General features: G+C 43.3%; 63 protein-coding genes (2 of these 63 only partly in view). 7 read left to right on the top strand and 56 right to left on the bottom strand.

Annotated elements, in window-relative coordinates:
* From NSA47_RS09585 to NSA47_RS09410, 36 genes are all read right to left on the bottom strand, one after another.
* A protein-coding gene (locus tag NSA47_RS09585) for an ABC transporter ATP-binding protein (protein ID WP_257531362.1) crosses the window boundary here: on the bottom strand, positions 1-563 show its 5' portion. The gene continues 361 nt to the left of window position 1, outside the view; 563 of the gene's 924 nt are visible here — the first part of the coding sequence; it begins with the start codon at positions 561-563; its stop codon lies beyond the left edge, outside the window.
* Positions 564-767: 204 nt separating this feature from the next.
* Positions 768-1,676 (bottom strand): sensor histidine kinase, encoded by a 909-nt coding sequence (locus NSA47_RS09580; RefSeq protein WP_257531360.1) that lies wholly within the window; start codon positions 1,674-1,676, stop codon positions 768-770.
* A complete protein-coding gene (locus NSA47_RS09575; protein ID WP_257531358.1) occupies positions 1,673-2,380 on the bottom strand; it encodes a response regulator transcription factor in 708 nt (235 codons plus the stop codon). Before NSA47_RS09575 ends, NSA47_RS09580 begins: the two co-directional genes overlap by 4 nt.
* A 608-nt stretch (positions 2,381-2,988) precedes the next feature.
* Positions 2,989-3,432: a GNAT family N-acetyltransferase gene (locus tag NSA47_RS09570; protein ID WP_257531356.1), complete on the bottom strand. Its 444-nt coding sequence runs from the start codon at positions 3,430-3,432 to the stop codon at positions 2,989-2,991.
* Positions 3,433-3,924: 492 nt separating this feature from the next.
* Positions 3,925-4,326 (bottom strand): arsenate reductase ArsC, encoded by a 402-nt coding sequence (locus NSA47_RS09565; protein ID WP_257531354.1) that lies wholly within the window; start codon positions 4,324-4,326, stop codon positions 3,925-3,927.
* A gap of 16 nt (positions 4,327-4,342) precedes the next feature.
* Positions 4,343-5,395 carry an ACR3 family arsenite efflux transporter gene (arsB, locus tag NSA47_RS09560; protein WP_257531352.1) on the bottom strand — a complete coding sequence of 351 codons (1,053 nt, stop codon included), beginning with the start codon at positions 5,393-5,395 and terminating at the stop codon, positions 4,343-4,345.
* Between the two features lie 3 nt (positions 5,396-5,398).
* Positions 5,399-5,752 (bottom strand): thioredoxin family protein, encoded by a 354-nt coding sequence (locus NSA47_RS09555; protein ID WP_257531350.1) that lies wholly within the window; start codon positions 5,750-5,752, stop codon positions 5,399-5,401.
* Between the two features lie 54 nt (positions 5,753-5,806).
* Complete coding sequence (locus tag NSA47_RS09550) at positions 5,807-6,571, bottom strand: DUF2703 domain-containing protein (RefSeq protein ID WP_257531348.1); 765 nt, start codon at positions 6,569-6,571, stop codon at positions 5,807-5,809.
* A gap of 13 nt (positions 6,572-6,584) precedes the next feature.
* Positions 6,585-7,598 carry a permease gene (locus NSA47_RS09545; protein ID WP_257531345.1) on the bottom strand — a complete coding sequence of 338 codons (1,014 nt, stop codon included), beginning with the start codon at positions 7,596-7,598 and terminating at the stop codon, positions 6,585-6,587.
* Between the two features lie 87 nt (positions 7,599-7,685).
* The gene (locus NSA47_RS09540) at positions 7,686-7,994 is read right to left on the bottom strand and encodes an ArsR/SmtB family transcription factor (protein WP_257531373.1); all 309 of its coding nucleotides are present in this window, start codon (positions 7,992-7,994) and stop codon (positions 7,686-7,688) included.
* Between the two features lie 112 nt (positions 7,995-8,106).
* On the bottom strand, positions 8,107-9,714 hold the full coding sequence (locus NSA47_RS09535) for a PD-(D/E)XK nuclease family protein (RefSeq protein WP_257531344.1): 1,608 nt from the start codon (positions 9,712-9,714) through the stop codon (positions 8,107-8,109).
* A gap of 13 nt (positions 9,715-9,727) precedes the next feature.
* Positions 9,728-10,138, bottom strand: coding sequence for a DUF6508 domain-containing protein (locus tag NSA47_RS09530; RefSeq protein ID WP_257531342.1), 411 nt, complete (start codon positions 10,136-10,138; stop codon positions 9,728-9,730).
* A complete protein-coding gene (locus NSA47_RS09525; RefSeq protein ID WP_257531340.1) occupies positions 10,131-10,814 on the bottom strand; it encodes a hypothetical protein in 684 nt (227 codons plus the stop codon). The genes NSA47_RS09530 and NSA47_RS09525 overlap by 8 nt, the downstream gene beginning before the upstream one ends.
* Positions 10,815-10,829: 15 nt before the next feature.
* Positions 10,830-11,039, bottom strand: coding sequence for a helix-turn-helix domain-containing protein (locus NSA47_RS09520; protein WP_506323676.1), 210 nt, complete (start codon positions 11,037-11,039; stop codon positions 10,830-10,832).
* A 152-nt stretch (positions 11,040-11,191) separates the two neighbouring features.
* Positions 11,192-12,766, bottom strand: a complete 1,575-nt coding sequence (locus NSA47_RS09515) for a recombinase family protein (protein WP_257531336.1) — start codon at positions 12,764-12,766, stop codon at positions 11,192-11,194.
* Positions 12,763-13,179: a serine integrase family protein gene (locus tag NSA47_RS09510; RefSeq protein WP_306811142.1), complete on the bottom strand. Its 417-nt coding sequence runs from the start codon at positions 13,177-13,179 to the stop codon at positions 12,763-12,765. The genes NSA47_RS09515 and NSA47_RS09510 overlap by 4 nt, the downstream gene beginning before the upstream one ends.
* Before the next feature lie 4 nt (positions 13,180-13,183).
* Complete coding sequence (locus tag NSA47_RS09505) at positions 13,184-14,743, bottom strand: recombinase family protein (protein ID WP_257531334.1); 1,560 nt, start codon at positions 14,741-14,743, stop codon at positions 13,184-13,186.
* Between the two features lie 62 nt (positions 14,744-14,805).
* Positions 14,806-15,021 carry an SHOCT domain-containing protein gene (locus NSA47_RS09500; protein WP_257531332.1) on the bottom strand — a complete coding sequence of 72 codons (216 nt, stop codon included), beginning with the start codon at positions 15,019-15,021 and terminating at the stop codon, positions 14,806-14,808.
* A 141-nt stretch (positions 15,022-15,162) separates the two neighbouring features.
* Positions 15,163-15,867, bottom strand: coding sequence for an N-acetylmuramoyl-L-alanine amidase (locus NSA47_RS09495; RefSeq protein ID WP_257531330.1), 705 nt, complete (start codon positions 15,865-15,867; stop codon positions 15,163-15,165).
* Positions 15,868-15,883: 16 nt separating this feature from the next.
* Positions 15,884-17,254 carry a hypothetical protein gene (locus NSA47_RS09490; protein WP_257531328.1) on the bottom strand — a complete coding sequence of 457 codons (1,371 nt, stop codon included), beginning with the start codon at positions 17,252-17,254 and terminating at the stop codon, positions 15,884-15,886.
* A complete protein-coding gene (locus NSA47_RS09485; RefSeq protein ID WP_257531326.1) occupies positions 17,251-17,691 on the bottom strand; it encodes a phage holin family protein in 441 nt (146 codons plus the stop codon). The genes NSA47_RS09490 and NSA47_RS09485 overlap by 4 nt, the downstream gene beginning before the upstream one ends.
* A gap of 80 nt (positions 17,692-17,771) precedes the next feature.
* Positions 17,772-20,243 (bottom strand): fibronectin type III domain-containing protein, encoded by a 2,472-nt coding sequence (locus tag NSA47_RS09480; protein WP_257531324.1) that lies wholly within the window; start codon positions 20,241-20,243, stop codon positions 17,772-17,774.
* 11 nt (positions 20,244-20,254) lie between these two features.
* Positions 20,255-20,758: a hypothetical protein gene (locus NSA47_RS09475; RefSeq protein WP_257531322.1), complete on the bottom strand. Its 504-nt coding sequence runs from the start codon at positions 20,756-20,758 to the stop codon at positions 20,255-20,257.
* Positions 20,759-20,776: 18 nt separating this feature from the next.
* Entirely contained in the window at positions 20,777-22,693 is a 1,917-nt protein-coding gene (locus NSA47_RS09470; RefSeq protein ID WP_257531320.1) for a siphovirus ReqiPepy6 Gp37-like family protein, read from the bottom strand.
* Positions 22,694-22,695: 2 nt separating this feature from the next.
* Positions 22,696-23,547: a phage tail family protein gene (locus NSA47_RS09465; protein WP_257531318.1), complete on the bottom strand. Its 852-nt coding sequence runs from the start codon at positions 23,545-23,547 to the stop codon at positions 22,696-22,698.
* A gap of 13 nt (positions 23,548-23,560) precedes the next feature.
* A complete protein-coding gene (locus tag NSA47_RS09460; protein WP_257531316.1) occupies positions 23,561-25,981 on the bottom strand; it encodes a phage tail protein in 2,421 nt (806 codons plus the stop codon).
* Positions 25,982-26,183: 202 nt separating this feature from the next.
* Positions 26,184-26,570, bottom strand: a complete 387-nt coding sequence (locus NSA47_RS09455; RefSeq protein WP_257531314.1) for a hypothetical protein — start codon at positions 26,568-26,570, stop codon at positions 26,184-26,186.
* A 12-nt stretch (positions 26,571-26,582) separates the two neighbouring features.
* A complete protein-coding gene (locus NSA47_RS09450) occupies positions 26,583-27,173 on the bottom strand; it encodes a major tail protein (protein ID WP_257531312.1) in 591 nt (196 codons plus the stop codon).
* A gap of 3 nt (positions 27,174-27,176) precedes the next feature.
* On the bottom strand, positions 27,177-27,518 hold the full coding sequence (locus tag NSA47_RS09445; RefSeq protein ID WP_257531310.1) for a hypothetical protein: 342 nt from the start codon (positions 27,516-27,518) through the stop codon (positions 27,177-27,179).
* The gene (locus NSA47_RS09440) at positions 27,515-27,946 is read right to left on the bottom strand and encodes an HK97 gp10 family phage protein (protein ID WP_257531308.1); all 432 of its coding nucleotides are present in this window, start codon (positions 27,944-27,946) and stop codon (positions 27,515-27,517) included. Before NSA47_RS09440 ends, NSA47_RS09445 begins: the two co-directional genes overlap by 4 nt.
* Complete coding sequence (locus NSA47_RS09435; protein WP_257531306.1) at positions 27,939-28,271, bottom strand: head-tail adaptor protein; 333 nt, start codon at positions 28,269-28,271, stop codon at positions 27,939-27,941. The genes NSA47_RS09440 and NSA47_RS09435 overlap by 8 nt, the downstream gene beginning before the upstream one ends.
* Before the next feature lie 3 nt (positions 28,272-28,274).
* On the bottom strand, positions 28,275-28,592 hold the full coding sequence (locus tag NSA47_RS09430; RefSeq protein ID WP_257531304.1) for a head-tail connector protein: 318 nt from the start codon (positions 28,590-28,592) through the stop codon (positions 28,275-28,277).
* Between the two features lie 22 nt (positions 28,593-28,614).
* Complete coding sequence (locus NSA47_RS09425; RefSeq protein WP_257531302.1) at positions 28,615-28,830, bottom strand: head fiber protein; 216 nt, start codon at positions 28,828-28,830, stop codon at positions 28,615-28,617.
* A gap of 13 nt (positions 28,831-28,843) precedes the next feature.
* On the bottom strand, positions 28,844-30,049 hold the full coding sequence (locus NSA47_RS09420; protein ID WP_257531300.1) for a phage major capsid protein: 1,206 nt from the start codon (positions 30,047-30,049) through the stop codon (positions 28,844-28,846).
* 19 nt (positions 30,050-30,068) lie between these two features.
* A complete protein-coding gene (locus NSA47_RS09415) occupies positions 30,069-30,770 on the bottom strand; it encodes a head maturation protease, ClpP-related (RefSeq protein ID WP_257531297.1) in 702 nt (233 codons plus the stop codon).
* Positions 30,767-32,014, bottom strand: coding sequence for a phage portal protein (locus tag NSA47_RS09410; protein WP_257531295.1), 1,248 nt, complete (start codon positions 32,012-32,014; stop codon positions 30,767-30,769). Before NSA47_RS09410 ends, NSA47_RS09415 begins: the two co-directional genes overlap by 4 nt.
* 114 nt (positions 32,015-32,128) lie before the next feature.
* Between NSA47_RS09410 and NSA47_RS09405 the strand changes: the two genes are divergently transcribed.
* Positions 32,129-32,530, top strand: coding sequence for a hypothetical protein (locus NSA47_RS09405; RefSeq protein WP_257531293.1), 402 nt, complete (start codon positions 32,129-32,131; stop codon positions 32,528-32,530).
* On the opposite strand, the gene NSA47_RS09400 is transcribed toward NSA47_RS09405, so the two are convergent.
* The 16 genes from NSA47_RS09400 to NSA47_RS09325 form a co-directional block, all read right to left on the bottom strand.
* A complete protein-coding gene (locus NSA47_RS09400; RefSeq protein ID WP_444546812.1) occupies positions 32,520-34,124 on the bottom strand; it encodes a terminase large subunit in 1,605 nt (534 codons plus the stop codon). The genes NSA47_RS09405 and NSA47_RS09400 overlap by 11 nt on opposite strands.
* Before the next feature lie 111 nt (positions 34,125-34,235).
* Positions 34,236-34,415: a DUF5049 domain-containing protein gene (locus NSA47_RS09395; protein WP_257531289.1), complete on the bottom strand. Its 180-nt coding sequence runs from the start codon at positions 34,413-34,415 to the stop codon at positions 34,236-34,238.
* Positions 34,408-34,857, bottom strand: coding sequence for a gamma-glutamylcyclotransferase family protein (locus NSA47_RS09390; protein WP_257531287.1), 450 nt, complete (start codon positions 34,855-34,857; stop codon positions 34,408-34,410). Before NSA47_RS09390 ends, NSA47_RS09395 begins: the two co-directional genes overlap by 8 nt.
* Positions 34,858-34,892: 35 nt before the next feature.
* On the bottom strand, positions 34,893-35,792 hold the full coding sequence (locus NSA47_RS09385; protein ID WP_257531285.1) for an amidoligase family protein: 900 nt from the start codon (positions 35,790-35,792) through the stop codon (positions 34,893-34,895).
* A 136-nt stretch (positions 35,793-35,928) separates the two neighbouring features.
* On the bottom strand, positions 35,929-36,153 hold the full coding sequence (locus tag NSA47_RS09380) for a DUF4314 domain-containing protein (protein WP_257531283.1): 225 nt from the start codon (positions 36,151-36,153) through the stop codon (positions 35,929-35,931).
* Positions 36,146-36,949, bottom strand: a complete 804-nt coding sequence (locus NSA47_RS09375; RefSeq protein WP_257531281.1) for a virulence protein — start codon at positions 36,947-36,949, stop codon at positions 36,146-36,148. Before NSA47_RS09375 ends, NSA47_RS09380 begins: the two co-directional genes overlap by 8 nt.
* Before the next feature lie 133 nt (positions 36,950-37,082).
* A complete protein-coding gene (locus NSA47_RS09370; RefSeq protein ID WP_257531279.1) occupies positions 37,083-38,321 on the bottom strand; it encodes a site-specific DNA-methyltransferase in 1,239 nt (412 codons plus the stop codon).
* A complete protein-coding gene (gene metK / locus NSA47_RS09365) occupies positions 38,296-39,474 on the bottom strand; it encodes a methionine adenosyltransferase (RefSeq protein ID WP_257531277.1) in 1,179 nt (392 codons plus the stop codon). Before metK ends, NSA47_RS09370 begins: the two co-directional genes overlap by 26 nt.
* Before the next feature lie 18 nt (positions 39,475-39,492).
* A complete protein-coding gene (locus NSA47_RS09360; RefSeq protein ID WP_257531275.1) occupies positions 39,493-40,044 on the bottom strand; it encodes a P27 family phage terminase small subunit in 552 nt (183 codons plus the stop codon).
* A gap of 95 nt (positions 40,045-40,139) precedes the next feature.
* Positions 40,140-40,508, bottom strand: coding sequence for an HNH endonuclease (locus NSA47_RS09355; RefSeq protein WP_257531273.1), 369 nt, complete (start codon positions 40,506-40,508; stop codon positions 40,140-40,142).
* A gap of 120 nt (positions 40,509-40,628) precedes the next feature.
* A complete protein-coding gene (locus NSA47_RS09350) occupies positions 40,629-41,045 on the bottom strand; it encodes a hypothetical protein (RefSeq protein WP_073587013.1) in 417 nt (138 codons plus the stop codon).
* Positions 41,042-41,269: a hypothetical protein gene (locus NSA47_RS09345; protein ID WP_257531271.1), complete on the bottom strand. Its 228-nt coding sequence runs from the start codon at positions 41,267-41,269 to the stop codon at positions 41,042-41,044. The genes NSA47_RS09350 and NSA47_RS09345 overlap by 4 nt, the downstream gene beginning before the upstream one ends.
* Positions 41,270-41,314: 45 nt before the next feature.
* Positions 41,315-42,688: an SNF2-related protein gene (locus NSA47_RS09340; RefSeq protein WP_257531269.1), complete on the bottom strand. Its 1,374-nt coding sequence runs from the start codon at positions 42,686-42,688 to the stop codon at positions 41,315-41,317.
* Entirely contained in the window at positions 42,669-42,950 is a 282-nt protein-coding gene (locus NSA47_RS09335; RefSeq protein ID WP_073587856.1) for a VRR-NUC domain-containing protein, read from the bottom strand. The genes NSA47_RS09340 and NSA47_RS09335 overlap by 20 nt, the downstream gene beginning before the upstream one ends.
* 153 nt (positions 42,951-43,103) lie before the next feature.
* Positions 43,104-45,356 carry a phage/plasmid primase, P4 family gene (locus NSA47_RS09330; RefSeq protein ID WP_257531267.1) on the bottom strand — a complete coding sequence of 751 codons (2,253 nt, stop codon included), beginning with the start codon at positions 45,354-45,356 and terminating at the stop codon, positions 43,104-43,106.
* Positions 45,347-45,805, bottom strand: coding sequence for a DUF7768 domain-containing protein (locus NSA47_RS09325; RefSeq protein WP_257531265.1), 459 nt, complete (start codon positions 45,803-45,805; stop codon positions 45,347-45,349). The genes NSA47_RS09330 and NSA47_RS09325 overlap by 10 nt, the downstream gene beginning before the upstream one ends.
* A 300-nt stretch (positions 45,806-46,105) precedes the next feature.
* On the opposite strand from NSA47_RS09325, the gene NSA47_RS09320 reads away from it, so the two are divergent.
* The 6 genes from NSA47_RS09320 to NSA47_RS09295 all read left to right on the top strand — a co-directional run bounded on the left by NSA47_RS09320 (position 46,106) and on the right by NSA47_RS09295 (position 50,565).
* Positions 46,106-46,282: a hypothetical protein gene (locus NSA47_RS09320; protein ID WP_257531264.1), complete on the top strand. Its 177-nt coding sequence runs from the start codon at positions 46,106-46,108 to the stop codon at positions 46,280-46,282.
* Entirely contained in the window at positions 46,266-46,595 is a 330-nt protein-coding gene (locus NSA47_RS09315; RefSeq protein WP_257531262.1) for a DNA ligase, read from the top strand. Before NSA47_RS09320 ends, NSA47_RS09315 begins: the two co-directional genes overlap by 17 nt.
* Positions 46,592-47,716: a DUF2800 domain-containing protein gene (locus tag NSA47_RS09310; protein ID WP_257531260.1), complete on the top strand. Its 1,125-nt coding sequence runs from the start codon at positions 46,592-46,594 to the stop codon at positions 47,714-47,716. Before NSA47_RS09315 ends, NSA47_RS09310 begins: the two co-directional genes overlap by 4 nt.
* Positions 47,717-47,730: 14 nt before the next feature.
* Complete coding sequence (locus NSA47_RS09305; protein WP_257531258.1) at positions 47,731-48,294, top strand: DUF2815 family protein; 564 nt, start codon at positions 47,731-47,733, stop codon at positions 48,292-48,294.
* Positions 48,295-48,364: 70 nt separating this feature from the next.
* Entirely contained in the window at positions 48,365-48,517 is a 153-nt protein-coding gene (locus NSA47_RS09300; RefSeq protein WP_257531256.1) for a hypothetical protein, read from the top strand.
* 65 nt (positions 48,518-48,582) lie between these two features.
* On the top strand, positions 48,583-50,565 hold the full coding sequence (locus NSA47_RS09295) for a DNA polymerase (RefSeq protein ID WP_373370318.1): 1,983 nt from the start codon (positions 48,583-48,585) through the stop codon (positions 50,563-50,565).
* Between the two features lie 47 nt (positions 50,566-50,612).
* Here the strand turns inward: NSA47_RS09295 and NSA47_RS09290 are convergent, their stop codons facing one another.
* The 4 genes in view from NSA47_RS09290 to NSA47_RS09275 are tightly spaced (at most 32 nt apart) and all read right to left on the bottom strand, a layout consistent with a single transcriptional unit that may run on beyond the window.
* Complete coding sequence (locus tag NSA47_RS09290) at positions 50,613-53,267, bottom strand: DEAD/DEAH box helicase (RefSeq protein WP_257531252.1); 2,655 nt, start codon at positions 53,265-53,267, stop codon at positions 50,613-50,615.
* Positions 53,257-54,201 (bottom strand): HamA C-terminal domain-containing protein, encoded by a 945-nt coding sequence (locus tag NSA47_RS09285; protein WP_257531250.1) that lies wholly within the window; start codon positions 54,199-54,201, stop codon positions 53,257-53,259. Before NSA47_RS09285 ends, NSA47_RS09290 begins: the two co-directional genes overlap by 11 nt.
* A 32-nt stretch (positions 54,202-54,233) precedes the next feature.
* Complete coding sequence (locus NSA47_RS09280; protein ID WP_257531248.1) at positions 54,234-57,398, bottom strand: type I restriction endonuclease subunit R; 3,165 nt, start codon at positions 57,396-57,398, stop codon at positions 54,234-54,236.
* 17 nt (positions 57,399-57,415) lie between these two features.
* A protein-coding gene (locus NSA47_RS09275; protein WP_257531246.1) for an AbiJ-NTD4 domain-containing protein crosses the window boundary here: on the bottom strand, positions 57,416-57,480 show its final stretch. It continues 841 nt past the right edge of the window; 65 of the gene's 906 nt are visible here — the last part of the coding sequence; the start codon falls outside the window, past its right edge; the stop codon is at positions 57,416-57,418.

Genomic DNA, 57,480 nt, shown 5'->3' with positions numbered 1-57,480 from the left:
AGTATTGTTACCCCTTTTTCAATACAGAGCATTTCAAGATATTTTCGTACCTCTTGTATACCTACAGGGTCGAGTCCATTAATTGGCTCATCTAAGATGAGCATCTCTGGTTCGTGCATAATCGCTGCTGCTATGCCAAGGCGCTGTTTCATACCAAGGGAATAGTTGCCAAAGGTTTTTTTCTTTTCCTTATCAAGACCTACAATTTCAAGTGCATTTTGTACGCTGTCCTTTTTGTGCTGTCCTCTCAAACGAGCAAAGATTTGTAAATTCTCTCTGCCTGTTAGGTTTTCATAAAAACCAGGTGTTTCAATCATAGAACCAATGCGACGATAAGTTCCCTTTAAATTTTTTCGGTAATCCTCTCCAAACAATGAAATTTCTCCACTTGTAGGTGCAGCAAGGTTTAACAGCATGCGCATAGTAGTGGTTTTGCCTGCCCCATTTCTACCAAGCAATCCATAGATTTTCCCTTGTGGAACATGCATATTCACACGGTCCACACCTATTTGTTCACCAAACCGCTTTGTCAGCTTGGTTGTTTTAATTGCATATTCACTCATCTGCATGACCTCCTTACAATACTTATTGTATCAGGTAATGCTGACATCACCCTTGCGCAAATCTTACTTTTTTCTTACTTTAATAAAAAAGTCTCCCATTGGTTGGGAGGTTAAGGAAGCCTTTTTTAAATGTGTAACAGAAAGTCTAAAACTGCGAAAAATTTATATTTTCCCGCCCATTATAAAAAGAGATGACAAATGACTTCATCTCTTAAACATTGGTAGTTCAATAGTAAATTCTGTATATTCACCTATATTACTTTGTGCAGTTACCCTACCTCCATGCATCTTTGCAAGCTCTTTGACAATAGAAAGTCCAAGACCACTGCCCTGTCTACTTCTTGATGTATCCCCTTTATATAACCGTTCAAAAACTTGTGGTAGTTTATCTTTACCTATACCAATCCCGTTATCTTTTACTATTATGCTAATAATACCGTTATTCTGTTTGGCGGCAACCTTCAAGTGACTGCAACTACTGTGCTCTACCGCATTTTGAATAAGGTTGGATACCATACGCTTATATGCAGAAGTGTCAAGTTCTAGGATCCATTCCTCATCTGGAATTTCTATTTCGGGAGTTATTTCCTTCTGCTCTAATGTAGGCAACCAATCAATAACTATTTCTTTAGTTAACTCACAAATATCAGTATCTTGCATGATCAGCTTCAATTCTTTGGAGTCTATCTTGAACCAGTCAAACAGTGTATCAATAAGCCTCTTTAAGTCATAGGCTTTTTTTCTAGCAATTTTGATGTATTCCTCTTTTTCCCCATCATCAACAATATCACTTTCAAGTGCGTCCAAGTAACCAAGCAAAGATGTAAGGGGCGTTCTCACATCATGGGAAAGGCTTGTGAGTAATTCTTTGTTTGCTTGCTCTAACCTTTTCTGACGTGATAATTCTTGGTTATGGCTATAAATTAACTCATTAATTTCAAAACTTATTTTCGAAACAACTCCGTTATCTTTGATAAATATCTTTTTATTTTCTCCATTTTTAGCCGCCACAAGAACATCTAACATTTGCCTTAGCTGTTTTCTCTGCATAACAAAGAGAAATATACACAGAATACAAATCAGGCTGAGGGTAACTATAATAAATATACTCATATTATACTCCTTCCATCAAATTTGTAACCAACACCCCATACAGTCTGAATAAACTGAGGCTGTTCAGGATTAGGCTCTATTTTTTTGCGGAGTCTACGAATATGTACCATAATATTGTTATCATCAAATGCATATTCATCCTTCCATACTGCACGATATATCTGTTTTTTGGTAAAAACCCTACCACTGTTCTTAGCAAGGAAATAAAGCAAATCAAACTCCTTTGCTGTAAGATCCACAGTTGCTCCAGAGGCTATAACCTCCCTTGTAGCAGGCGCGATTGAAAGATTATCAAATGTCAGCATAGATGCAGATTCCTCTACACTCTCACCACCTAAAGTAGTATAGCGACGAATGATAGACTGCACCCTTGCAACAAACTCATTCATACTAAATGGTTTTGTAAGATAATCATCAGCACCGAGCCTAAGTCCTAAAACCTTATCGATTTCACTGTCTTTTGCAGTAAGCATAAGAACCGGCACGCTGCTTGTTTTACGCAGATCAGAAAGTACATCAAAGCCATTTTTCTGCGGAAGCATGACATCAAGCACAACAAGCTGATATGAAGTGGTTAATCCTTCTGTAAGACCGTCTGCTCCATTATGTTTGGTGGTAACGACATAGCCTTCTGTTTCAAGGTACCTTTCAACAAGAGCACAAAGTTCTATGTCATCATCTATGATTAAAATTTTTTGTTTCACGTTTTCACCTTCTTTTTAGCAAAATTAAAACATTATATTTCCTTGTAAAGTTGTTTATTTAATTAAGTCTTTTCAATCACCTTTAGATTGCCATTCATTTTGCAAACCCAGTTAAGAGATTCCGTTTCTATGATAGCTTCTTCTAATAGCTCGTTAACATCACTTATGTTGTCCGCTCATTATCAATAACAATATCAACAGCATTGATATTGTTATTATATATACATAGCCAACTTTAGTCAATTTAAAAAGGAATAAATATCCAATCAAGAAAATTTACTCCTCCCTTTTTATTTCGAGATATAAAAAAGAGGCTATGTCTATAATTTAAATTAACCTAAAAACTTAGCCCCTTGGTTTTCAATTCTATTTCTTGTATCTAGATATCTCAAAATATCTTGATAAACATTATTTAATCTATATTGCCTATTTTGCCCATCACCATTGAATCACAAATTTTTATGATAACTATAATTGAAATCATCATATAAATGTAATTTGGATAGACATAGTAAGCGTACAACATCTTACCACTGCGACGCCAAATATAAATGTTAGAAAACATTTTTTCCTATATAACTGTATATATACTTAATTTTATCACCACACTATTTAACAAGAATTATCAAATCACTAAGTGTTTTAAATCCGTTTTTTTCATAGAACTTCTGTGATGGATAATTTTTTTCTGTATTTAATATCATTGCATTCATTCCTTGCTCTTTAATATCTTCTTCTATTGCCTTTATAAACCAGCTGCCAATAGCTCTACCCTGCATTTCATAACTAACGCAAAATTCATCTATATAATATTCAAAGCCTTCTATCCATGGTTTTTTCATACCAATACTCAAGGCTACTACCTTATCATCTAACAAAGCTGCATAACCTACAAAGTAGTTATTGTTAAAATGATTATTAAAAAACTCCACTACTTGTTTTCTTGATTCGTAAATATCATTCCATGGTTCTTTAGTGAATGTTTCAATATATAAATCCACACAATCATTAATCATATGTTTTTTAATTTTTGATAAAACTAATTCTTCCATGCTTCTCCTCCTACACAACTTGTTGTTTGCTTTTTCTTTTTACATACACAATATTTTACCTATGTTCATCTATAGTATATAATTCACCTACCATAATATCAACCAAATTTAACCATTTACTCTTCCTATATCTCCAATTATCCAATGTCATCTGTCAAATGTCCTATTTAAAAGGGTCAAAATCGGTGTTTTTTAGCCGATTTTTGACCCAAATTCCATCCTAAAACCACTATATGTTGTGGTCGAACCCTACTTTTTCTCCTTTCAACCACAATACGTCATCAGAATTATACTCTCAACGTGGCTGGAGACACTCCAACTAATGTCTTAAGTCAAATTTTTGTACCATACGTCTGTGGAAACAGGTCAACCGATTTTTAGCGTTTTCGAGGTATGTGGGAACATATCAACAGTTTTACTGTTCGTGGGAACATATCAACATTGATAATGCTATAACGCCAACTACTAGATTTGTAATTGGCGTTATAATTATTACGACTTTAGTCTGCCTTTAAGCTCTTTTATTTTTGCTTCTATTGTTGAGATTACTTTTTTAAATTCCTCATCACTCTTACCTGTAGGATCATCCAGTCCCCAATCTTCCCTGTGTTTACATGGAAGGTAAGGGCATTCCACATTGCACCCCATTGTAATAACGATATCTACTGGAGGTATTTCATCAAGCAACTTTGAATGCTGAGTTGTCTCCATATCTATACCATAAAGCTCTTTCATTATGCGTACTGCATCTTGATTGATTTGCGGTTTGGTTTCAGTACCGGCAGAATAACTTTCAAATATATCTCCTGCAAAATGCTTACCAAGTGCCTCAGCCATTTGGCTTCGGCATGAATTATGGACACATATAAATGCGACCTTAGGTTTATTACTCATTGGCCATACCTCCTCTTTAGCTTTTTACTGGAAACCAGTGTTTTGTATTATTCGCTATCTTTACAAGTATCAACATAACAGGTACTTCTGTAAGAACCCCTACAATGGTAGCAAGTGCAGCTGGGCTTTGTGTTCCGAACAATGCAATCGCAACAGCAACTGCCAGTTCAAAAAAGTTGGAGGCACCAATCATACCAGCAGGCGCAGCTATATCATGCGGAAGCTTCAGAGCTTTGCTTGCCAGGTAAGCGATGAAAAAGATAAGGAAGGTCTGAATAATTAATGGTATAGCGATTAAAACAATGTGCAACGGATTATTCAGAATTACATCACCTTGGAATGAAAAGATTATTACTAAAGTCAGTAATAAACCTATGGTGGTGATATTCCCAAACTTCGGTATAAAACTCTTTTCAAAGTAATCGAGTCCCCGCTTTTTTGTGATGTAATTACGGGTGATTACACCACCAGCCAGTGGGATAACAACAAACAATACTACGGAAAGAATAAGAGTATCCCACGGTATGGTTACACCGCCTACACCCAGAAGAAATGCAACTATAGGCGTGAAGGCTATGAGAATAATAAGATCATTTGTTGCCACTTGCACGACGGTATAAGCTGGATTACCTTTTGTCAAATGACTCCATACAAATACCATTGCTGTACACGGAGCAGCTCCAAGAAGTATTGCTCCTGCAAGATAATCCTTTGCCAGTTCAGCTGGGATAAGCGCTTTAAATATCACATAGAAAAATAGCCATGCAATACCGAACATGGTAAAGGGTTTTATCAACCAGTTAGTTATCCATGTGACAAAAAGTCCTTTAGGATTTCTACCAACATTTTTGATGCTTTGGAAATCAACCTTTAGCATCATTGGGTAAATCATAAGCCATATAAGAATAGCGATTGGAATAGACACTTCTGCATATTCAAATTGGCCTAAAAAGGTAGGGATTCCAGGCAAAAACTTACCAATCAGCACACCTGCAATCATGCATAATATAACCCACACTGTTAAATATCTCTCAAAAAAGCCTATACCTGAAACTTTTTCCTTCACCATAGTTTACCCCCTTACTTTTTGGAGGATTTTTACAACCTCATCAGTTTTAAGCACTTTGCCATAGGAGACCACCTTTCCATCGATGACAAGAGCAGGGGTAGTCATCACTCCATACGCTGCAATCTGTGAAAAATCAGTTACATGATCAATAGTAGTATCCATTCCAAGTTGTTCCAAGGCTGCTTTTGTTGCCTCTTCAAGTTGATTACACTTGGCACACCCGCTTCCCAACACCTTTACTCCTGCACCTTCGGACTTAGCGGTTTCTGCTTTTGCCATGCTTTCCGCATCACAATTTCCGCCACAGCAACATGATGTAGTTTCCTCTTTTTTATTTTTCTTACCAAACAATGCCATAGTAAATCTCTCCTTTTTAATATTAATTTTAGAATCCAAGATATTAATAATTAATCAGCAACAATTTCCTCCACAAGAGCAACTAGATTTGTTTTTCTTTCCTGCATAGAATTCTTGTAAATTTTCAGGTAATTCATACTCTCTGCAGGAACAGTCAGCTTCAATCTGCCCAAATACTGTGTTTAAGATAGCTTCGGCAAGCATTTCTTTTGGGGGCACCTCATAGGGTTCTCCATTATACTCAAACACCCTGCAGTTTACATCGGTACCGCTTATATCACTACAGCAACCGCAGCTATTCTCTGCAACAGATTGACAGATGTCATGACCGTTTACACGAATCGTAGGCGAGGAAAGAAACTTGTATTGCCCTGCAATTTCTGCTGTTTTCATCTCAATTTTGTTATACTCTACTTCAAAGCCAGCAATGCTCAGTGCGGGGGTAAGTGTCATCATGACCTCATCAAGTACATTGTCCGTTCCAATACAACGATCACATGTTTCTAGATCTAGATATAGATACTCAACAACAATCTTCTTTTCGGATGCCGTTTCACACCCGCAAGAGCAACAGGATTCCTCAACTAATTGCTCTCCGTTTGGTGGGGTCCAGCCAGTGTCCTCCCCTAAATAGGTAATCGCCCCGACCGAGCAACGGTTACCACAGCCATGACAATGATCGACACATAATTCGGGGTTCTTTACAACAGGTGAAGGGGCCTTTGTTGTGTCATATACACCGTGGGGACACTTTGCTACACAGGTGCCGCATTCCACACACGTCAAATAATCGATAACAGGATACCATTTCTTTGCCATACCTTTTTTCCTCCTAAACTATCAACGCCTGAAAAGCATTGAATAAATAACCGACAATTATGATTCCGATTGTACAAATTGCAATGAAAAGCGCCAGAAGCTTGGGCTTAACTGCTTTACGCAACATAATCATAGAGGGCAACGAGAGTGTGGTTACAGCCATCATAAATGAAAGTATAACTCCAAGTTGTGCACCTTTAGCAAATAAAGCTTCTGCAATGGGAATAGTACCGAAAATATCAGCATACATCGGAACACCGATTAATGTCGCTAATATTACCCCAAAGGGATTATTGCTTCCAAGTGCAGTTGACACCCATCCTTCAGGAATCCAGTTATGAATGATTGCGCCGATACCAACTCCTATTAAGATATACGGTAATACCTTTTTAAAGGTTGAGAGCATTTGCTCTTTGGCATAAATGAGCCGGTCTTTTCTTGTTAAATCGGGGGATTCTATATCTACGCTACCAGCAGTAAGGATAAAGCTTTCAACATGCTTTTCCATGTGAAGCTTTTCAATAAGTGTACCGCCAATGACAGCTATGATAAGACCTACCACAACATAGATAACAGCGACTTTTGCACCAAAAATACTCATCAATAAAACAAGAGAACCAAGATCCACCATAGGAGAAGAAATAAGAAATGAAAAGGTTACTCCCAAAGGTAGACCTGCAGATGTAAAACCTATAAAGAGCGGTATTGATGAACAGGAACAGAATGGTGTTACCGTTCCTAGCAAGGCAGCTGCCACATTCGCTCCGATACCATGAAAACGACCTAATATCTTTTTACTGCGCTCAGGTGGAAAATAACTTTGGATATAGCTGATTATAAAAATCAGAAAACACAAGAGTAGAGTAATTTTGATAACGTCATAAACAAAAAACTGAATGCTTCCAATCCAACGATTAGTTGCATCAAGGCCTAATGCATTAAGTCCACTGCCGATTAATTCGTTTAGCCATTTCATCCCCAGTATCTGATTCTGGAAGAAGTCCCAGATTGCTTTTATTACTTGCATTTGCCATACACCTCACTTTTATTTAAACATATCAAGATTTTTCGATGTATTCTTGTCATAAAAAGCCATCTCCCAGATGGCCTTAATCTAACAACAGTCATTTGTTTCAGTAGTAGTATCTTGGGCTGTTAATGTTTTAAGGAGTTCTAGTGCAGTACGACTCCCTTTTTCGCTAATCTTATAATGTGTCCATTTTCCATCCTGCCTGCTATCAACAATGCCTGATTCACATAGAATCTTCATATGATATGATAACGTAGATTGTGCCATATCTAACTGCTCTACCAAAATACATGCGCATTTTTCACCGCTTCGAAGTAATTCAAGTATCCGTAAGCGTTTTTCATCACAGAAGGCTTTGAATACATTTGCCTGTTCCTCATATGTAGCTTCCATTGTTTTCACCTCACATCGAAAATACTTGATATGATATATTGTATGTGTCAAATCAAGTTTTGTCAATATGTCCAATAATATTTAACTAATCCTTATCATAAATAAATCTGCATTACCCCTTTTTCGCATTGCAAATAGTATTTTGAAATCTTCTTTGCATTTCTTCCTCTAAATCATTATCGTAGTCCTTGGTGTGCTTATACATTGCATTAATGAAATCATCAAAGTAAACCACCCCATCATACAGGCTTCTGTTTTCAACAAAGAAATTATAGATTTCTCTGTAATAAACAATAGTATATTTTTCACCGCACGAAAACTTACTTAGGTCAATGCGATTGTAATTAGGTGAAAAAATAAAGCAGCTCGCTGTTTTATTGCGATACTCATCATCAGATGTAACAAATTGATAGTATTTTTTTAGCTGTGACTGTACTTGGTCACTGTAGATATCATGTCGGTCATCAATACCATTGATGCTCGATTTGATTTTATTTTCTATTACAACGGCATTATTTCTGTCAGAAATAAGTAGGTCAATGTTTCTCTTTTCTCTCTCAATAGTAAAATCTGTTTGTACATCTATATGTAGAACCTCTCTTGCAAAACGAGAAAAAGCTTCTCTGTTTATATCAAAAAAGTAAGCAAACATATTTGAAAAAGCGAGTTCATTGTCTTCCTGCCTGATTATTTTTAGGAAATTGAAATACGGATCTTTTTGAAGTTCCGGCAATTCAGAAATCGCTTGTGTCGTATTAGCATCTTCCCACAACTCTCTGTTCTCAATTATCTGATTCAAATCAGCGAAAGAATCCGGCTTTTCATTTTCGTTGTAGAATTCCCTTAATGTTTGTTTGCCAAATCCTTTATTAGTACGGATGAAAAAAGTGTTGTCACCACTTACAGATGCATCGTCTGTAATATATATCTGATTTTTGGGTTTGATAACCTTATCTGCAAAAAAGGTAGTATAAGCATTTTTTTCTTCTTGAAGACTGCCGTGATATGAGTTTTCATTAAATAAATCTACAAGACTTATACCGCCATAGGTCAATCCTAATGCAACTTGTCCTTTATATCTCTCTTCTCGTGGGAGTTTGCTGTCGGCAAAATCGAGAATCGTAACACCCTCTGCCTTGGCTAGTACTTTATATGTTTTCGAGGCAAATTTTCGTACCAACAAAACAGTTATTCTATTTTCTCCATGAGATAATTCTATTGTTCCTTGTGAATTGAGATAAATATAGTTTTTTCCATCATCTGCCTTATAGAGATTTATGATTTCATGACCTATATTATCGCCCTCTGACAAATATGCTCCAACATACATTTTATTAATTATTATTTCACGGCTCGTCTGTGTTGGGTTTGCTTTTACTGTGGTTTTTTGTTTATATTCAACCGGAACAATGGTTTCATCCGACGATAGAAACAAGCGGAACCTTCTTAGATGAGACAAGTAACCACTAACAAGTGAATTGACATTACCGTTCGAGTTCTCAGAAAGAGCTTTTATCAATGCACTCTTTGCTTCAGTCTCAAAATCAGTAGCGTTCACCGCATTCCAGAATAGATCTTTGCTTCCTTTCCTCCAAAGGTAGAAGGTGTCCACATAAGCAGTATTGATTGTTGCTGTCGAAATGTTCTGGCTATGTAGGAAGTTCTTATATAAAGCACGCAGCTCATCATACGGTAGAGCTTTCATTTTATTAATATCCAAAGTCAAACCTCCTTTACTCAATACTGTTTAATCTTTCAAGCCACTTCAATATGCAGCCACTCTTGAAAAAATCTAATAATGCACCATCGCAAAAACGCTCAGCTCTTACTGCACCCATAATCAGTGCAAGAACACACTGTGCGTTCAAGTTTGAAACATCAGCATTTTCCATAGATTCTGAATCCCATTCAAGTCCGTTATCTTTGAGAATATCTCCATAACGGGTAAGCTCCATATCTTTATTGCTTTCTTCAAAGGCATAAACATCATCGATAAAGTTATGTACCATTTCGGAATAATCTACAAAAGGCATCTGTATCGGATGTTCCGGTGTTCCATCGTTTTCTTTATCAACAACCCATTCGCCGATGCCATCCGCCTGGATTATAGGTATGTATTTTGTCAAAATATCGAATTTACTCATCCTCGTCGTCCTCCTCAGTAACATCAATACCAAATAACATCTGCAACTTATCGAAGTTATACGGGTATGAGTTATCGCCATCAAATCTTACCGGTTTATGGCCATTGCTATATTCAAATTCCAACTCCCACTGTGTACCATCACACACCGTGTATCCGAAACGCTTAGTTGAATATCGTCTGAGCCATTCACCGATGTGAAGATCCCTAAGTGCGGCTATAAAAGTGTCCTTTGTAAATGGCTCCTCGTTATCACTATCCAACAATGAGAGTGATTCTTCATCCTCCCATAATTTTGTATAGGCTTTCAATCTATCTGATAGCTCTACAACATAGCTACGGTAGCCACCAAAGAAACCGCCAATGCTAAAGGTAATCTTGCAGATGGCATCCATATTTGCATCAAAGTCAGCAACCTTTTCTTCTGACTTTGATAAGGTATAAGTTCCACCAGCTTCAGCAAAGGCTTGCTTGGCTCTTTCCAAATATTCACGAGTCCAGTGAAGGCGCGTATCTTCACTCGGATGCATATTAGGTTTTACGCCATAGTCAGGGCTTTCCATTGTATTTTTAAGACGACCTATTTCTTGCTTAAGCCCACGTATAACGGTCATAATCTGTTCTTTATTTTTTCCTTTAAGATGCTCTTCATAGTATCCTTCCGGGCTAATCATCATGTTAGGCCGCCTCCTTTACTCATTTCCTGTCTTTATTTCATTGCCATCGGGCAGAATGAAAGTCTGCTCAAACTTAACATTCATCACATCTGCTATGGCCTTAAGTTCTTCTAATGTAATAGTCTCACGCTTTAGCTTCTTCCCGAAGTTCTGTGGGGACTGGCCTAACTGCCTAGCCAATTCGGAAATGCTCATGTTCATTTGTTCACAAAGCTGTCGTATCATGTCCGAAGTTTTCATTATAATTCCTCCAAACCTCAATAGGAACATTGTAAACCATTTGGTTTCAATTTACAATATTTACACATTAATTGTTTTATAAACAACGAAACCCGCAACTCTGACACAAGAGCTGCGGGTGATTTAGCATTGCTTAGTTATTCGTCAATTTGGATTTCAATTCCGGACTTAAATTCAACTATGATGTGGTCGTCGTAAACCGTTATCTTTTCCAGGAGAGTCCTCACATAGTCTTCCTCATATTCAGTTAGCTCACAAGGAAGGTCATTAAGGAAACTCATCAGCTCATCGATTCGTGTTTTCAGATCCTGTCGAGATGCCTGCTCATTTTGAAGGGCCTGCTTCTCATCACGCAGCCTTCTAATCTCCAGACCAAGCTCATCACCGGTATTCTTTGAATTAACGGTTGCCATTAGCTCCTGCTGCATTGACTTCATTTGTTCATCAATTGCTGCAATCTGATTTGAGGTGACTTCCTCAAGGCTACTCTCGATATTCTCTCGCAAAAGTGGCAGGATTGCTTCCTTTTCACGGAATGCTTCGTTTATAGCCTTAATTACTACCTCCTGTAGCATTTCCTCGTGAACAGTTCTTGCCGGGCAATCAGGGCCGTCTTTTTCAACCCTGCTGACACAGCGCCAAACGGTGGACTTACACCCGCGATTGTTCCATTTAATTCTGCGGAAGATGTCGCCACAGTATGCGCAGAAAACTATTCCAGATAAAGCGTAACGGCCACTATAGATTCGTTTGCGCTTTGTGGTGCCTTTAGTAAGATTTGCGCGTCTTGCGATTTCCTCCTGTACCTTTAGGAAGATATCCTTTGGAATAATAGCTTCATGGCTGTCCTCTACATAATACTTAGGAACCTGACCCTTATTAGCTTCACGCTTCTTTTCAAGAATATCCACCGTATAAGTCTTCTGGAGCAAAGCGTCTCCGATATACTTCTCGTTTGTAAGTATCTGCTTTATATTACTTTCATGCCATTTTTCATTACCAGCACCGTTTAGAATTCCGTCAGCTTCAAGAGACCTTTTTATCTGTAAGAAGCTCTTACCGGAAAGGTACTCTCTATAAATGCGCTTCACGACTTCGGCTTGCTCTGGATCAATGATGAGGTGACCGTCTGCATCTTTGGTATATCCAAGGAACCAGTTGTGATTGACCTGAACTTTTCCTTGTTGGTATCGGAACTGCAAGCCCAGACGAACGTTGGCCGACAATGACTCACTTTCTTGCTGTGCAAGCGAAGCCATAATTGTCATTAGCACTTCACCCTTGGCATCGAGCGTATTGATATTTTCTTTTTCAAAGTAGACGCCAATGTTCTTATTTTTAAGGGCTCTGGTATAATTCAGACAATCCACCGTATTCCTTGCAAACCGGCTGATGGACTTGGTAATCACCATATCTATTTTGCCGTCGTTGCAGTCGTTTATCATGCGCTGGAACTCATCGCGCTTCTTCGTATTCATTCCAGATATGCCATCATCCGCATAAATTCCGGCTAGTACCCAATCCGGATTACTTTCAATATATGAGGTGTAATGCTGGATCTGGGCGTCGTAGCTAGTTTCTTGTTCATCGCTGTCGGTACTGACTCGGCAGTACGCTGCGACTCTGGTTTTCTGCTTTTTGTCGGTTGCTTTCTGCGTCCCGATGGTTTTCTTTGCCGGAATAACCGTTACGTTACTCGCTAAGGAGATCATACCTCCACCTCACTTTCTATCAAGCTGTAGATGTACTCCGCCTGTTTAAATGGATCAATGAATATCTTTCCTGCTTTCGGCATCGTAAATTTTGTCGCTGGCTTGCATTCCTCTACCGGCTTATCCGCAAATACTCTACCAAGCCTTCTCTGCCGTTTGATGCGTTCGGCTTCTGCTCTATCAAAAGTCTCCTGATCGATGATCGCCGGATAGTACTTATCACCAAGGTAGCGTTTATTCTGTAGCATTTTCTTTACACCTGGATGTAGAAGCGTAAGCCCAGCGGCCTCTGCTGCAGCAACGTAGGCGAGGCCGGAGAGATAACCTTTGTAAATCATCCTAACCTGCTCCGCTTGAACTTCATCTATGACCGCTTTGCCTTTCTCAATTTTGTATCCATATGGAATTGGCATAATCTCACAACCTTTCTCTTAGCGTTAATCCACACTTTAATACAAAACCTATTTCATATCTTTTGAAAACGATAATGTAATCCACATGCTCCTCAAATGCATCAGCATCAAATTCAGTAAAAAGCTTTGAGCTGTTGACGTACTTGATGAGTTTATTCAAAGCTTCAACATGCTCGTACTCATGATTCACCGAAGCATATAGTGCTTCTTTTTCATCACTTAAATTTTTAGCCTCAGCAAGAAGACCTGAATTCTGATCGTTGAAAACGGCTGGCTCTAAATATTCCTTCGCAAATAAATTCATAAGCTGCTGCCTTTTGTTGAAATTGGTCTCAAGAGCCGCTTCCAACTTATTAATTCGAGCAATTGCTGCTTCCTGGCTAATGGCTTTAAGACTTGCAAGTAGCGGCTGCAACAACACCTTCTTAGTAAATGCCAACTTATTGATCATATTCAAAAAAGCCACTTCAAAACTTTTTTCGCGTATAAACTGCATGCTACATTGGTCTTTTTTCTTAAGATGTGTGTTGCAGGCATAAGCGTAATATTTTACTTTCGATTCGCTATGCGTTCTCCTTTTCCAAGTAGCACCACATTCGCCGCAAACAATTTTTCCAGAAAAGGGATAGCGGTTTTGATACTTTACATCGCCTTGCTTGATTTTCATGTCTTTGGAGCGCTGGTCAATCATGGCCTGCGCCGCTTCAAAATCCTCAACACTGATTATCGCTTCGTGGTGCTCAGTAACATAGTACTGTGCCTTCTCACCATTATTGATATGCCTAACGAAAGTCTCATCGGTAAATGTTTTTTGAAAAAGCACATCACCTTTGTACTTTTCATTTCGAAGGATCGCATTTACTGTGCCCGGAGTCCATTCTCTTTTTCGCCTGGTTGGGATTCCTTTATCATTAAGATCCCTAGCGATTACATGACCACCTTTACCAGCTAAACATTCTGCAAAAATGTACCTTACTACATCAACCTCATCTTCATTGATCACCATCAAGCCATCTTCGTTTTTGTACCCATAAGGCGGAGAGGCAACAATGTATGTTCCGTTTTGAAACCTCTTCTCGATGGACCATTTTTCATTCTCCGAAAGGGAAATAGACTCACTTTCTGCCAAGCTGCTAAAAATCGTAAGCAGCAGCTCATTCTCCATATCTCCGGTGTTGATATTTTCTTTCTCAAAGTAAATAAACACTTTTAGCTTTATAAGCTTCCTAACCGCTTCAAGGCACTCTGTGGTATTTCTTGCAAAGCGGCTGATGGATTTGATAATAATAAAGTCAATCTTACCGGCTTCACAATCATCAAGCATTTTGATAAGTCCATCACGCTTAGCCATGCTTGTACCGGATATGCCTTCATCATAGTAAAGTCCGACATACTCCCAGTCGGGATTGCTCTTAATGCAGGTCTCATAATGACTTCTTTGAGCATCCAAACTGACGAGTTGTTCGCGACTATCTGTTGAAACACGAGCGTAGGCAGCAACACGCAGTTTTTTAGGTGCCTTCTGCAGTTTCTCATTTGCTTCAATCTTTGTTATCCGTTTCATTGTCTCAACCTCCTTTCTCGCAGTACTATACATCACTCTAAATGCCTTATTTATCAAGTCTTTTAGGGCATAATCTCCGCTAAAAACGGAGAGAAAGTTTCGCGGTTTTTGGCCATGATCTTGTCAAATTCACTCTGGCTTATAAGACCCCTTTCCAAGAGCTTTTTTGTAAGTTTTTCTGCCACCAAATAATCGTGCTCATTTTTAAGTGAAGCCTCTGTAGGCTTTTCTGCTTCATACTTTATGGATTCAACGGCTTCTAATTTTGTTAATTTCATTTTCTCGACCTCTTTCCGAGGGAACATATCAATTAACACCCTCTAACAGTCCCAGGACAGAAATCAGCCGAATGAACGAAAAAAGCAAAAAAAATAATGCCTACCGAAAGACGAATCTCTCGATAGGCATTAAACTGATTGTTATTCGCTGTATTTAATAAAGGCATCGGTGAAGCCAGCTGCCTTGACCTTGCTGAGCATGGCATCTGCATTCGCCTTAACAGAAAACGATCCAAGTTGGACCCGATAGTATTTCTTCGGTGTGGTCGTCTCGACCGAAGCGGCAAAGGAAAGACCGGATTTTACATCTGCGCGGAAAGTATCCATCGACTTACCGTGTTTAGGAAACCAATGCAGTACATCACCATGATTGCTGGCGATACCTTGCTTATATCCTTCGCTATGGCAGATAATATCTTTTTCAGTGAGACCAAACTCCCTACAAAGAAATACACAAAGTTCAACGGCCTCCCGGTACACCTTGTTGAAATAGGTGCTGTCCGAAAGACCGTCCTCGCAAATCTCGAATCCTATATGTGTATTGTTTGCAGTTCCCCCAGCGTGCCAGCCTCGATGGTTCCACGGCAAAGTCTGATATGTGGCGATTGTTCCATCTGCCAGCTTGCCGATGAAGGCATGAACGCAAACCTGACGGCCGCCGGGCTTTTCTTGATTCCAATTATTGTTGTATTGGTTCTTTCCGAGCAAGCCGTCATCCGGGCCAACATAGCGCTTCAGCCATGGGTTATCTGCCCCGGTAGAGTGTACCATGATGCCTTTGGGAATTATTGTTTTGCCTGCTTTGAAGCAGGCATTATTCGTAAGTATTAACTTCCGTAAATTCATTAAAATCACCTCTAATTTAAATGTTGGTTGTTGCAAGACTGACAGGGTATAGGTGGTAGGTAAACTTCAAATCGCAGAAAGCACTCGCCGATGTGCCATCACTTCCCATACTGATATACAGCCCATATCCAGAAGGCACTCGGCTTTGACGCATTTGAATATGAATATGCAACCCAGCGTTTGAACTATCAGCACCGATAGGGGTGCTGCGTGAGATTCTGGTAAAGTTCACTTCATCATTTGATATATATAAGTCTAGTTCTTTTTCACTTGTATCCGATTGACGGCAAAGGGTAACCAAATGACAATCATAAGCCGTCGGATAAAGCAACCCGCCCTGTCCACCTATAACCACACTACCAATGGGCAATAATGTGTGCAAAGGTCCTCGGACACTATTAATCCCGCCCGCACCGGTAGCATTACCGCTCAACACATATCTCAAATAGCTTGCTCTGGTGAATGCGTTGATAATAGCTGTTGCAGTAGAGGTAAGGGTCAATGCTGTCGTAGCATTTTCTGTTCTTTCCAACAAAAATAGACTCTCACCAGAAGGAATAGTAACATCACCAATGGAGAAAATTTGACTAGTCCAATAGCCTGTGCAAGCCGGGTTTGATGATATTCCTGACCCATAAGCAATGTTCGCTACATCTTGGATACCCCTTATAGCTTCGGCAAGTTTCTTGACGGTATTGCGGAGGGTGTCCTGGATTAACACTTGCACATTGTTTGCGGCAGGGCTACCCAAAGCCGTAACAAAGGTATATGTTACCGTGCTGATTACTACGGTGTTGCCATTCGTGATGCCATTAAATGTGATGGACGCTCTTCGGCTTATCATATCCGGTGCTGTGGCAGTTTCTATCGGATGCGAATGGTTCAGGAGAACCCCAGTCCTCATATACAGATTGTCGCGCGTATCTTCGACCAAGTCGTGTGTAGTGTTTAACAGATTATAAGTGAGATTTAGCAGATTATTTATCTCATCAATATCCAGTTCAGCTAAGGCAGAAAGCACTTGATTGAGCCATTCCTGTGCTGGCGGCTCGGGTGGTTCAGCGATACCGTCTGCAAGGGCCTCCTCGACGATGGTCAGTATCCGAACGCTTTTTCCAACCACATTGCCATAAGTAACCCTTATCTCCAGCTGACCGACACCGACTAGCAGTGTATCCGTTGCGCTGGGCGACCATGTAAGGACTCCATCGGCATAAGTTGTGATCACAGGGTATGCAATACCATCAGGTCTTTTGTATATAGCATTTAGGGCTGCTCCGGGGTAAGTGCCATCTAACAAACTGGAAACGTCAAACTCAAGGTGGCGAAAGTAGTGTTCCCCTCGTCTACCGATGAACACGGTTGCTGCTTTAGTTAAATCAATCATATTCCATCACCTGACTTAGGGGGCTCATCATCACGCCCATGTAGCTGTTTTAGAACCTCCTTGAGTTTTTCAGGTATTGGTAGCCCAATATGTCCGGCATTCTCTAAAATAGACACACCTTCATTGCTCAAGTAGAAGAAAATTACTGCTGTCCGAAGGACACCACCATTGTCCCCAGCACTACCCAGTATCTGCGTATCAAGGATATGCGCTACACCCACCAATGCAAAAATAAGCACCTTTTTGAAGATACCTTTCGCGCCGATTTCACTGGACAGCTTTTTATCTACAATGGCACAGAGCACTCCTGTTACATAATCAATGACGACAAATGCTAGGAGCGCATAAAGGAATCCGTCCAGCCCACCGAGAAACCACCCAAGAAAAGCACCTACAGCAGCAAAAACCAGCTGTATCCAATTCCAAATCTCTTTCATATGAAATACCTCCATTTCATGAATTTGTGTATAGAAAAACGCTCCCGCATATTACGAGAGCGCTATTGGTTGTATTATGTCTAAAGCTCCAAGATCAGATCTTGAATCTGTTGCATCACATCCGCTTTTGGTCGCCCAGTTCCAATGGGTAGCCATGTTATGGGCGGGATATCAAAAGTAGACGAGGGATCAAAGCTGTTCACTATTGTAATAACCGACTCGATAGCTTTTCTAAGCTCTGTGATGTGGAAAGGCCAGTTTTTGATGGTGCTCTTTCCAGCAACAATCTCCTCACTCCAAGTCACCTGAGACAGATTGTAATAGCTCCGTACTGTATTTACAGCAGTTCGGAGCATCTGGATATGAATTGCCTTTACATGTGTTTCGTTCGCAGTGATCGTCTCAAATAGCGGTGGCAATACAGTAAAAGTACGCATAACCTCCGGACTTGAAGACTCAATATCACTATCAATGCAGCGGACGGTCACAGTATGGTTCCCTGCGGCCAGCGCTACGGATTGATACACAGTTTTTGCACCATTGCCCAGATAGCCGCTTACGGAAAACATCTCAGGGTTATCTACGCTGTTAATCCAAACGCCCGTGTCGATTTTCACTTCTACAATCTGTGTTTGACCATCTGGCTCAATGCCCGTTGTTATCATAAAACGCGGGGCGGTATTGCAACTGGAGCTGCCAGATACGGGACACACGATTGCTGGGGCAGTCGGTGGACTGTTTTTCTTTACTGTACCGCTGACTACATAAGCAGAAACTGCATCCAATGTATCGGTTACGCTGATACGGTAGCGGGTATACATTCCAGCTATCTGAGAAGCATTCGCTATATATGTCCCAGAGGTTGCACTTGTAACGACGATTGTCAGAGCCTCATATGCCGACCAGTTAATCCCGTCCGTTGAAGTTGAACGCTGAATGACATACTGCTTGATAGCACTGGTTCCAGGTATTGCTCCGCTCCATGTAAGAGTTACGGTGCTGGATTCGTAAATGGCAGGAGCGGCAGTAAAGGAAGTCGGTGGCGTAGGCAGTGTATTTCTGCGGACTGTGTTGCTGGAAACAGTCCAATCTGAGTAGAAACTCTCACCAGCTGCGCCACGTGTTCTTACCCTGAATCGGCGGTAATTCCCGCGTGTAATCGGTGGACTTACGATTACACTGCCGCTTGTCGCTGAAGTGAACACCGTAGTCAGTGCTGTCCAGGCTCCCCATGTGCTGTTATCTATCGAATCACTATATTGTATCTCATAAGATGTGATGGCATTTCCCGCACCACCGGCTGCTCCGCTCCATGAAAGGGTTATGTTTCCTTCGGCCAACGTTGCGCTTACTGAGCTAGCGGTCGGCGCTACGCAGGCAGTAATATCGCAGTAGATGCTGTTACTGACAACCTCTGAAGAGTAAACATCAAGAGTATCTATCGTCCAAATGCCGAATTGAGTATAAGTTCCTGGAATTCTTGATACATTCGGGTTGTAACTACCGCCGCTTGCCGAGAGTGTTAGAGTGGTAAGAACGTTCCATGAACTCCATATACTGTTATCCATGGATGTTCTACTGGCAATCTGATATCCCTTGATGGCACTTGTTCCACCGGAAGCTCCGCTCCATGTCAGCGTAATGGTTTCGTCGCTATAGTTTGATGGTGAAGCGACTGCAGTGGTTGCCGGACTTGGTACCGTATTTCTACGGACGGAATTCGTCGAAACCTTCCAGCCCGAATAATAGCTTGCTCCTGCAGTACCACGTGTTCGTACCTGGAACCTACGATAATTACCTCGCGTCGAAGGCGGCGCAACAGAAGCGCTGCCGCTAGTGGCTGTTGTTGTTACAGTGGTCAGAGCTGTCCATGCTCCCCATGTGACATTGTCGGCGGAATCGCTGTATTGTATCTCATAGGAAGATATTGAGTTATTTATTCCGCCCGATGCACCACTCCATGATAGTGTGACATTGCCTTCCGAGAGGGTCGCATTTAATGAGCAGGAAGTTGGAGCACTGCAAGCGGTTGTACGGCTTGCCCAGTTAATAGTCAGTACAATCTGGCTTAAGTTGTCCCTTGCACCAAAGCCCATGTAGTTTAAGGTGCTGGAGCCTGCATCCATGAATAGGCAGTTGCTGGCACCACTACCGATGGAATCTATGAGCGCGGTAGAAATGGCGATATCTTTTGCGCCTTGTCCGGCTGAAACGGTGTAGTTATACCCGGAGGTAACCTTCGTGGGCCTGCTCCCGGACACACTGGTGCTGGAACTGGGTGCTGGCATGCCAGAAGCATTTCCTGCATACAGCGTCATGGTTCTGGCGGAGCCCCAATCACCCGCAGCTATTCTGACAAGGTGAATGCTGGCCGATGTTGGATAATAGTTTGCGTAAGTATTCCGGATGCTGGCAAGGTCAAACAGCATAGCGCCCACGTTCTCATAATTATTAGCATCAGGATAAACCCCTTGCCGAACATAATCCGTTACACCTGCGATCCAGCTACCATTACGCCATGTACACGCATTTGTTGCTTGATAAGTTGCCATAGAAATTCACCTCACTCATATACCGCCGAAACCAGCGAATTTACCAACCCGCAAAGGTCGATATTCAGACGGGTGTCAGTAATGTTATTTGCGACTATTGATGTAGCAGCTGCAGGTATAAGCACATCTGCGATACCAAGTTCATAGACGTCGCTGGTTCTTGTTAAAGCAGGGGCCACTGGCGTTGCAGCAGGAGTACCTGTAACAACTGCGAGTTTAATGCTTCTATTAATCTGACTTAAACGAACCACAATCCGGTCAATGCGGGGATTGCTTCCGTTTGCGGTTGTCAGTGGCATATTTAAGACATCCGTATTCTCATAACGGTATCCGTTAATCCACGCGCTTCCTGCTGCCACATTCACAGCCAAGCCAATAGCTGGCGACACCTGTAGGTTTGTTGCTGCTATATAAAAAACACCGTTGGAGACGAGGCTTCCGAAATATGCCGCAAAGTCCGTTGCATCATAGACTCTGTCTCCATCCGATGAGTTGAAAAATCCGCTTTTTTCCATACACTATTTTCCTCCTTATTAAACAGTTTTCGTATACTCAATAACCACATAACCCGTATATGATGTCCGGTCATTACCAGGTTCGACAACGACATTGGTTGTATCCATATAAAGCCCGATTTGCGAGGCGAAGTTGTTGTAACGAGCAAGTGGCAGCGGCAAGAATACAGTACCGTTTGTCGCAAAGCCTGTTAAACTGACAACAGTGCTGATGTTTGATATACCATGAGCTACGCTTTTCGGTGTCGTATTAGTAAGTGACCCAAGATTCACGTGCTTTCGATAAATCGTCTTACCATCAATCCATAAACGCCCTGTGTTTTGTTCTGTCGTAGAGTAGTCTGTAAACGCAGATGAAATTTTAGAAGCGGTAATTGTACGATCTGCGATCTTTACGCCGGTGACTGCTGCGTTTGCAAGCCTAGTCATAGTTATTGGTTCATTATTGATGTTGAGCCAGTTCGCCTGCCCAGATAGGTTATTGAATACGAAAACAGAAATTACATAAAACGTCATAGTGTCCCTACTGATAAAGAAACCCATTGCTCGCTGATAGCCATAGCCCGTGTTATCCCCATTATGCTTTGTTAAAAATACGTGTCCATTTTCACTTGGCTGGTCGCTGAATTTGTTACCACTGTACGAGGTGAAATATAAAGTATCTCCTGGTACCATGTTGTACAAGGCATACTGACCGACCGATATGGTACCTGCACCTACAAAAATTTCGAGTGCAGGAAGTTTCCCAAACAGGTTGTTGAAGGTATCCGCGACGTCATCACCCTGAATTTTCGGGTCCACCTGCGTCAAGTCACCCAGTGTTCCTTCCACGACGCTTAGGGCTTCGGCAACTTCGGATATACCAGTTGGGGCCAATAGTGCTGTTTTAACCTCGCTCATGTCAGAGCGGACTTTCTGCGCTATAGTTAGCTCAGCCTTTCCAAACACTACGCTGATACTCTGCCCATCCGCGTCATATGTTTCTTCGATCTCGGTGATTCTAGTTGTCATGGATACGCCCCATGCCTTGGAGATTACTTTGACGGTCTGCCCAAGGTCGAAGTCTATCTTGTAAGTCAAGTTGCCATGCGGATTGACCGATGTGTCAAACGTATATCGTATTGCCTGCTCATTCAGCTTACTCTGACCTCGAAAAGTCAGAGTATTGACGTAATCTGTTCCAAAGTCCTCAGTCCGTAGGTCTTTGGCATCCACGAATATTTCGCGGCGAGTCTCCCCAGAACCGCTTGTGATGGCGACAAATGTACGGTCTGCGCCTTCACCCTCGCCACCGATGAGTGCAGTATTAGCGTAATCCGCTACACTCTCTGTATATATCTGTTCAGTCAGATTCTCGTACTCCTTTGAGAATACGGCCTGGGAGTTGGCTCCGTTATACAGCGTCACTGTAAAAATACCTGTAGCAGGAGTGAACACAGTCTTAATACCAATATCCGAAGCGACGCAAAGTTCCGTCACAGAATCCATCAGATTCCGATATGATATCTGGGTACTAACAGGAATACCTAAGTTTGGAGACGAGAAGGATATTCCAGTAATCTGCCGAGCTGTGTCAGTAGGGTTGATGAGATTATTATTTATCAGCTGCAGGGCACAGTCAGAAAGATCTCCGGAAAGTATCTCAGTTTGCCACAAAATACGACGGGCGAGGAAGGATGTAGCAAAGCGGCCGCTCGCAGTGATAATCTCATGCTCGGATTGAGACAATTCGAGATGCTCAATAATTCCGGCTTCCTCATCATCGTTCTTCCAAATGATGTTCCCTTCTTTTAAGAGCGCGGTGTTCTCCTGTGTTGCAATGGCTTTTAGCTCAAATGAACCACACTGAGAGTAACGCCGTGTCCAACGCAGGTACTCAAAAGACTCCACAATACCCGTAAGCTCCCGGTTTGGATTGTAGATATATAGTTGCATACTCACACCCCCAGAAACTGCGGACGATAGTAAATGCTTACTTCAAGCAGTTCCATATTGACTGAAGCATCGTAGCGCAAAGTGTTAATGCCTGCGGAAAGCTGGAAAAATACCGAATTGGTGTCCAACAGGGAGAAAGCATTTGTTACCACAGAGCCATTGATGCTGACTACTCGCTTACCAGCGAAATGGGTATATACACGAAGTTCATCTCCGGCATTCATTGTAGTGAGAAGGCGGATGTATTCCCCGGTATCAATATTTAATAGTTCTGGATTCGTCACCGTTCCCAGCGCTTGGAATACAATCTCGCACCCACAGGAAACATCGCCGATGTTGTCCACCGTGATGATCTGACTGGGCTGGCGCATTCCAAACTCCATGCCACTTTCAGGTATTTCCAGTTCAAACTCGAATAAAGGTATCCAAGATGCCAGTTCCTCACGTACTTCATCCAGTGTCTCGAAGAAGGGAGACGGGCAAAGCAGACTGACAAAAAAGTTGGGTATCCGCTGCCTGGTGGAAACGGTAAAACCCGCTTCCTCTACAACGCAGGCAATTTGACGTTCACGATAGATGAGTGTTCCATTCAGCTTAGGGCTAAATATCTGAAGGAAGCGCTGTCGTCGTGTAAAAGCCTCGTCAGGTGTATCTGCTACGACCGTACCCTCCAGTATGATGTTTCGCATATCCAGTGTAGAAGAAATATAAAAAGCGCCATCTTGGTCCGGCGCTTTGAAGGTGTTAACGGTCTGACGTATGTTGCCTGTGCCGTCTATCTTGGTAATGAAATACGGGCGGCTTTGTTTGAGTGTAATGCTCCTGCCATCTGCATTAATATAAGTAAGTTCCATAGTCAGACCTCCTTTAATATTCAAGTGCCAGCTTGCGGGACATGTTTTTGAACTCCCGTGCCAGTTCTTTTTCGGATAGAGCCTTTGGTGTTACCACCGAGAGATTTTGCGTGATGCTTGTTCCGGTGGCACTGCCTTGTCCTGACAATCCTCTGTAATTCAAATCCAAGTTTGTGGGTACCGCATTTTGCATATCCCTTGAAACTACTGCCATTGCATCCTCGAAGCCCACACCGATGCCTTCACCCATATTGCGACCAATTCCAGCAAATAGAGTTGAAGGGGAGTTGATACCGAAGAAGTTCTTAATCTTCGATACCACATTACCGAAAAATCCTGAAATCTTATTCCATAGCCAAGCACCTGCGTCTGAAATACCATTCCACAATCCTTTAATCAAATTGCCACCCACTTGGGCCATTGAGCTTATATAACCGGTAAAGGCTCTAACCAATCCTGAGATGATCTGTGGAACTGCTTTAACAACCTCCACAATTATCCTTGGCAGGTTTGCAATTAGTGCCACAAACAGCTGAACACCGGCCAGGATGATCTTATCGATATTACCTACAATAGCGTTTACAAGTGAGGTTATGATCTTTGGAATCGCCGCTACAACAGTAGTAATAATCTGAGGAAGAGCCTGAATTAGTGATATCAGGAGCCTGATGCCTGCATCAATAATCATGGGAATCGATCCAATGACTGCATTAATAATACTGTCGATGATTTGCGGGATTGCTTCCACAACTGCCGTAATGATGGTAGGCAATGCTGTCACCAGTGAAGTCAGCAATTGAATACCCGCATCGATAATCTCTGGAATAGATTCAATCAGAAAATCCACCAGTGCTTCGATGATGGCAGGCAAGGCAGAAACAAGCTGAGGTATCGCGTCCACCAATCCCTGCGCTAATCCTATAATCAACTGCAAAGCCGCATCCAACAGCATAGGCAGGTTCTCAATCAAACCTTGAACAATCTTCGTGACCGCCGAAACTGCTGCGGGTATGAGCTTAGGTAAAGCAATGCCAATACCCTCCACAAGCGCTGTGACCAGTTCTATTGCTGCATTTATGAGCAATGGAAGATTATCAATCAACGCTCCGACAATTGTCATTAGAGCACTAACCGCCGCCGGGATAAGCTCAGGTAAAAGGTTCAAAATAGCCTCCAGTACCTGCTTGAATATATTTGTGACTAATTCAAGAAGCATTGGAAGCAAGTCTGCTACCGCTGCTAAAATTGCGCCCGTCGCAGTTGGTAATGCTGCTACGATATTCTCTAAAACCGGTACGATATTAGTGACAACCGCCTCGAAAGCATCAACAAGATTCTCAGTCAGATTTGTCATATCCGCATTGGCATTGCCAAGTCCTGCTGTAAAAGAGCCAACCGCAGCTTGTAACAATCCAATCGAACCAGAAATGGTCTGAGTTGATTCTTTCGCAAAGTTGCCAGCATACTGCTCGGTGTTCTCAAAAAACATCTGCATTGCAACTTCGGCTTTTTCCGCTTGTGTTGCGGTATTCCAAGTAAAATCCAGACCCTTTGCAAGAGCGTAGGCTTGGATGTTGGTAGCGTTCATAGCAACACCGAGGTTATCCATCATGGTGAAGTTGCCCTTTGCAGCACCTGTGACAGCTTCCATCGCAGTAGACATATCTATTCCCATAACGGATGCCATGTCTGCGGCACGTTGCATGGCTTTTTCGGTTAGTTCAAGGCTTTTCTGTTGCTGTATACCAGAACCTTGGAACAACGCACCCATTTTGTTGGCAGTAGCGAGATACTCGCTTTGGGAGACACCGAGGTTTTTATAGGCTTCTTCACCAGTTTTCTGAATCGACGCAGCGTATGCACCGAAAACCGCCTCTGAACCACCCAAGTTTTGCTCCAACTCGCCAAATTGAGTGACCACTTCTTTGCCCAACTTAATTGCGGCAGCTCCGGCGGCAACGGCAACTGTGCCCATCGCCAAACCAATGCCCTTAAGTACGCCACCAAGTTTATCAAACCTGCCACCAGCATCTTCTGCTCTTTTGCCAGAATCGTCTAATTCTGCACCGAGGTTATCCGCTTCGATAGTGGACTGCGCAAGTTCACGCTCCATACCGTTGAGTTCAGCTTGTGCCTTGTTCAGCTGAATCTGCCAGTTCTGCGTGCGGCGGTCATTTTCGCCAAAAGAGGAGGAGGAGTTATCAAGAGCAGCTTTAAGGGTGGAAATCTTCTCTTTCTGTGCGTCAATTTCTTTATTCAGAACCGCATTCCGAGCGGCAACCGATTGTATGGATTTATCGTTTTTATCAAACTGGCTGGTAACAAGGGTCATTTCGCTGCCGAGCACCTTAAATGACTGATTGATTTCAGAAAGAGCGTTCTTAAATTCACGCTCACCCTCAACGCCTATTTTTAAGCCAAAATTGTCCGCCATATCTTCACCTCCTCCTATATACCCGGCGGGATAATGTCATCAATTGTCCGGGTTTTCTTCGGCTTTTCAATTCCGTGCCATTGCTTGTGGCAGGTCCATAAATCAAAGAACAGTCCGATGGGCATGAGCCAGAATTCCTCCGCATCCATACCCATCTGAACTGTTCCATAATAAAGAAGCCGGGTAAAGACTTCAGCGTCCGTTACCCGACTTCCACGTTTTTTAGAGTTTCCTCCTCACTTTCTACATTGCGCTTTGTACCTTTGAACATCGCCTCGGTAATTGCATTTTTATATGCCGCTAAGTCAAGCGGTGAAGTGAGAAGTTCCACCTCTTCTTCGGTGAGCAAATCCTCTGGCGTGTTCTTATTTTTAAGGTTGCGAATTAAGATTGACTGGTTTGCCAGCAGTGTGATTAGCCAAACGATCTCGTCCAGGGCCATCTCGAAGTTCTCGGATTTCATGAGTTTTTCTCCGAGGTTTTCAAGCCCGCCATAACGACCGGCAATCGCTTTTGTCGCACGTGTGGTCAGAATCAGTTCATAGTCTTTACCGCCGATGTTGATTGCTGCGCTTCTCTCATTATCCATAGTTCAATCCTCCTACGGTTCCGGTGTGTAGACAGGCTCGTAAACTTCAGTGAACCAACCGGTTATAGTTGCAGAAGATACGCCTGCGTCGCCTTCGGTGACCTCCGCTTTCCATGGGTGTTTGCCCATGCCGTCCAATTTGTTTCTACGCATAACCGTTCCTTCGATGGTTGGCGTAGAGAAGGTGATAGAATCCGCCTTTGTCTGCAGGTTTGTTGCGGGTAGGCCAAATTTTACGCGATAAAGCCAAAAATAACGATATGTGCCGTTGGCCTTCTGCGCTCTGAAGCCTACAGCAACAGGTGTACCCACATTCTCACTGGCGGAGATCAGCACACCGTTGTCATCGGTTGATGCTCCGGTTAGATCTGCAGCGACAGTTGGGCCAATGTCATCCACGCCGAGGGTGAGCGTGCCGCTATTAAAGTCTTTTACAACTTCTGCAGCACCATCGTCCGCATATAGAATCGCCTCAATTAATTCCACCGAAAGCTCGGCGGTAATAGCTTTAGCAAGCACCGAAGGTACAGCATAGGTCTCTACACCGCTAGAATCTTCGGTTATCTTTGAATAGTACAGTCTGTCAAGACCGATAGTTGCCATGTGTTATTCCTCCAATCCATAGTTTTTTGCCACATCAATGGCGTAATGGTGATATCCGGTATCGTCTTCGTGTCCGATGTACCGTCGTTCAGTCACGGTGAAATCCGCATTCAGCAAAGCCGTAGTAATCTGCTTTTTCCGCTGTTGGTAATTACCTTTTGAGAAAAGTGATATCCTCACTTCCTGCACATCAAAGCCGGGGCGGTTATCCGCGTGAACTTCAAAAATGTCCGTCAGAGGGATAAAGACCAGATATTCGTCAGGTAGCACACCACTGAACACACCAGTTTCAATAGGAATATTAAGTGGTTCCAGGACTTCGCTCAAATCTGAAAGTAGACTCATATCCTATTTACCTCCTCATCCAGCTTTGCTTTCATCGCTTCGATGCACGGCTTTCTACTGGTGCTTTTCGCTGGCTTTAAGAATGGTTTTGCCGGTTGACCCGATTTTCCGTATTCGATGATATTGGCTATCTTTGCATTGCTGCTTCCATCACGACGTGGTTCGGAAAAGCCGATTTTAACGTTGTAGTTTCCATCTCTATCCTGTAAAGCGGGTGAAACCCCCAATGCTGCTACAAGCTCTCCGGTGGAACGCGAAGGATACTTTGTGTCACGACCAACCGCTGAATTAAGATTAGACTTTACCTTATCAATCACAACCTCACCGCCAGCCTTAAGCACACGAGGGATGATTTCATCAGTTTTATCGTTCAACCGGGAAACCTTCAGAAGAAAGTCCTCCGGCATTTTCATAGTTACTTTAGCCACTGGGCTTCACCTCCTTAGCGAGTACTTCAATGTACATTCCACGACCTTTGACATCCTCCACCGAGGTGATTTCAAACCGTCCGTCTTCACAAGCAATAAGCATTGCGGTTGTAACGGTGACACCGGGAATACATCGGAAACGGAAAAGGTCGGTGGCTTCTGAAAATGCGGCTCTGTTCGCCCACATTTCGGTGCCGTGCCGACCTTCCCGATATGCTTTGATGGAAGCAACAATATTGTCAATCTCAGTGCTGAAGCCCTCCGAGTCTTTTATAGTTACTGTCTCAATAATATCTATAAAGGTGTTCATCTTTCCAAAGCTCATAATCTACACCTTCCAATCCCGGTCAAGGCGGAGTAGCAAGTTTACTGTGTTCCAAACTTGTTGACCTGCCTGCACGCTATCGGCAAAGAAACCAGCCGTCGAGCCATCCCTGCTTTCGTAGAAATGACTCGACAGCATGATTACTGCCTGTTCAGTAGTGGGCGGCATAGTGTTTTCAGTATAATATCCCTCAGCAACATGTTGGTAGCTCTCCGCGTAGGAAACGGCGGCTTTGATGTAATGCAGCAGAAGGCCGTCGTCTGCATCATGTGCCAGGATCAGGTTCGCTTTTACTTTGGGGAGAAGATTATCTGTTGTCATGCCATCCGCCTCCTTCCGGTCATTATTCGTCTGCCGCCATCAAACCCGCCGCTTTTAGCTTGGCGAGAAGGGCATTGAAATCCGCGACCAGACCAGCAACATCGGTGGCCGTGCTATCCACCTGATTCTCTGCAGCAGGAAGCCCCGTTACCGAGGCTCCCGGCAGGACTTCCAGTGTGCCACCGATGATCCACTTTTCGCCGCCCTGTTCCATATAATTCTTTGAGTTATAACTCATAGGTCAGCCCTCCTTATGCGTGCTGCTGGAGAACCTTGATAGCCTCCGGCAGGATCAGCTTACCGTCCACACGCTGGGTAGCTACAAAGCCTACTTGCCCGGTGACTGCATAAAGCTCGTTTAATCTCTTGAACATACGTCCCTGACGGTCGGCTACCCAGTAATAGCTGAAGTCGCCAAACACGATGCTCTTGGCGGTCGCAGCAATAGTTGGCACATATGCAGAGGTGTACAGAGGGCGGTTCATGATGGTATCAGGCGTGCCTGCCTGAAGTGAAGGCTGCCAAAGGTACTGGCCCTGACCGTCCTTTAGCTTACGTATTGCCTTTACAGTAGCATCGTTCATAACGAATACAGCCCTGTTTCGGTAAGGAGCCTTAAGTGAGTAGAACAGGTCGAGCACCTCATCCATGGTGATTGCTGTAGCACCTGCTGTAGTTACACCGATTTGGGCACCACCTGTAGCGGCAAGGATGCCAGTCGGTTTACCGGAGCCATCACCGGTGAAGAAAGCTTCCTCTTCTTTATTGCCGATACGTCTTGCGAACTCTTTTGAGATGTAGGCTTCGAGGTTGAACACGGAATCGTTCAGCAACTCCTCGGAGACTTTGATCAAGGTTGCCAGTTTATAGGCACTGATAGACACCTGACCGAAGCTGTCATCGCTCTCTGGAATAATGCCTTCTTCATCGACCCATGAAGCAGTACCTTTGGTAGCTACAACTGGAATTTTCCTATCACCGGAAGATGTGGTGATAACATTGGCCAGTGAACGGAAGATGTTCTCATCCTCGAGGGCCTCCACCAGCGTACGCTCAAACTCGTCAGGTACGAGATAACCACCCTCTGTGTCTGTACCTATTTGCAGGGCATTTCTTACGTTTACATCAAGTCCTTCTCCTGCACGAGTACGCATAGCATTCCAGAACGCTTTCCTGTATTCGGCGGATGCACGACCGGTCTTTTCTTCAGCTCCTTTGGATGGAGCATTTGTAATGGGATTGCTGGTTGCTTTTGAGAGTTCCAAGTCGATAGAGGCCTGACGCTCGAGACGCTCAATTTCTTTACCTAATGCGACGACGTCGTTTTCCATCTTCTCGTAAGTAGTGGTATCCTCGGCGGACAGTAGCCCATCGCCACCACGTTTCGTATCAAGGAACGCCTTTGCTGCATCCCATGCCTTAGCGCGCTTTTCGCGCAATTCAAGAATCTTACTCATTGTAATTTCCTCCTTCAAATTAGTGTGAAATTAAAGAGAGCCGCTTTTCCAGCGACTCTATCGGGGTACCTGTTTTCGGTTTTGATTTTTTGGGTATTTTCCCAAGTAGGGAGTTGCACACAGCTGCACGGGAAAATATAAGTCCTTGCCCTGTATCCAGAGAGGTACGATTTTCATCCTCTGTGAACAGTATTTTGTCAGCGAAGCCAAGCTCAATGGCTTTGTTCGCATTCATCCAAGTCTCCGCATCCATGAGATGCGATAGCTTTGCGCGGGATAGCCCGGATTTCAGTTCATATGCGTTGATGATGCTTTCCTTGACCTCATCCAGCAGGGCTTTGGCGCGGAGCATTTCCTCACTGTCGCCGATAGCAATGGTCGAAGGATTATGGATCATCAGCATAGAAACGGGCGACATATATACATCACCACCTGCCATAGCAATAACTGATGCCGCACTTGCTGCCAATCCGTCGATCTTCACGGTGACCTTTCCGGTATATTCCATTAGCATGTTATAAATCTGTGCAGCAGCGAAAACATCACCGCCGGGCGAGTTGATCCACACCGTGACATTACCGGAGCCAGCCATCAATTCATCTTTAAATAACTTTGGTGTTACTTCGTCGCCCCACCAGGTCTCGTCGGAGATTTCTCCGTTGAGATAAAGGGTGCGCTCTTCGGTGGCTTCATCTCGCACCCAGTTCCAGAATTTTCTCATTGGCCATTAGCCTCCTTTTCATAAAAATTCCCCGCCTGTGAAAGCGGGAGCATATTGCCGTTCACAAGATACAAGTCACCGCCTTCCTCAGCTGGGATGCGGTTCATATCCTCGAGCTCGCGGATGTCATTGGCAGACATCCATCCGTTTTGCCTTCCGACTGAATAACCGTTCATACGGCTCTGGTAGTCACCACGAAGCAATCCATCCAGATTAAACTTGATAAACAGCGACGTTTTCTCTGACGGTAGGATTAACGATTGCTGAAGGCTCTGCTCCCAGCGAACTACCCATGGATCGAGTGTGTATTTTACGAACTCCAGCGATTGTTGCTCGATGTTGGAGAAGCTGGACTTCTCAAGGTCACCCACCATGTGTGGCGGTACACGGAAGATACGGGCGATTTCGTTGATCTGAAATTTCCGTGTCTCCAGAAATTGCGCCTGCTCCGGTGGGATACCAATGGCCTGAAACTTCATGCCTTCTTCCAGTACGGCAACCTTGTGTGCATTACCGCTTCCTTGATAGGCACTGTTCCAGCTATCTTTGACCCGCTGGATATCCTTGATTACACCGGGATGTTCCAATACACCACCGGGATTTGCACCGTTAGCGAAGAACGCCGCACCGTATTCCTCGGTGGCAAGCGACATGCCGATGGCGTTCTTGGCCATCGCTATGGGGCTATAGCCAATGAGTCCATCAAAACCAAGACCGGGTATGTGAAGCACCTCATCCTTGCGGAGCGTGACATAGCCGCCTTTAGGCTTTAGTCCGCTTTCGTCAACATCACGATAATAGGTGTAGACCAGCTCGCCGTTTTGAGCTCGGCCGACTTCCATCTTGTTTGGTAGCAGTGGGTAAAGCGCAACAGCCTGGCCACGACCATTTCGAACAATCTGCGCGTAAGCATTGCCCCAAAGTAAAAGATGACTCATCAGTGTTTCTCGAAACACAAATGAAGTCATCTCAGGGTTAGGTTCGTTATGAAGAAGATAGTACAGTGGGTGCTGTGCGATGCGTTCCTTCCCACCATCCAAGCGGTATCGGTATACATGTAAAGGCAGTCCAGCGATTGCTTCGGCTAATATTCTTACGCAGGCATAAACCGCAGTGGTCTGCATAGCCGTTCGCTCGTTTACTGTTTTGCCACTGCTGGTGCCGCCAAACAAGAATGAAAACGCGCTGCCCACACGGTTTTGAGGCTTATCCCTTGAACGGAACAGTCCTTTTAATAAATCCATAAGCGTCACCTCCTAAAAAATCAAAATGGGTATTGACACCAAGGACGTAATTTGTTATCCTTGAAATACAAGGACGTTATATTACGTCTTAAAATCAAAAAGGGGGAAAATTATATGACCTTTGATAGCTTTGTTAAAACACACCCTACCTGCTCAGTAGTCAAAGACAGCCAAACAGCTCGCGAAATTTATAACAACATCGTCTGGGATGAGGAAAATCGAATAAAAATGGCTGATTTATCAGCTTCCGACATTCCAGCCCTCGTAGCTATCGCATCTCAGATTGTTGATTTCTGTGCACCCAATTGCGATCTTGATATCACAAACGATACGGTCAAGCAGGTAATCGGAAGAATGATATCAGTGGCGCTTGCCCCGTTGGGGCTTGAGCCCGTAAAAAAGAAGCGGCTTCCGCAGTCAACGGACCAAGACATCTTTAAAAATGCGACTTCATATGCCGCAACAGGCACTCCGACTGAAAGGGTTGAAAAACACATCGTTCCCATTACAAAATAAGCAGTCCCCGCTCGTTGTACACCGATTCTCCGCCACTGCCGTTACCGCATCGGATGGCGCGGTCTAGTGCCATGATGGTTGCTACCGCGCCGTCGATTTTCTCAGTCGACTTTTCCTTATCCGCCTTTATATTTCCGGCAGGGTCGGTTCGAACAAATATGTTATCCATCATCCACCGAAGGACCGGATGACCTCCGTGAGCTATTTTCTGTTCCAAGGTCAGTTTCATCAGTTCTTTGGTCGGTGGAGACATATCTTTAAAGCCTTGGCCGAATGGAACAACCGTAAAGCCGAGGTTTTCAAGATTCTGCGTCATTTGCACAGCACCCCAACGGTCAAAGGCGATTTCTCGAATGTTATATTTTGTTCCGAGTACTTCAATAAACGATTCAATGAAGCCGTAATGTACTACGTTACCCTCGGTGGTTTGTAGGAATCCTTGCTTTTTCCACACATCATAGTTTACGTGATCACGCCGTACCCGCAAATCGATGTTATCCTCCGGTATCCAGAAGAATGGTAGAACTGTGTATTTATCCGCTTCATCTTCCGGTGGGAACACCAGAACAAACGCTGTTATATCCGTACTACTTGAGAGGTCAAGTCCGCCATAGCAAACGCGTCCTCGCAATACTTCCGGATCAACTGCAAAAGCGCAGGCATCCCATTTGTCCATTGGCATCCAGCGTACAGCCTGTTTTACCCATTGATTAAGCCTGAGCTGCCGGAAGCTGTTCTCCTCGGCAGGATTTTGCCTTGCTGATTCAAACGCTGCTTTGACTTTATCCATGCTGACGGTGATTCCTAAAGATGGATTCGCCTTCTTCCATACTTTTGGATCTGTCCAGTCGTCCTCAGGATCGGCCCCATATATAACAGGATAGAAGGTGGGGTCACTTTTTCTGCCGTTTATGATATCAAGGGCCTTCTGGTGTACCTCCCAGCAGATACTGTTTTGGTTGTCCCCGGCAGTAGTTATAAGAAAATACAGTGGCTGCATTCTTGCATCACCACTGCCTTTGGTCATAACGTCGTACAGCTTTCGGTTAGGTTGGGTATGAAGTTCATCAAACACCACACCATGGGTGTTAAAGCCGTGCTTGTTGCCTACGTCAGCTGAAAGCACCTGATAAATACTGCCTGTCGGTTGATAGATGAGCCGCTTCATTGAGTCCAGGATTTTCACTCGCTTGGACAGAGCTGGGCACATACGTACCATATCCGCTGCTACGTTAAAAACGATGGATGCCTGGTTACGGTCAGCAGCACAGCCGTAAACCTCGGCGCGTTCCTCGTTATCTCCGCAAGTGAGCAACAGGGCAACAGCCGCCGCAAGCTCACTTTTTCCCATCTTCTTAGGTATTTCTACATAAGCTGTGTTAAACTGCCGATAGCCGTTCGGCTTCAGAGTTCCGAATACATCACGAATTATCCTCTCCTGCCAATCGATTAGTTCAAAAGGCTTTCCAGCCCACGTACCTTTGGTATGTGAGAGGGCTTCGACAAAAGCAACTGCATAATCGGCGGATGACTTATCGTAGATTGAATCAGCCGACTTAAACCGGGTTGGTGTGTATTTCTTGAGTTTTCGTATATCCGCCGCCTCCTTCCGAGCATAAAAATAGACCTGCATTAAGCAAGCCTTCTAAATCTATCTGTACGAGAAACAGAGCCATTTTCGGCACTGTTCCCTGTGTTTAGTTGTTTATTTATCTTCGCCTGTCAGAATGAAACGGGCATATGCACCAGTGTTATCTGCGAGGTAAACCAGCAACTCATCATATCCCTCTCTCATTGCGATTTCCTGCACCTTCGGCACATCGAACATGTTTGTTTCACCTGTTGCGCGGATGGCGAGAATCTGCTCCTTTATCTTCTTATCCATTTATGTCCTCCTTAGAATCCCCGACAGCCTCTTTTAGAATGCTGATGTCGAAGTCCGCACTCTTGTAGCCCTCTAAAATAACGCTGTAGTAATAACAGCTTGGAGTACCGAGCGGTCGACCTTCATTCATGATGTACACCATAGTTTCTACGTTCTTTTTTCCAAGTCTGACTTTGACTTTTTCCTTTCGGTAGAGAAATGGGAAACCCTCGTACCGGTCGAGTGCAGTTTCGTCAGCCGGGGTAATCTCCCACAGCAGGCATGGCACTGTCTTGCCCTTAAAAGGTTCCACGGTCGCCACAGAGCCGCCGTGTCCGCCTCGAAACAATAACTGGTAGTCCTTCAAAACCACCGTCCCGACAGGTTTCGCTGTGGGGCAGCGATGCGCCATTTGCTCAAGGTTGAGATTTGAACCATAGGCGAGATAGAATGTTTTATTCATAGTCTTTGTCCTCCTTATTTTTGCGGGGCAACCGTTCAGGCTGCCCGAAATCGCCAAGCCGCCGAACCGTCCAGGTGGGCGGTCAAGTGCTCCCGGCAGTTTGCGAATTCCTCGCCGACGAAACCAATGCGATTGAGGTAGGTCCGCATTGCGAACTTTTCATTTTCAGCCTGCGGTTTCTTTGCCGAGGCGCATTTCTGTGTGAGTGCCTGGTGGTTGAGAGCAAGAGCGAGAACAATGTAGCTTCTTATCTTACCTGCGTGTAGCTCGCTGTTGAAGCCTCGAAGCTCGACCGTATGGTTGCCGGTGAAAAAGCTGTGCAAGTTAAGAAAATGGTATCGGCTTGAATGGTAGTGTCGGCTGGTGCTTTCGCTGTAGCCCTCGTACCAAAGGCTCTCGATGGCTTCCATCGTTTTCGGTTTGCGTCGGTTTAATTTCTCGACCAAGAGGCTATCCATCTTTTTGCAGTAACTCATTCGTTCAGGTGCTATCTGCAAAGCCTTGTAAAAAAGGTCGTTCTTGCTGGCGATGATGTTTACGAAGTTCCTAATGCTCCTCGATGTGTGGTCTGAGCCGTCAAGGTGTATGTGAATTCCGCAGGAGTTGTTTGCAAATCCTCCTGCGTGACGAAACTGTCTCACCAGTTCCTGCAATGTTCCAATGTCCTCGCGGTAGGTTAGGATGGGGCTTACCAACTCTACGCTATAATCGCGGGTGGCAGCTACCTTCTGGCGTCCTTGTTTCTTTTGGCAGGAGATGCTGCCGTCGCTCATAAACTTCCAAACCCGTCCGTCTGGGGCCGTTACCTTCTTGGTATCGTAATAATCGCCGGTGTGTGTAACCGTTCCGTTAAGGAAGTCGGCTGCAAGCTTGGCCGCGTCGTTTCTTGTAATGCCTGTAAACTCAATCTCAATCCCGAATCTGCTTGTAAACATGTGGCTTTCCTCCTGAATGTGTATGTTTTGTGCTTTCCGCATGTACATATATCACTCTAAAAGGCTTATATAGCAAGCGAAATCCGAGAAATAAAACACATCAATTTATGGGTGTGTTTCTGCGAAACAGATACCACTATAGCTTTCGTACCGCATCCTCTCCGTACACAACGCCGAGGGAGGAACCGATATCCCAGGAGCAGAAAATTGTGCCAGTGTCATCTACGAAGTCCACTGTTCCTTGGTCGCCGGGCCTTAGCTTAGAATAAGGATCGTTCATGTGTACCAACTCTACTCGTGTGCCAGAAGGATATTGCTTACGCAGACGTTCCACTGTATCCTTCGAAGGAAAGTTATTCATCAGCCGTTACCTCCTCAGCTTTAGGTGGAGCGCCATTCTTAAAGGCACTATTGCCTGAAAGGTTTTTTAACAGGATTTTGCGTTCCGTTTTGTATTCAGAGCCCACGAAACCAAGCCGGATGAGGAAGCAGCGAAAAGCGTACTTCTCATTTTCCACTTGCTTTTCGGTAGCATTGACTCTTTGCTGTGTTTTTGCCATCTCGCATAGTGCGGTAACAAAATGTGTGTAGGCTTTGACCTCATTTGAATTAAGCTCTCCTTGAAACCAAGGGAAGCTGATAGTTTCTTCACCTGTAATGATATGGGTGCAATCAGTACCGAGAGCTTTTTGGATTAGGGACGATTTGCTTTCAACCAATCGCTTGAGGTTTTCAAGAGCCATATCGGTGAAAGTTAATCTTGGCATCTCGATGGTCAAAAGGTTGGTTTTGAGTGCATCCCCTTGTTCATGTTCCCCATATGCAGGTGGCTCCTGGTAATCGCAGTAAGGGCTGACCCTGCCACCAAGAGCGGCTTCGTATGGAATTTGAACATCCTCCAGTACGGGTTCTGCTTCCGGGAGTGGAGTGTCGTATTCTTCTGTAATAGCTTTGAAGTCGTGCAATCCCTGCAGGTCAGCAACCAGTCCGGGATTGTCATCTCCTCTGAGTATCCCGTTCTTGTCAATATGGTAGCCGCCTACCTCGTATGCGAAGGTTGGTGCACCGAGGTATTTTGTCGGAGCATTTAGTTCCTGACTGATTGCGCCTACCAGTGATTTTCGTTCTGCGCCTGTTACATTATAATTAATCTGCATTTTTCATACCGCCTTTCTTTTTCGGTACTACATATATCACTCTGAACGCTGTAAATAGCAAGTCGTTTCGAGCATATTTCTGTAGGGAAACTGTTCCGATTAATCGGCGGTGTTTTGTATAGATTGGAGCTTACTACTCAGCATTTACTTCCGGCAGATCACAATACCTATACTCCGTACCATCTCTCAAAAGAAATACACCATCTGCGTTTCCGGCTTGCTCGATATACCTTTTTACAATGACATCACAGTACTTTTCATCCAATTCAATGGTGTAGCAGATACGCTCCGTCTGATCACAGGCTATGAGCGTACTACCTGAACCACCAAAAGGATCGAGCACGATGCAGTTGGTCAGACTTGAGTTGAGGATCGGGTATGCTACCAGTGCCACGGGCTTCATGGTGGGATGGTCACCATTCTTCTTCGGCTTCTCAAATTCCCAGATGGTGGTCTGCTTACGATCGGCATACCAGTTGTGCTTTCCAGATTTCTTCCAACCGAAAAGAACAGGCTCATGCTGCCATTGATAAGGTGAGCGGCCAAGAACAAGCGACTGCTTTTTCCAGATGCAAGTACCGGAAAGATAGAAACCTGCTTCAGAGAATGCCTTTCTGAAATTCAGACCTTCAGTATCTGCATGGAACACATAAATAGAAGCATCCTTCGCCATTGCCACTTCGGTGTTCTTAAACGCCTCAAGCAGAAAATTGTAGAATGCTTCATTTCCCATATTGTCGTTTTTAATCTTACCCGCCGAACCTTCATAGTTGACGTTGTACGGAGGGTCAGTTACAACAAGATTTGCGAGCTTCCCGTCCATCAGTAGTGTGAAAGTGTCAGCCTTAGTAGAATCACCGCAGACTAGCCTGTGCTGCCCAAGCATCCAAACATCGCCTTGCTTGGTGAGTGCAGGCTTTTGCAGTTCAGCATCCACATCGAAGTCATCATCATGAATACCGTCCTTGAGCGAATCCTTAAAAAGCGCATCAAGTTCGGCAGGCTCAAATCCGGTGAGGGACACGTCAAAGTCCGCTCCCTGCAAATCCGCAATGAGGAGAGCCAGCTTATCCTTATCCCAATCACCACTGATTTTATTGAGGGCGATGTTGAGTGCCTTTTCTTTTTCCTCATCCATTTCAATAACCACACACTCGACTTCGGTGATGCCCATATCAAGCAGCACCTTCAAACGCTGGTGGCCACCGACAACATGAGATGTGGTCTTATTCCATATAACAGGTTCTACATAACCGAACTGCTCGATGGAGCGTTTCAGCTTTTCGTATTCCGGGTCACCGGGTTTCAAGTCTTTACGAGGATTGTAGTCGGCTGGAATCAATAGCTCAGTTTTCAGTTTTTCTATCTGCATATTTCTCAGCCGCCTTTCTTAAATTTGTGTACATGTTTACATCCTCCCACGGGAACAGACAGGAATTGAAATGACCATAAACCGCCGTATCGGAGTAGATGGAATTACGCAGCCTTAGTTTTTCGATGATTGCAGCTGGTCGGAGGTTAAACACATCCTGCACAATATTGGCAAGCTGCTCATCGGTGAGTTTGCTAGTACTAAAGGAAGTCACGTCGACTGCCACAGGGTTTGCCTTACCAATTGCATAAGAAAGAGCGACCTCACATTTCTCTGCAAGACCGCTCCATACGATGTTCTTTGCAATGTATCTCGCCATATATGCGCCGCTTCGATCAACCTTGGTTGGGTCTTTGCCGCAAAGGGCACCGCCACCGTGGGATGCAAGGCCGCCATAAGTATCAACCATGATTTTTCTGCCGGTTAAACCTGTATCAGCAGCGGGACCGCCTTCGACAAATCTTCCGGAGGGGTTAATAAGAATTTCAGTATCATCATCAAACGGGAAATCTTCAAAGCACTGCCAAAGTACATTATTCCAGATATCCGATTTCAATTCTTCCTGAGTCTTGCCCTTATCATGCTGGACTGAAACTACAATTGTTTTTACACGCTTGGGCTTTCCATCCTCATATTCCACAGTAACCTGTGCTTTGCCGTCAGGCAGAATACCCTTAATGAGTTTTCCTTTCCGGCAGTTGTCAATGCGCTTTATGATGCGATGGGAAAGCACCAGTGGAAGGGGCAGATTTTCACGTGTTTCATTGGTTGCGTAACCGTAAACCGTTCCTTGGTCACCAGCGCCCACAGAACCGTATGGATCATTGATACCATTTCTTGCTTCAAGTGCATTATCTACACCTGCCGCAATGTCTGAGCTTTGATGGTGTACGAACACAAATACTGTAAACTTCCACGGATTATATCCGACCTCACGAAGTACATTTTTTACGATGAAGCGGATATCCACTTTACCGCTGCAGGTGATTTCGCCCGCCACGATAATTTTGCCTTTGGTTGCCATGACCTCGCAGGCCACGCGGGAAGATTTATCTTTACGCATACAAGCATCCAAAATATTGTCAGCAATGAGGTCACAGAGTTTATCCGGATGTCCCATGCAGACACTTTCCGCTGTTTTATAAGTAATCATATTTTCCTCCTATCTGATTTATTTTCCTCGCCTTGCCATGAGCAGACGTTCCATTACATCGTCCTGCGGGCTAGCGCCGTTGTATTCTCCTGTACAGTTTTCTTTAACAATCTGGAAGATCTCCATCCACAGCCGATTGGTTTGGTTCATGTAATTCTGGCCCATTGCCACATAGGGGCTTTGAATGGCATTACCTGTAGTCGGGTGTTTTGCTAAAAAGCCATATTCTGTGACAGCCTCCTCACATTGAATCCAGCGAGCCACGCTCATGGCGTAGCGTTCTAAAAGCTGCGGCGATACGAGAACAGCACATCCACGTTCGTTCAGCCACTGCCATGTATTTCTGTAGATTTCTCCTGCAACCAGTGCTTTGCCGTCTTTTTGTATAGCTTCAAGCATTTTATTTGGCTCGGGCATTTCAAGTCCTTTTAGGTCTGCCGTATCCTTAAATTCCATCACGGTCAGTTTTCTGCCTCCTGGATTGCCTTCAGCTATTTTATCAGTCAAGGGCTTCTTTTTCGCACCTGCACCTACACGAGCGCCGCCTCGATTTGTACCGTCTTTCGCCATATTTTCACCTCACTTAGCAGGGGTGGGGCTATTCCCTTGTTTGAAACCGCGTTTTTTAACACGAAGCCCCACGCCGCTGTCCGCTTTAAAAAGTTTTAGAGATTTGACCGCCCCCACCGGCCACCGCTCTCTGCAGTAATTCTAGAGTGGCAGGATTTACAAAGAGCCATGAGATTGCTCTTCTCGTTACCACCGCCTTTGGAAAGTGGAAGGATGTGGTGTACCTCTTCGGCAGGAGTGAACTTGCCTTGCTTCTCACATTCCTCGCAGAGAGGATGCGACTTGATGTAGCGGTCACGGATACGCTTCCAAGCACGACCATATCGCTTGTTGGAAGCGGGATCACGTTCGTACTGGTTGTATTGTTTATCCATTGCTTTTTGATGCTCGGCACAGTATTGCTCGCGTACAGCAAGCCGACCGCAGCCGGGGTAAGCACAGGGACGTTTAGGTTTGTAGGGCATTGATTCACCTCACTTTCAGGGCGCAACAAAAGCCACCGCAGATCTCTCCACGATGGCCTTTGGAATTCTATTTCTCTATTGTAATAGTAACACACGAACAACACTGACAAACAGTGACATTCACTGACTTGTTTCAGGAAGTTTAATCAGTGAAGTGGCAACATCGTGCAGTCGATAAACGTGGCGTACATTATAACCCAGGTCCACTGCAATTTGTTCCCACGATTTAAAGCATAGATATCGCAGCTCCAGGAGTGTCTGGCACTCCAAACTGTCTACCGCTTTTATAACTCCTATTATTTCACCCTTTAAATCAACAAGGCGATCAATATCTCTGTTGATCTCGTTCTGAAGATCAATGATTTTACAAATAGCGTCTGCCATCATAGATGTACCATGATTGGGATTACGTGGCATCCCCGTCAGCGTGGTCGTGCATTTGGTTGCCAGATCATTCAACGAAGCAACCTGTTCCAGCTTGCTGTTGATACGCTGGTCCAAACGATAGGCTTGGGACAGATATTCTTTAGCAGTCATAGGCAAGCCACCTCCAGTTTTTCTCGTACCTTGCGCATTAAGAGGTTACCGTCAAGATCAGTTAGTATCTGATACCAGCTGGAACAAAAGAAGCGCTCAAGAGATTTAACCTCAGCTTTGTAATCATTTTTCTCCGGGTGGCGGTCCAAACGCTGTAAGGCTTCCCGGTAGTCCTTGACTGCCTGTACTATAATCGCATTTGCTAAACTTTCATATGGTTCCATATCGCACCTCCAAGTTTTTGTTTCTCGGATTGGCACGGATTGTCTTTATTTGACTCTCATTTGCAGATCAGCTTTGACAGCTTCGATAAGCGCCGACTGGCTTTTGTCCTTTAAGGAAAGAGCCTTCAAGATACGCTCATCAATAGTGCCTTTGGTAACGATGTGCTGCACCACAACCGTTTCAGCTGTTTGGCCCTGACGCCAGAGCCTAGCATTTGTCTGCTGATATAACTCTAATGACCAGGTAAGACCGAACCACACAATACAAGAGCCACCAGCTTGAAGATTTAAGCCATGTCCTGCAGATGCGGGATGAATTAAACCGACTGGTATTTCCTTGTTGTTCCACCTTCGAATACTTTCAGCGGTATCCAGCTTAGAAAATGGAACCTTTATGTTATGAAGCTTTTCTACGATTCTTTCATAGTCGTGCTTATACCAATAGGCCACAAGTATCGGCTTTCCGGCAGCTGCTTCAATAATGTCCTCCAATGCATCTAATTTCTGATTATGAATGATCTGGGTTTCACCGCTATCGTTATAAATGGCACCGTTAGCCAGCTGACAGAGCTTGTTGGAAAGTGCTGCGGCATTCGCAGCAGTAACCTCACCACCAGGAATCGTAAGTACAAGGTCTTTTGCTAATTCGTCATAGCGTTCTTCCTCTTTTTCAGAAAGCCTTACGGTGTATACACTGCTGACCAGTTCCGGCATCTTAAGGTAATCCGTTGACTTCATTGAAATCGTAATGTCGGAAATTTTCTTATAGATGCATTGCTCCGCTCCGGGAAGAGGCTTGTAACTGTAGATAATCTGGCCATTTCTTTTATCCGGCATGAAGTAGTTGTTACGAAACGCAGATATGAACCTTCCAAGCCTTACACCCATGTCAAGCAATTTAAATTCGGCCCATAAATCCATTAGTCCGTTGCTGCTTGGTGTTCCTGTCATTCCAATAATGCGCTTTACTTTAGGACGCACCTTCAAAAAAGACTTAAAGCGCTTGGCCTGATGATTTTTGAAGGAAGAAAGCTCATCAATTATAACTGTATCGAAATCAAAGGTCAGTCCACTTTCATCAATGAGCCATGAAAGATTCTCTCGGTTGATTACATAAATATCGGCTGTGGCCTTTAACGCTTGAACCCGTTCAGTGACGCTTCCTACTGCAACAGAAACGATCAGGTCAGATAGATGATCCCATTTTTCAATTTCAGCTGGCCAGGTATCTCTTGCCACTCGAAGTGGTGCTACAACTAACACTTTATGGGCTTCGAAGAAATCAAATAGTAGGTCATTTATTGCAGTAAGAGCTATACTTGTTTTTCCTAAACCCATATCAAGCAGTACTGCTGACACCGGATGAGATTCGATATAACTGATAGCGTATTTCTGATAATCATGTGGATTGTACTGCATCTAAAATCCCTCCAATCTGACTCTCGTCGTCTAGTACAAAAACTAAAAAGCCTAATGCTCTAAGCAATTTGTGCCTTGCCATCTGTAATGGGCGCGGGCGCTTACCAGGGGCCTTAACCTCAACAAAGGCCATCTTTCCTTCAGGCATTAGAACGATTCTATCCGGCATACCATCAAAGCCAGGAGATACAAACTTCACTGCCAGCCCGCCACGCTTTTTTGCTTCCAAAGTTAACTTCTTTTCTATTTCTTTTTCTCTCATCGCTATATCTCCATCAAAATTGGTGACGGTCTGTGAAGGTCTACTCATAAACCTCTTATATAAAGAATTTTTATAAATTTTTCTCTAATACGAAGTTCTATATATGACCGTAACTGACCGTCACCATATTAGGTCAGTGCTACTCGGTGTAACTCAACTTAGAAACTCTTCCTCCTTTAAGCGCACCCCATAAATGAAGCTACCTGTTTTGGTCTTTTTACGTTCAAACCCAGCAGTCTCCAAAGCAGTATAGAAATCTGTTGTACTTCTTGTGTACTCACCGTTGCGCCCACAATGGGCACGGTATTCCTGATAAAACTCTCCGGATTTTTGCTGGTATGTCTTATCCACTTCGCAACAATCCTCCAAAAAGGAAGCAAGCCAGTCATTATTTTCTCTGTACGCTTCAATGGCCTCCTGAACACATGTGGGAACACTGAAATGGTAGTTAGCCTCAATAGCTTTCTTTGCACCTTCAATGATCCAGCTCATGATGTACGAGCCTGCATTCTTAACAAGGTAGTCGGCGTAGTTTTTGATGTCACTTTTATTCTCAATTCTTGCATTAAAGGGAATGACGATGAGACGTCTCCAGGTGCCATCATCATTGGCACCGACTCTCGGAAGATGATTCGTGTAAAGCACCAGTGTATGAGAAGGCTCAAACTTGAACGGGTCTTTATACTTTTTCTCAGCTTCAATTTCATCAGTAGAGCTAAGCTGTTTCACAATTGAAGTGTTGAGGCGCATACCCTCTTCAAGCTCGGAAGCAATGATGAGGCGTTTGCCCTTAAGCTCTGCCATTTCAGGTTTTACGTTTCTGCGGCAACCAACTGTAAGTGTATCGGCTGAGATAGCACCGCTGTAGGAGCCGAGCACCCTTGAGATGCTGTTCCAGAAGGTTGATTTACCGTTGCGGCCTCCACCATAGGCAATGATGATAGCTTCGAGATAGACTTTACCGATTGCAGAAAGGCCAACAATCTGTTGAACGTAATCAATCAGCTTTTGGTCATTACAGAAAAAGGTATTCAGAGCATCTAACCAAATTTGCTCACCCTTATCTCCCGGAGAAGCAGTTGTTTGCTTTGTAATATAATCCGCTGCATCTGGAGCACGACCACCGGCCAGACCCTTGCGAAGGTCAAACGTAACACCTGGTGTATTAAGTAGGAACTCATCCTTATCTAAGTCGCTCACCTTGATTTCCAGCATTGGCTTTGCAGCCTGCAATGCTGAGATGACATATTTCATATCCCTGCGCTTCATTACAAAAGTTCTATAAGCAATGGCCGACTGATACTTTTTAAATGCCTTTAATGGATCTCCTGAAAGTGAAGCTTCATACTTTTTACCGCCAGCAAGAATATCTTCTTCCTTTTCACCCAAAGCAACTAAGGCATTAAGGGCGCTTTCCACCTCACCGAGGGCATCTTGAAGCTGTAAATCGAGGAACTCTTCCATTGCACCAACCGACTGCTGCCTTGATTCCATCCAATACTCACCGTTAAAACGAAGATAATCTGTGGCATCGGTGTAGCAGAGCTCATTGCCATATTCACGAGTCAACACCTTTGCCTGACCAATATCAGAAAAGTCGGAAGGTCTCAGCGAGTCAAAGTCAGAATTGTAGTCATCTGGAGGAACGTACCCCTCCTGACCTTGCACTTTCCTTGCAAACTTGATAGCACTATTCCAGATAGCAGTAAGCTCTTCTTCATCCATAGGCGGGTCGCACTTCTTAGCTTCTTCCAGAAAAATCTCATGGGCCTTATCTGTGCTGCCGTATCTCTTTACAACGCGGCCAGCAAAACGAGACAGCGTATTGTTGCGTTGACCTTCAGGTATTGAATTGCTGCGACCTGTATTTGTAGGTGCAGGAATGTTCTGAAGCAGCTCATCAATCGTGAGCCAACCTTCATGCCAGATAACTTCGCCGGTATCAGCCCCATAGATAAAACGTGCTGCATCCAGAGCGTTATCATCAAAGAATGGAAACTGAGCATGGATAGCTTTTTTTATAGCCACATATCCTTCCACATCTGTTAGCTCTTCTATAGAAAAGTAAACATGGAACTTGGGCCTTGCTGCTTTTCCATCTTTAGAAAGCATGTTATGGCGACTGGGAGCAATCGCATATGAAATATCCGTTAAAATTTCATCCAATGCCTCTGGCGTTATCCACTCATCCGGATTTTCAGTGTGATCATTATCGCAATCCATGACGATGACATCAGACTTTAAGAAATTATCTGCACTGCGATAGTTGTTCTTGTACTCCGCGCAAACATGATCTAGCTTTGCAGCTTCTTTTAATTCTTCAGCCGAGGTGACAACGTTCTTATTTGGATAGAGGCAATTCTTCTGATTTCCAACACAGTTTGCAGTACAAATTGTTAGTTGCATGTTTCTACCTCCTCCATATCCTCGGTAAAATAGCGAATAGTCATATGACGCTTCTTTGCTTTATCAATCTCCATTTGCATGCCCTTCGTGATATACTCGCCAAACACCCACAGCTCATTGCATTTACCTAAGAAGACTATATCCATGAACAGTGCAAGCTCGCGTTCCGCAGGATCATCATCTGAAAGATATAAAGGAAAAAGCAGGTGTGGCGCAAAGGCGATAGCGTTTCTTTCAATAACAGCGAAGCGACTATAAAGTTTAGCCCTTTCAGTGTTTCTCTTGATATCACCCGCATATGGTGAGCAGATATACACAAGCGGCCTGAAGATCTTGTCTTCCTTTTTAATGTTTGTCAGCGCCTCGTATGCGGTAGGGTCGGGATAGCCTTCACTGTTTTTCTTGTCCACTCCGCCGGTACCATATTTACATCTCATCTGTTCGTTCATAAGCGAACCTCCTTATTAAGATTCGAGCGGCATAAAAGTCCCTCTACCAGTCCCAGGACAGAAACCGCCGCTTTGAACGAACTTTTGAAAATAAATTTTTCCTTCCTTATATAAGTGACAGCAGACCTGAAAAATCTGCCGTCTTTTTTCGTTCATTTTCGTTTTAAGTGTCCTGGGATTAGTGAAGGACATGAAAAATTGTGGCCTAAAAAAAAGCAAAAAGATTTCGTTCAAACCACACAAAACTGTCCTGGGACTATTAGAGAGGGAACAAATCCTCTCGGAAAGGGAGGTAATACGATGCAGACACAGACGAATGCAGAGGCTTCGAAAGATAATCAGCTGGATGAAGAACTTGCTGACACCCTCACAGCCATAAGCGTTGTATCCAAAAGACTGGCTCAAAAAATCAAAGCCTTGTCTGCAAAGGAACAAGAAAAGAAGGAAGGAGGTACTCCAAATGAGCAAGATGAGTGAACTTAGTCAGGTTCTTTCTGAACTTAGGGACTGCGGCAAAACTCTCATTAACATTGCTAACTCGCTTGCAGAGATTTTCTCAAGTACAGGTAACGAGCCCGAAAATGTTATGGAAGCACCCGCAATACCAACAGAGGAACCGAAACCAGAGTATTCGTTCTTAGATATTCGCAAGAAGTTTGCAGAAATGTCCAGATCCGGATACACAGAAGCGCTTAAGGGACTTCTGAAAAAATACGGTGCGGAGAAGCTCTCCAGCGTAGACCCGTCACAGTATGCCGCATTACTTGCGGATGCGGAGGCAATTAAATGAGCGTAAAACATGCACTGCTTTCAGCCTCGTCCGCACACAAGTGGATTGCTTGCCCACCATCGGCGCTACTTAGTAAGAAGTTTGAAGATGCGTCCAGCAGCTTTGCACAAGAAGGCACTGATGCTCATACACTCGCGCAGTACAAGCTTGAAAAATTGCTGGGACTTAACACAAAGGACCCGACCGAATCTTTAAGCTTCTATGATGAGGAAATGAACAGCCACGCTGAATACTATGCAGCCTTTGTACTTGAACAGCTTGAGAAAGCAAAAGAAACCTGTGCTGATCCTCAGATACTTATTGAGCAGAAACTCGACTTCTCGAAATATGTCCCAGAAGGTTATGGCCATGTTGACTGTTTGATTATCGCAGACGGCACTCTTACCGTAATTGACTATAAATACGGACTTGGAATCAAGGTATCAGCGGAAAGAAATCCACAAATGTTCTGCTATGCACTTGGAGGCCTGGCTCTTTTCGATGGCATTTACGACATCGACAATATCCACCTGATCATCTATCAGCCGCGTAGAGAAAACATTAGCGAGTACAGCATCTCTAAGAGCGAACTAATCAAGTGGGCTGAGGAAGTATTAACTCCTACTGCACAGCTTGCTATCAAAGGCGAGGGCGAATACAAGGCTGGCGAGCACTGCCAGTTTTGTAAGGCTAAAGCAACCTGCAGGAAGCGTGCTGAATACAATCTGGAGCTTGCAAAGTATGATTTCGAAGAACCCGCTACTCTCGATAACGACGAGATCGCAGCAATCCTTACAAAAGCTGATGAGTTGGTATCTTGGGTAAATGATGTCAAGGATTATGCTCTGAATGAAGCTCTGAACGGTACCAAGTTTGAAGGTTTCAAAGTAGTCTCTGGTCGTTCTAACAGAAAGTACACAGACGAATCTGCAGTAGCTGATGTTGTTATTGCAGCTGGTAGAGACCCATATGAGAAGAAACTGCTCGGCATCACAGCCATGACAGCACTTCTCGGCAAGAAAACATTTGAAGATATTCTAGGTGGGCTAACCTTTAAGCCGCCCGGAAAACCGGTCCTTGTTACCGCTGATGACAAGAGACCTGAATATAACTCAGCATTTGAAGATTTTGATGAAAATTAAGGAGGAAATAAATCATGACAAAGACAGTTAATCCGTTAAAAGTAGTTACTGGCCCTGATACCCGTTGGAGCTATGTGAATGCATGGGAGCCTAAATCCATAAATGGTGGCACCCCTAAGTACAGTGTATCTCTCATTATTCCTAAGTCCGACACGAAGACCATCGCTAAGATTAAAGCTGCAATAGAAGCGGCTTACCACGAAGGCGAAGGCAAGCTCAAAGGCAATGGTCGTACAGTACCACCTCTTGCAACCCTTAAGACTCCTCTTCGTGATGGCGATGTGGAACGTCCTGATGACCCCACTTACGCAAACGCCTACTTTATGAATGCCAACAACAGCTCTGCTCCTGGCATCGTAGATGCAGACCGCCAGCCTATCATTGAGCGCTCTGAGATTTATTCTGGTGTTTATGGTCGTGCTAGTGTAAATTTCTACGCATTCAACACCAACGGAAATAAGGGTATCGCTTGTTCCCTTAATAACCTTCAGAAGATCCGTGATGGCGAGCATCTCGGCGGCAAGTCTAACGCCGAGGATGACTTCGCTACTGAGGATGACGAAGACTTCCTTTCCTAAACAGTAACTGACAATCCGGGTGGTAGGAAAACCTGCCACCTGAGACAATTAAAGAAATGAGGTGAATCATATGGAAACTATTCTTGTTATTGAACTTATTACTTTATACGGCGTGTTTATCATCGGAGCCCTATTCTGGGTCGTAACTGAAATTAATGACGCCATCAAAAAGCACAAGAAAGAAAAAGCAAAGAAAAACTTTGATACACTTGATAAGTTTTAATTGCTTGGGCGGTGGCACTCCTGCTGCCGCCCTTATTCTTTTGAAAGGAGGATGTTATGGAAGATATAAAAACACTTTCTCTTGACCTTGAAACTTACTCAGATGTGGACCTTGGTAAGTGTGGCGTCTATCGCTATGCAGAATCTCCGAGCTTTGAAGTCCTCCTGTTTGGTTACGCAATTAATGGCGGTGAGGTACACATTATTGACTTAGCCTTAGGGGAGAAAGTCCCAGAAGATATACTAAATGCATTAACCGATGAAAATATAACTAAATGGGCCTTTAACGCTTCCTTCGAACGTGTCTGTTTATCAAATTGGCTTCGTAAGCACTACCCGGATAAGTTTAATAGCTACAGCATCCCAGAGGACTCAGTTAAAGGTTACCTTAACCCATCTTCATGGCGCTGCAGCATGATATGGTCTGCTTATATGGGCTTACCTCTTTCCCTTGAAGGTGTAGGCACAGTTCTTAAGCTCGGTGAACATAAGCTAAAAGAATGCAAAGACCTTATCAAATATTTCTGCGTTCCATGCAAGCCTACCAAAGCAAATAGTGGCCGCACTCGTAATCTGCCTGAACATGATATAACCAAATGGTCCTTATTTAAGAAATACAATATCCGAGATGTTGAGGTGGAACAGGCAATTAAGAAGCGACTAGAAAGCTATCCCGTACCTGAGTTTGTATGGGACGAATACCATCTGGATCAAGAGATTAATGACAGAGGCATCCTACTTGATATGGGTGTCGTTAAAAATGCCATCATCTTCGATGAGAAATCCAAAGAAGAACTTACTGCTGCAATGAAGGAGCTTACCAATCTTGATAATCCAAACAGCGTCGTTCAGGTAAAACAGTGGCTTTCTGATAATGGTGTTGAGACCGAGTCGCTTGGGAAAAAGAATGTCGCAGCTCTTATAAAGACTGCGCCGGAGGAACAACGCGACGTGCTTCAACTTCGCCAGCAGCTTGCAAAAAGTAGCGTTAAAAAGTATCAGGCCATGCAGAACACTGTCTGTTTAGATGGCAGGGCTCGCGGCATGTTCCAATATTATGGCGCCTCCCGTTCTGGTCGCTGGGCAGGCAGGCATATACAATTACAGAACTTACCTCAAAATCATATCCCTGATTTGGAAGATGCAAGGTCTCTTGTAAGGCTTGGAGATTATGATGCAGTGAAACTTCTTTATGAAGATGTGCCGGATACACTCTCTCAGCTTATCCGAACCGCTTTTATTCCAAGGTCAGGATACAAATTTATTGTGAGCGACTTCAGTGCTATCGAGGCTAGGGTTCTGTCCTTCTTAGCAAAAGAGCAATGGAGATTAGATGTATTTGAAAGCAATGGTGATATCTACTGCGCTTCTGCTTCTGCTATGTTCCATGTACCGGTTGAAAAGCATGGTGTAAATAGCCACCTTCGGCAAAAAGGTAAAATCGCAGAATTGGCACTTGGATATGGCGGCAGTGTTGGAGCACTTAAGTCTATGGGTGCGTTGGAAATGGGCCTTACTGAAGACGAATTGCAGCCGCTGGTTGATTCTTGGAGAGCGTCAAACCCGAAGATTACAAAGCTGTGGTGGGATATTGACAGAAATATTAAAGAGGCAGTTCGCTTAAGAACACATACCAAAACACATGGCCTTAATTTCTATTACCAGAAGGGGATGCTGTTTATTGAGCTTCCTTCCGGCAGGAGGCTTTCCTATGTAAAACCTAAGATCGAACAAAACCAGTTCGGCGGTGAGTCTGTCACCTACGAAGGAACCGGCAACACTAAGAAGTGGGAACGCATCGAAAGTTATGGCCCGAAGTTTACGGAAAATATTGTACAGGCAATCAGCCGAGATATCCTGGCATACGCTATGAAAACACTCCGTCATTGCTTTATCTGTGGTCACGTCCATGACGAGTTGATTATTGAGTGCAGCATAGGTGTTTCCCTTAAAGCAGTTTGTGAGCAGATGGGACGAACGCCACCCTGGATAAAGGGGTTGGCTCTTAGAGCCGATGGCTATGAGACAATGTTTTATAAGAAAGATTAAAAAAGACCTCTGAGGGAACTTAATCCTTCAGAGGCCTTATCTCATTTCTAATCTACAAATAAGTCTGGTATGTTGTATTTGATGATTGCGGCATCTTTCTTCACGCCTTCATTTGAACATTCTAACAGACTCTTTTTTAGTTTTAATTCAGGCTCAGTCTGCGCAATATAGTCTTTTCCATGATTTAAAATATAAAGAGATGACTCACGTGAAAAACCATGTTTCTGGATATTTATTATTTTTTTATTCGTAGAACCATACTCAACAAACTCATACCAGTCATTAGGGACCTTTTCAACCTGTCTTATTTCTTTATAAGCCTTTGATACTTTCAAAAAATAGTTTGATATTTTGAAAAGAATGACTTTATCAATAACACTGAGCACATCAGAAATAACTATATTTCTATGTTCACGAGAGTCATTGTAGTCAACGTAGTTGTTATCGATATACAGAGCGTTTTCTGGATTACGCTGCTTATAACTAATAGCCTGAAACATTATTTTGTTTAGACCGTCACCTTGTACCCACTGGCTTAAAATAACAGCATACCAGCTAAGCCTACCATGCTTCTTGGAATATTTGCCTACATGTCCTAAAGTTTCAGATTCATATATCTCCCATTTAAATATTCTGCATAGACGCTCCAGAAACGCCAGTAATTGTACTGAATCAAAGTTACCTTGTTCGTCAACCGCAGGGAACTCAAGCCCGTTTTGTGAAATTGCTTGATGCAAGGACTCTGACTGGTCAACAGATATTGTTATATCATCGTCCTGGATGTATTCTTCGTTGGAAGCAAAAAGAGCTCTGATCTTATCTTCGTCTCCCGGTTTCATTAGCTGCCGAAATTCTTGCCTAACACGACTATTGCGATTTTTCAAAATATCATTTAAGAGAATGATTGCAAATTTGCGCATTAGATCATACGAATCTGCTGACTGCTTTTCTGGATATTTTACAAGCTCCACTGTTCCATGTAAAAGGGCTTCTATAACATTTTGCTTTTGTGGTTTTGTAAGTCCTTTTTCAATAGACAATGTCTGTGGTGCTATGTCCTCCTGAAGCAGGGTTACATATTTTTCATTTGCTTTTTCACTACTCGCGACTAGAAATACATTGCCATAAAGATTGTATTCCAAGCGTCCAACACGGCCGATAAGGTTACGGAAATCTACAGCTTTCATATGCTTGCTGCCATTTTTAAAGTCTGTAATAAACAAATTGTCAGCTGGCAAATTAACACCTTCAACAAGCGTACTTGTACAGAATAATGCCGTTATAGAACCTGCACGGAACAAATCTTCTATTCTCTGACGAATAGACGCTGGCAAGTAACCTATATGATATGCAATGCCCTTGGAAATAAGTTCAGCTAAATAGTAATCTCCATGTATATCATTCTTTATGTCTTTAGCGAGTTCTATCAGCTCTTTATCATTACTCTTTTCAACACGATTAGCAGCAAAATCTCTTGCCGCTACTACTGTCTTACGGGTAGAAGGGAAGTATATAATACACTGTCTTTCCACACCTTTATCATCCTTTTCAAAGCGGAGAAGCACATCTGTCAAGTCCGCGTCTTCAAGTGCTATAGATGTTAAAGGCACCGTTTCCTTTGTATGCTCATTATATACATCTACCTCATTGTCATCTAGATTAATTAAAAACTTAACTTGAGAAACAGGGGAAAAAGATGACGCGAGTTTTTGCTTTTTCGACTCATTTGATTCCACGCCAGCTATCAAACTTAAATATATTTCAGGATTAGGAACATTAGGAGACGCAAAAACAAAGTGCGGTCTATGCTCTCGTTCTGAAAGCATATGAACAATTTGGTAATAAAAAGGGCTTCGATTATCAGCACCAGAAAGCTTATGGGCCTCATCAATAAACAAGTAGTCAAGCTGAATATTTTGTTCATTAATAAGGAGATAGAGCAACCGTTCCGGAGTCATGATAAAAATATATCTTCGTTCACTGTTTTCTTCGGAATTTTTCATTAATACAGCATCTCCTGCAGCTGTTACAATGTGATAGTTATTCTCATGTAACATATACTGCAAGTCATCTGTTATCTTTATTCGAACCTCATTAATTAAAGCTTTCGTTGGCACAACAAGCGCAAAATTATTTTTGACACCAGAAAAAATCTGTTGCTTGATGAACATCCTCATTATGTAAGATTTACCCATAGACGTTGGGCCAGAGTAACTGTAATACTCATCGGCAAAATGGTCATACACGATTTTTTGAGCACTCATAAACTGCTTTTCGGGGTCCGCCGGGATTGTATAATATTCCTTTTTGTAACCCGCGAAAATTTTATCAAGAGTGCCAACTCCATCAAACGATGATTTAACAATATTCGTACCCTGATAATTACCAATGCTTGATAGTACAGAACCAGCTATATAAGAGACCTTCTCGTCTTCGGGGTAAATATAATGCAACATTGTGACTATTTCTTGTGCCCACATTTTTTGGGAATCGTAAAGTGTTGCATGATTGGATTTTGAAAGTAGATCTGCAAAAGCGAGAGCATCCTTTATCGGTATCTCGCGCTTCCGGCGTTTATTAAATCCAAAGACCTTGATAGCGTAATTGTATAATATGTCTTCATATATTTTCTTTAGATAGGCATCCTGGTTCAACTCAGCAAAGAAAACATCACCAAACTTCAAGTTCTTTTTATCTGCCATAAGAGTCACCTTCTCTCATGACAGTTTTCATAATGGCCTTCTTGTCATCTTCTGCGTTGTCAAAGGGAAGCACATACACATAGAAAGAACGATTGTTAAGGCTAAGCTTATTAATCTTTTCTTTTATATAAGGAGCATAGTGTTTAATATCATTGTCCATCTTTCTTTCTAGTGCATCCCGATAATCTGAACTTTTATAACGTAAAGAGTCTAAACCAATTGTGTAACCGAGAAAAATGCCAAAAGCTGTATCTCGATATACATCCTTACCGGGAGCAGGTTTTATAATATCATTCAATTGGAGAGCCACTGGATCATCAGCGGGCAATTCAAAAACTGTACTATCAACGATCTGTAACTCTTCTGTTGTTCTACCAGATATCTGTTGAATGCACTCGAAGGCCTCATCTATGGCATAACCAAGATCTCCAACAACGCATGAGGTACCAAATATCATCTCATAAGACAGTGTTTTTCCTCCAGAGTTAAGTGCTCGTAAATGCATACCATCACATGCGCTTATCCCAGATTTGACTGATGAATTTAACTCTATCTTGCTGTATATCTTTGGTGCACCCAAAACCGTCTCAAGGAAGGCATACAAAAGTATTTCACCCAGCTCATTTCCGGTACCTTTCTCATCTGCACGACCACTCTTATACATAAGGTCCAATGCCTCAATACCAACACTAAACTCATCGCCTTCGACACGAAACTGTTCAATCCTTGAACGTGAGAAAACATAATGCCCTATATTTTTACTTATGAATGTACGGAGTGAGTCCTTTGAAAACCTATTATCTATGACTTCTTTTAGCCTGAATAGACGCAGTTCTTCATTTGCAAGCAAGCCAAGACTCTCCGAATGAAGAACCTCTTTAAAGATCTGGTCAAAGCCTCTGCTATTTATGCTCTTTGTTAATGCATTAATCATAAGCTACCTCCTACAGCGCCCTCCGAGATATTTTAATCACCATATTTCTTAAAATTCTCGGCTTGCTCCATAACCTTTTCGAATACTTCTTCGTCCCATTCAGGAGGATAACCATTTTTGTAAAGAAGCACCGTAAGGTCCATGTTGAGTTGATTCTTTATATCATCACGCGATGACCAATCAGCAAACTGTGCTTTATCGTCAACGAGCTCTTTTATCTTTTTAGCAAGAACAAGACACTTTTCATCCTCATATGGAAAACCATGATCGTCACGAACTTTTACAAGAATATCGTAAAAAGCTTTTTCTTCATAGCTGATTCCAAGTTTCTCAAATGAAGACTTATCATCTTGCAAGTCTTTCATTATCTTGAGCAACTGTTCGGACAAATCATTAACGAAGTCCGAAACAACCTCACTTGTAAATACCAGCTTATCACGGCTGTTATAAGCATCAACAACTTCTTTCAATCGCTCATCAAACTCGATGGCCTTGACTTTATTGGTGCGCCCATAAGCCGTAATAGCTTTGCGCAAAAGCTTCAACAGTGCATTAAACTTTGTAATTGGAAGATTTACATTATCAAGCTCAGCAAGGAAATCATCGCTGAAAAGATCAACAGCTTTATGTTCATCGACAATATTTTCGATACCAGTGCAAGTAATAGCTTCGCGTACCATTTCTTCAACTACGCTATTCATAACTTCTGCATCCGGTGCATCTCCCTTAGTCTGCTTATAAATAATTGAGCGTATTGCTAAGTAGAACTGTGCCTTTGCTGTTTCTTCGTCAGTTAGTTCACCGGAAGGGAAGCAAATATGGTACGCTCCTTTTAATCTACGAGATAAGCCCATGAAACGAGTTTGCATATCTTTACTGGCTTGAACATATTCTGCGGCAGCATTTAAGCAATTAAGTCTTTGTATCGGTGTCCCATGATGGAACATCGTAGAATCAAAACTTGAAAGAAGCTCATCTATTAACGCCAAATGGTTACGAAATATAGACAATGAAATATTAAGTTCATCAATCGGGTTTTCTTGAGGGCCACCATATTTTTTGACAGCTTCCAACATGTCATTTTTAATTCCAATGTAGTCCACAACTAAACCTTTATCCTTACCATCAAATACACGATTTACGCGGGAGATCGTCTGAATAAGGCTATGCTTTTGAAGTGGTTTGTCGATATACATGACAGCCAGGGACGGAACATCAAATCCTGTAATCCACATATCAACAACAATCGCAATTTTAAAGTTTGAGTCGTTATTCTTAAACTGTTTGTCCAACATCTTACGATGTTCTTTTGTGCCACATATGTCAAACAATTCTTTTTCATCGTTCTGGCCTTGCGTGGCAACCATATTGATTTTAGGTAAGGCTACCAGTTTATCTAACTGATCTTTTGTCAGATCTGATTCGTTTTCAGCTTTACGTGCCACGAACCAGTCAGGGCGGATAGCTTCTACCGCCTTTAATACTTTAAAAGCCAACGACCGATCTGCGCATACTATCATTGCCTTTTGCACAATTTCTGGCTTTTCTGCACAGAGCGATTCATAATGAGTCACCATATCAGAAGCCAACTTTTTAATCCTATCAGGATGACCGAGTATAGCTGTCATAGAACTCATAGCGCGTTTGCTTTCTTCAACCTGCTCCGGATTAGAGCCTTCAGCTATGCACTGGTCATAATACTTCTGAATTTCTTTTGCCTGTTCGTCAGATACAATTACCCGCGCAAGACGTGGTTCATAAGCAATACGAACCGTTATTCCATCATCACTAGACTCTTTCATTGTATAACTGTCCACAACATTACCAAAGACAGCTATTGTTTCGTCTATCGGAGTTCCTGTGAAACCACAATATGTAGCATTAGGGAAACTATCACGCAGGTATTTTGCAAATCCAAAAGTGGTAAATACACCTTTATCAGTTTTCTTTAACTTCGCACCAACACCAGTTTGCGTTCTATGAGCCTCATCAGAAATACAGATAATATTGCTACGGTCAGAAAGCAAGCTAGTTTTTTCACAAAACTTTTGGATGGTGGTAATGTAAATACCGCCGCTTGGTTTATCTCGCAACGTCTTCTCCATATCTTCACGACTTTCGATGCTACGAACATCACTTTCATGTAGATACTTTTTCGCCGTTACAAATAATTCTGAAGTTTGTGTATCCAAATCCTCACGATCTTCGAGAATGACAATGGTAGGATTATTGAAGGCCTCATTATCTCTCAATGCAATCAAACGTGATAAAAATAACATAGTATAAGTCTTGCCGCACCCGGTAGCACCAAAGTATGTACCACCTTTTCCATCACCGGTGGGGCGCATATGTGCTTTGATGTTATCAAGCATTTTCTGCGCAGCAAAGAACTGCGGATAACGGCAAACTATAGCTTCATCCTTCTTACTATCATCTGGATAGAAAATATAGTCTCTAAGAACTTTAGTAACCCGATCTTTTGCAAAAGCACCTTCAATCATGGTGAGCAGAGAGCTAATACCATTTGAAACTTTATCTTGATCGTTTGCTTTATTCCACGAGTAATAAAACTTGTATGGTGTGAAAATACTTCCGAGTTTTGTATTGGCTCCATCACTAATAACAGAAAGAAAACAATACTTCATTAATTTCGGGATATCCCTTTTATAGCGGATTGTAACCTGTTCCCATGCATCATGGATGGTAGTATCTTCTTCGATCGCTGTTTTGAACTCACAAATAGCAATAGGAATACCGTTTATAAACACAAGTAGGTCAGGGCGACGCAAACGCTCTCCCTGAACAGAATACTGATTAACAACCTTAAAAATATTATTACTTGGTTCATCAAAGTCAATGTAGTCCACATGTAACGCGACCTGGCTAATATCATCACGTACCAAGTCAAAACCCTCGTTTACAAGTAAAAATGTCTCGCGGTTTCCGTTATAAAGTGGTGTAGAAGGAATGAGATTAAGACGATTAATAATTTTCTGAATCTCGGCTTCACTCAAACTTTCAGATGCATAACGATCAGCTATAAATGCACGTAGGTCATCAAGAAGAAGGATATCCTCATACTTTCTATGAAGACCCTCCCCCTGGACATAAGTATAGCCTTGTTGCTCGAAAAGCGTAATTATGGCCTGCTCAAGTTCATCTTCAGTAAATTTTCCTTTTTCAAAGATATAATCCAACTTAACCCCTCCTCCTATTATTGTAAATATTGAATTGCTAAAGCAATTAACGATAAGCATCGGTTAAAAAAGTAATCGTAGT

The sequence above is a fragment of the Irregularibacter muris genome (assembly GCF_024622505.1).
GTDB classification, from domain to species: Bacteria; Bacillota; Clostridia; order Eubacteriales; family Garciellaceae; genus Irregularibacter; species Irregularibacter muris.
Note: the sequence above shows the minus strand (reverse complement) of the source record. Positions and strands in the feature narration are given on the sequence as shown.

Excerpts from the sequence above, each read along its gene's own strand:
- NSA47_RS09300 (WP_257531256.1), top strand. The coding sequence starts at position 48,365 with ATGGAAACTATTCTTGTTATTGAACTTATTACTTTATACGGCGTGTTT.
- arsB (WP_257531352.1), bottom strand. The coding sequence starts at position 5,395 with ATGGTGAAGGAAAAAGTTTCAGGTATAGGCTTTTTTGAGAGATATTTA.
- NSA47_RS09485 (WP_257531326.1), bottom strand. The coding sequence starts at position 17,691 with ATGAAAGAGATTTGGAATTGGATACAGCTGGTTTTTGCTGCTGTAGGT.
- NSA47_RS09325 (WP_257531265.1), bottom strand. The coding sequence starts at position 45,805 with ATGAACGAACAGATGAGATGTAAATATGGTACCGGCGGAGTGGACAAG.
- NSA47_RS09350 (WP_073587013.1), bottom strand. The coding sequence starts at position 41,045 with ATGACTGCTAAAGAATATCTGTCCCAAGCCTATCGTTTGGACCAGCGT.
- NSA47_RS09565 (WP_257531354.1), bottom strand. The coding sequence starts at position 4,326 with ATGAGTAATAAACCTAAGGTCGCATTTATATGTGTCCATAATTCATGC.
- NSA47_RS09335 (WP_073587856.1), bottom strand. The coding sequence starts at position 42,950 with ATGAGAGAAAAAGAAATAGAAAAGAAGTTAACTTTGGAAGCAAAAAAG.
- NSA47_RS09550 (WP_257531348.1), bottom strand. The coding sequence starts at position 6,571 with ATGGCAAAGAAATGGTATCCTGTTATCGATTATTTGACGTGTGTGGAA.
- metK (WP_257531277.1), bottom strand. The coding sequence starts at position 39,474 with ATGATTACTTATAAAACAGCGGAAAGTGTCTGCATGGGACATCCGGAT.
- NSA47_RS09540 (WP_257531373.1), bottom strand. The coding sequence starts at position 7,994 with ATGGAAGCTACATATGAGGAACAGGCAAATGTATTCAAAGCCTTCTGT.
- NSA47_RS09345 (WP_257531271.1), bottom strand. The coding sequence starts at position 41,269 with ATGGAACCATATGAAAGTTTAGCAAATGCGATTATAGTACAGGCAGTC.
- NSA47_RS09470 (WP_257531320.1), bottom strand. The coding sequence starts at position 22,693 with ATGCAACTATATATCTACAATCCAAACCGGGAGCTTACGGGTATTGTG.
- NSA47_RS09435 (WP_257531306.1), bottom strand. The coding sequence starts at position 28,271 with ATGAGCTTTGGAAAGATGAACACCTTTATAGATATTATTGAGACAGTA.
- NSA47_RS09410 (WP_257531295.1), bottom strand. The coding sequence starts at position 32,014 with ATGGATTTATTAAAAGGACTGTTCCGTTCAAGGGATAAGCCTCAAAAC.
- NSA47_RS09530 (WP_257531342.1), bottom strand. The coding sequence starts at position 10,138 with ATGAGTAAATTCGATATTTTGACAAAATACATACCTATAATCCAGGCG.
- NSA47_RS09460 (WP_257531316.1), bottom strand. The coding sequence starts at position 25,981 with ATGGCGGACAATTTTGGCTTAAAAATAGGCGTTGAGGGTGAGCGTGAA.
- NSA47_RS09570 (WP_257531356.1), bottom strand. The coding sequence starts at position 3,432 with ATGGAAGAATTAGTTTTATCAAAAATTAAAAAACATATGATTAATGAT.
- NSA47_RS09405 (WP_257531293.1), top strand. The coding sequence starts at position 32,129 with ATGACCTTTGATAGCTTTGTTAAAACACACCCTACCTGCTCAGTAGTC.
- NSA47_RS09555 (WP_257531350.1), bottom strand. The coding sequence starts at position 5,752 with ATGGCATTGTTTGGTAAGAAAAATAAAAAAGAGGAAACTACATCATGT.
- NSA47_RS09425 (WP_257531302.1), bottom strand. The coding sequence starts at position 28,830 with ATGAGTTATAACTCAAAGAATTATATGGAACAGGGCGGCGAAAAGTGG.
- NSA47_RS09480 (WP_257531324.1), bottom strand. The coding sequence starts at position 20,243 with ATGGCAACTTATCAAGCAACAAATGCGTGTACATGGCGTAATGGTAGC.
- NSA47_RS09500 (WP_257531332.1), bottom strand. The coding sequence starts at position 15,021 with ATGAAATTAACAAAATTAGAAGCCGTTGAATCCATAAAGTATGAAGCA.
- NSA47_RS09515 (WP_257531336.1), bottom strand. The coding sequence starts at position 12,766 with ATGATCTCCTTAGCGAGTAACGTAACGGTTATTCCGGCAAAGAAAACC.
- NSA47_RS09380 (WP_257531283.1), bottom strand. The coding sequence starts at position 36,153 with ATGAATAACTTTCCTTCGAAGGATACAGTGGAACGTCTGCGTAAGCAA.
- NSA47_RS09315 (WP_257531262.1), top strand. The coding sequence starts at position 46,266 with ATGAGCAAGATGAGTGAACTTAGTCAGGTTCTTTCTGAACTTAGGGAC.
- NSA47_RS09415 (WP_257531297.1), bottom strand. The coding sequence starts at position 30,770 with ATGAGAAAATTCTGGAACTGGGTGCGAGATGAAGCCACCGAAGAGCGC.
- NSA47_RS09305 (WP_257531258.1), top strand. The coding sequence starts at position 47,731 with ATGACAAAGACAGTTAATCCGTTAAAAGTAGTTACTGGCCCTGATACC.
- NSA47_RS09465 (WP_257531318.1), bottom strand. The coding sequence starts at position 23,547 with ATGGAACTTACTTATATTAATGCAGATGGCAGGAGCATTACACTCAAA.
- NSA47_RS09310 (WP_257531260.1), top strand. The coding sequence starts at position 46,592 with ATGAGCGTAAAACATGCACTGCTTTCAGCCTCGTCCGCACACAAGTGG.
- NSA47_RS09390 (WP_257531287.1), bottom strand. The coding sequence starts at position 34,857 with ATGAATAAAACATTCTATCTCGCCTATGGTTCAAATCTCAACCTTGAG.
- NSA47_RS09320 (WP_257531264.1), top strand. The coding sequence starts at position 46,106 with ATGCAGACACAGACGAATGCAGAGGCTTCGAAAGATAATCAGCTGGAT.
- NSA47_RS09475 (WP_257531322.1), bottom strand. The coding sequence starts at position 20,758 with ATGGAAAAAAGCGGATTTTTCAACTCATCGGATGGAGACAGAGTCTAT.
- NSA47_RS09340 (WP_257531269.1), bottom strand. The coding sequence starts at position 42,688 with ATGCAGTACAATCCACATGATTATCAGAAATACGCTATCAGTTATATC.
- NSA47_RS09580 (WP_257531360.1), bottom strand. The coding sequence starts at position 1,676 with ATGAGTATATTTATTATAGTTACCCTCAGCCTGATTTGTATTCTGTGT.
- NSA47_RS09290 (WP_257531252.1), bottom strand. The coding sequence starts at position 53,267 with ATGGCAGATAAAAAGAACTTGAAGTTTGGTGATGTTTTCTTTGCTGAG.
- NSA47_RS09520 (WP_506323676.1), bottom strand. The coding sequence starts at position 11,039 with ATGATACGACAGCTTTGTGAACAAATGAACATGAGCATTTCCGAATTG.
- NSA47_RS09360 (WP_257531275.1), bottom strand. The coding sequence starts at position 40,044 with ATGGCGAAAGACGGTACAAATCGAGGCGGCGCTCGTGTAGGTGCAGGT.
- NSA47_RS09355 (WP_257531273.1), bottom strand. The coding sequence starts at position 40,508 with ATGCCCTACAAACCTAAACGTCCCTGTGCTTACCCCGGCTGCGGTCGG.
- NSA47_RS09455 (WP_257531314.1), bottom strand. The coding sequence starts at position 26,570 with ATGGATAATGAGAGAAGCGCAGCAATCAACATCGGCGGTAAAGACTAT.
- NSA47_RS09395 (WP_257531289.1), bottom strand. The coding sequence starts at position 34,415 with ATGGATAAGAAGATAAAGGAGCAGATTCTCGCCATCCGCGCAACAGGT.
- NSA47_RS09375 (WP_257531281.1), bottom strand. The coding sequence starts at position 36,949 with ATGCAGATTAATTATAATGTAACAGGCGCAGAACGAAAATCACTGGTA.
- NSA47_RS09510 (WP_306811142.1), bottom strand. The coding sequence starts at position 13,179 with ATGCCAATTCCATATGGATACAAAATTGAGAAAGGCAAAGCGGTCATA.
- NSA47_RS09450 (WP_257531312.1), bottom strand. The coding sequence starts at position 27,173 with ATGGCAACTATCGGTCTTGACAGACTGTACTATTCAAAGATAACCGAA.
- NSA47_RS09495 (WP_257531330.1), bottom strand. The coding sequence starts at position 15,867 with ATGAATTTACGGAAGTTAATACTTACGAATAATGCCTGCTTCAAAGCA.
- NSA47_RS09385 (WP_257531285.1), bottom strand. The coding sequence starts at position 35,792 with ATGTTTACAAGCAGATTCGGGATTGAGATTGAGTTTACAGGCATTACA.
- NSA47_RS09330 (WP_257531267.1), bottom strand. The coding sequence starts at position 45,356 with ATGCAACTAACAATTTGTACTGCAAACTGTGTTGGAAATCAGAAGAAT.
- NSA47_RS09505 (WP_257531334.1), bottom strand. The coding sequence starts at position 14,743 with ATGAAACGGATAACAAAGATTGAAGCAAATGAGAAACTGCAGAAGGCA.
- NSA47_RS09430 (WP_257531304.1), bottom strand. The coding sequence starts at position 28,592 with ATGACAACAGATAATCTTCTCCCCAAAGTAAAAGCGAACCTGATCCTG.
- NSA47_RS09525 (WP_257531340.1), bottom strand. The coding sequence starts at position 10,814 with ATGATGATTAGCCCGGAAGGATACTATGAAGAGCATCTTAAAGGAAAA.
- NSA47_RS09445 (WP_257531310.1), bottom strand. The coding sequence starts at position 27,518 with ATGAGTCTACTTTCAGATTTGAGCGAAGTCCTGGAACCACTTAATATT.
- NSA47_RS09545 (WP_257531345.1), bottom strand. The coding sequence starts at position 7,598 with ATGCAAGTAATAAAAGCAATCTGGGACTTCTTCCAGAATCAGATACTG.
- NSA47_RS09370 (WP_257531279.1), bottom strand. The coding sequence starts at position 38,321 with ATGCAGATAGAAAAACTGAAAACTGAGCTATTGATTCCAGCCGACTAC.
- NSA47_RS09420 (WP_257531300.1), bottom strand. The coding sequence starts at position 30,049 with ATGAGTAAGATTCTTGAATTGCGCGAAAAGCGCGCTAAGGCATGGGAT.
- NSA47_RS09285 (WP_257531250.1), bottom strand. The coding sequence starts at position 54,201 with ATGATTAATGCATTAACAAAGAGCATAAATAGCAGAGGCTTTGACCAG.
- NSA47_RS09490 (WP_257531328.1), bottom strand. The coding sequence starts at position 17,254 with ATGATTGATTTAACTAAAGCAGCAACCGTGTTCATCGGTAGACGAGGG.